We start from the raw sequence: 57671 nt of genomic DNA, 5'->3' as shown, positions 1-57671 counted from the left end.
GCATTAAACTGATTACCAAAATCGTTCTTCGCATAGTTCACTGCTTGCTCAAATAAAGTAAAGCAAGGCTCGTAGTTATCGAGCGAACAAGTGATAATATTGTTAGGGATTATGCTGAGAAGCTGTTTAGGATCACCGCCTTTTTGTAAGGCTCTGACGGTAATGCGCACACTTTTCTTAAGGTCTTCGTCGATATAATTAAGCTTACCATCGACGCTAATACCAATATTACCAGCACCGTAACTTACCCCTAAGTAACCACCAATCTCACTTTTGTGCTGCTCACTTAAGTATTCAATTTTCATGTTAATGAGTAGCTGTGCACCGTATTCAATCTCACTGATAAATCCATCGCCAGCCATGCTCATTAGCTTACTTTGGTACTCATTTGCTAGCGTATTACCTGACGGAGTCAAGGTGTAACCAATGTTGGCATCCGCTGGCATAAGTACACGTTTTTTCGGTGTTAATGATGCTTGGAAAGTATAAGTATTAGAAAATTCAGTCGAGGACATCTCTTTGGCTAAGTGACCGCCAGCTTTCACACGAATGACTGGAAAGCCAACATCAACATCAACATTACCATTGAGTTGACGGAGCACTTCGTCATAGCTGCCATTGTTTACTAGTTCAAATTGCACACGGGTATTGCCGAGAGTTTCAACAGTTTCCCCTGCGACAGTTTGAACATTCAAAAAGCGCTTTTGGTCACTGTTATAAGCCGTACCTAGTACAATGTGATCGTTCATCAATCCAGGGATTTCGCTCTGAAAAGTATTTACATTCTGTGCTTTTTGCATTAATTCCGCTTCTTTCACAAAATTGGAATCTGCGAATGCGAAAGGTGTAGTGCCGGCAATAAGTGCCGCGATAGTCTGTTTGTATAAGTTCATGTTGCCACCTATTACTTCACGTAAAGGAGGTAATCTTCTACCTCTCCGGAGTCTACTTCTTTACATGCGTCATTGCTGCCACCCAAGTAATCCATAGTGACGCGCATTTTCGTCATGCCCTTTTTGGCGCCCGTTGGCGGTGTAATTTCTACCTGAACTGCTTGCTCAGAAACACCAGCAAATAAGGTTTCTTTTGTATCGTTAAAATCACCATCTTGGTTCCAGTCAATAAACACATGCCAAGTCTCTGGGTATGTTTCTGCACTACTAAATCCTGGGGTTAACGTTAACTGGTAGCTTTTATCTGCATATATTTTCGCGGTATCGCCGACATAGTTACTGTAAAAGGTGTTGCTACTGGTATTTTCAATATTTGAAAATTTAACCGATTTGATAAACTCATAAGCACGTTCACGAGACTTCGTGGTGCAATAATTCGGTATTGCAGGTGTGATCATTACAGCACTGATCCGGTAATCAGACGGGATTTGCAAACAAGATGTCGTTGGCGATTTACCCGCAAACCAATTCTTTGGATTCGCATTGTCTTCATCTCCAAAGGTAAGGTATTTCGCATCAGTCCTGAGGGTACTATTTTTGTATAGCATTACTTTTTTAAGATTTGCTATTTTCTCATCATTTGGAATGGGAGTAGTGGGATCAAAGATATTATCAGAGACTTCAACCAATAGTCCTGGGTAGCACTTTTCCAACCATTGAAAGCGTCCTAGCGCTTGTTGTGGCGTAAGTACATCTCGAGATTCAAATAAAGTCGTATTTGCCTGCGCTGATGGTGTAATTGTGGCAGCAAAGGAGGCAATTAATGTGCTGGTTAGCATGACTTTTAACATAGTCTTATTCCTTATAATTCTAGCCATTTACGGTCATACTGATGAACGCGGCCACGAGTCTGTAACTCTCTATCGCGGCAGTAATTACCAATTGGATTACGCTTACAGTAGTCAACGGCGTCCGCCAGAATAAATGAGTTAAAGAGTGCATTATCGCGAATAGTTTCTAATGCAGTTCGATGTGAGTTATTCAACTCACTGGCATAGTAATTGAGTAGGTTATCGGCACGACGATTGTCGAGAATTGCTTGCACCCAATCATCGCTCATGTTTTTGAGCGCCAATTTAGTTAGGATGCTTTTGGCAGGATAGACATCATCAGGTACTAAGGGAGATAGGCTTGGTCCTGAGTCGGTATAACTTTGTGTTAAGACTCGACCGACATTGTATTTATCTAAGGTATCAAACTGAGTGACGTAGTTAGTTTTGATGTAATCGATGCTGTTTTTAAACACATCAAAGCATGGTGTTGGGTTTTCCATCGTACAGTTGACGAGTTGATTAGGGATCACCTTCAATAGTTCAGTTGGATCACCACCAAGTTGTAGCGCAGAAACGGTAATTTTGATGTTACGCTTCACATCTTCGTCTACTTTTTGCAGTTTACCACTGACACTGACTTTACCCGCCCAGTCAACACCAAGCTGACCACCCCATTTGACTTTGTCTTCGTCATTTTTATATTGGAACTTGAGATTGATCATAACTTGAGAGCCGTACTCAATCGCTGATACAAACTCATTACCAATATTATTGAATTTATCTCCAGGATTAGCATTGACCAAATCAAGCGCCGCTTGTGTTGGCTTAAATCCTGTTTGAGGATCTGCAACTAGCAGCCGTTTTTTTGGTTTTAAGGAGAGAAATAGGGTGTAAGTGCCGGTGTAGTTATCTGCGGCGTTTTGTTTTGCGTAGCTTGCGCCAACCCCAACTTTTATGACAGGAACATCAAGTGCAGCGCCTAAGTTACCATCTAGCATGCTAGATAGTTGGCTATAGCTCATATCTACACCGACTACAAAATCCATTTCGGTATTACCATAGGTTTCATCAACTCGACCAAGTACACTTTGCAGTGCATAAAAGCCTTCTTTTTCGCTATGGTAAGCAGTACCGAGTGTCACTGAGTCTAAATCAGAATTATTTGCTTGGGTAGTGAACTCTGGATTAGCAACTTGATCCGCAGTAGCTGAAAAACTGCAGGCAAAAAGTCCCACTACCCCCATGGCACGTGCCAATGGAGAATATATAAATTTCATGTTGAATTCCTTACTGAGAAGTATGGCCCCTCAATAGGAGAGGCCAGATGCAGCGATTAGTTCAGGCTGTTGATGTAGTCTGTTTTCCACTTTTCAGGAAGACGTTGAAGAATCTCTTCTTCTGACATGCGTAAGTCCTGATCTTTGTAGTTGAACTCATCTTGTGTAGCAAGATCGCCTACCGCCATACCATTGGCAAACATGGCAAAATTACGAGACTCAGCTAGTTTAGAATCTGCTGTTGGAGCAAGTTTTAGGTTATAAATCTTGTCGCGATACTTCTCTTTGGTCACGCTAGTAACCAGCACTGACCCATCCTCAGTTAAGATACGGTCACCAACTTTTAGTTCTTTCGCCCAAATAATTCCTTTATTTGACGTTGAAATTGGGTGAGTTTCAGTAGTTAAGATATCAGAGCCATCGGCGCCTTTTACGCGATACATCTTGATAGCTTCAATCCCAACCGATACATCAATAACTTGCATTGGTTCTTTAACTTGGGTATTCGAAGCAAGTGCACCTAATACCAAATCGCCTTTCGCAATGTCTTCAATAGCAAGTTGTTTTCCATCGGCCATGGTGATCATTGTGCCCGTTGCTAGACAGCTGTATCCTAGCTTCATCATAGGCAATACTTCACTATAGAAGTTACCAAAACGTGTTGATGTTTCTGAGGTTAGTGAAACTTGGAATGCAACGGCACCACCACGTCCTTTCTTAAAGTACGGATAACCTTTCACAGCAAAGGTCATATACCAGTTTGCTTCAGCGATATTAGAGAACAGTTTAGCATTACCAAAACGCCCTTCTGAACGTGGAATATTCCAGCGAATAATCGACTCTTGGTTTACTGTATCAACTTCAAACTCCAAGTAATCTGAAAATTGCTTAACGGCGTTTTCGAGCCCTTTATAGCTTTGCTTTGTCGCGCCGCCATAGATACCTTCCTGTAGATAGATATTCGTTGGTTCATCTATACCGTTTGGTAAATCGCCCACAGTTGGATAGATTTCAGTGATCTCGTGAGGAACGCGTAATTCGCCGTTGAATGGGATATTTACATCGGTAATTTCATTCGGTTCACGGTATTGATCTGCTGCGTAGTCACAGTCAGCGTGACTACGATTTAAACAAATCTTAATAACAGCGTCGTTGTTCTTATCGATAGGCGCAGTCGCATTGTATTTCGGACGTGTATCCAATGATGAGCTGATCCCTACGCTAAGTGCAGAAGCCTCACCTTTTGCAACTGGTGAAGTAGAGCCATACAGCGCTTCAAAGTGTTCCCATGAGAATGGGTATTCAGTGTACTTCATCGTCGTGCTGATAGTGCCATCTTCTTGCTCAAGTTCAACGTATGAACTGGCGTAAATGGTATCTAGATCGGGAAAATTTGCTTTCAATGACTTTAGTGAAATAGTCGAAGTTGCAAGCGTGTCTTTACCGTCTAATACATTAAATGTAGAACCTAAAGGCGCAAGCTGATTGCCGTTTGCATCTTCTAATAATAAGTCGATGTAGGTCGCTTTTGTGCCGCCAAAACGAGAGCTTTTCGCGCGTACAATCAGGTATGGTTCATTAGTATCTGATGAAATGGCTAGGTTCATATCTAAGAAGAAATGCGCTTCTTTAATGATATCCACATCCGTTTCGCTAACAGGTGGTACTGCGGACGTTGTGATGTTCATTTTTGCTGATAAGTGCTGTCCTTTTGCTACGTCTAGTGTTTTGTGTAGCTGTGGGAATTCACTCTCAATACGATTTGCCTTCATTAATCGAGACTTTGCTAATTGATAGTGCTGCGGGTTGGACATATCGAGTTTACGGATCCCGAATTGATCCGGTTGAGTTACCGCGGTGCCTTGTATCGCTGCTGGTTCAGACTTTTGCTTCGATGCAGAGGTGGCTTGTTGATCAACACTGTTGCTAGCAGCTACTGCGTTACTGACTGCTAACGCGATTGCAAGCGGCATGAGCACCTTTTTGTTTAGTTTTTTCATGTTATTTTCCTTAATTCTTATAGATTTCTACAAGGTAGTCTTCAATTTCTCCGCTCCCCGAGGTTGCGGCACTGCTATAGTCAGAGCAAGGATCGATACTGTTTACTCTGCTAAATCCGTAATACTGCAAAATTCTCATACGAGTCGTCGTGACAGGTTGTGACAACTTATTACTTGGAATGCTAAATTCACCTTCAACATAACCTTTGCCGTAGTCTTGGTTAGTTTGGTCGAAGTCCATTACTAAAAGTTCTGATTTGTTGTTTCTCCAGTCACCATCACCAAATTGACCATCATTGTTTAAATCAATCCAAATATGATAATTTTCAGCGAATGTTTCTGTGCCAGCATAGCCAGCTTCAATACGATAGGTATTATTCTGTGTGGCATAGAGTTTGATTGGATTGTTAGGATTAACAACACCAGACTGCTGCGCATTGCTAAGCGGACCATCTTGATTGAAAGTCACACTGCTGATGTGTTCATAGTCAGTGATACCTACAGCTGTGCAGTATTCAACGGGCTGAGTGGGCTTTAGTTCTAACACCATATTCTTGGTACCAGTGACTCGTTCTCCTCGAACAAGCCACCAAGGTTTGTCATAACTGATAGTCAAGCTTGCGGTATAGGTTCCAGCTGCTTGATAGGTATGATCTGTATCTTGGCCGAAACTATCATTCTGATTGTGCGTTGATCCGTCTCCGAAATCCCATACTAAAGTGACATTAGGATTCCAAGCGGCATTGTCAGGTTTTGCGGTGGTGTTATTAAAGCTGACCTTAAACGTACCGTCTGCTTGCTCGGCTACCGTGTAGCTCACTTCAGGAATAAAGCTTGTCTCGCCAATTTTTACCGTTTCACTGGCCGATTGTGTACCATCAACATGGTTAACTGTGAGTGTAATAGTGTATTCACCATCAGCTTGGTAGGTGTGCTGAGTGTCTTTTACCGAGGACGTGGCACCATCACCAAATTGCCACTGTATGGTGCTACCTTGAGGGATAACACTTTGGTTTGTGTCTACATAAACAGTGCTACCGGATTTACGAGGTGTGAATCTTGCGGTGATAGTTGTGTTAAACTGAACCTGTTTGTTCCAATTTCCTATGACTTTGTTGAATCTGTCATATGCTTTTAGCTCGACCGTATAACTTCCAGCTTGCGCATATTGATGAGTAGGCGATTTTTTACTACTGGTTGAGCCATCTCCAAATTCCCATTTCCAACGTTTAACACGTGCATCAACCGTGTTGTTATCAAAACTCATTTGATTAACACCTTGGTTGGCGGTGATTCTCAAATCAACAGGGTCATTGTTTTCAGTGAGTTTAACTGTGTAGTCTTCGACTTCGCCCCAGGACATATCTCCGCATGCAGACTTCACTAAACCAAATGACACCATAGTACGAAGGCGATAGCTTTGATTTAGCTCACCACTCAATGAGATGTCGCCAGCCAATTGCGTCTTACTGCTTCCAAAGAGTACAAGTTCCTCAGTCTTATGGAATAGGCCATCGTTGTCTTTATCTAACCAGACATAAAAATTCTTTGTTTTGTCTTGAGTATCTGGGTGTGGCGCTGCGGTCAGCGTTACATTGAGTGCTTTACCGTCTTTTACTTCGACGACATCATATGAGTAATCACTGTAATTGCTTGAGGTGGAATCATTTTTGTAACTATTTAACGAAACTGATGATAGGTAATACTTACTGTGATTGATGCCTTGTGCCGGACAATAGTCATCAAATACTTCAATGGGTAGTACAAATGTATCGGACTGGCCAGAAGGTGCGATGGCAGTCAGCTCAACGTTGTATTTGCCTGCGGTAGTGAAATTATGTTTTGGCTCAAAGGCGCTGTTTTGTGCACTTCCATCACCAAAGTTCCACTGCCATTGCCAGCCTTCGCTATTACTTGCCGAGACTTGCTGGCCATCACTACGGGTTAAGTTCTTAAAGTCAAAAGCTAAGAATTGGCGATCAAAACCAAGTTCGCTCTCAAGTCCACGGTCTACCTTTAAACTTATACCGACTTGTGCAAATGCCTTACGTATGTGGTTTTGTAATTCAGTGGCTTGCCAGTTACTACCATCTTGCTTTGTAACCCCATCTTGAGTCAGCTGATCAGTCACTGTGTGGGTTTGTCGCATTACACAATCTGCACCAGTAAGATAAGTACTATTGCTGGTCCAGCAATTTTTATTTGCGTTAGCAAATAGAATGAAGGAGTATTTTGTATTCCAAGGAGAGGGGTCACTATCTAGGTCAGCAGTAGTAAGGTAGTAAAAAGCTTTGTTAAACACCCCAGCGCCATGGTGGGACGTGACTGAGTCGTCATAGTCATCAACATGATCGATTGAGTTTCCATCTAGCGTCGGAGTTTCAAAATAACGTAGAGCATCATCTAGGCGGAATGTTTCGTGATTGCTTTTCCAGTCATTCGATCCAGAGTAAAAAAATTCAGCTGCCTCACCAGCCATATCGGAAAACGCTTCGTTGATAGCACGAGCCTGACCTGTCAACATTGACTTTGGTGTACTTGAGCCATACTCCTCAGTAAAACCATGGGCGATTTCATGGGCGACAACATCTAAGGAAACCATAGGGTAAAAGAGGTAGTCCCCATCACCAAAATAGACCTCGCCGTTTTCATAAAATGCCTGATCCATATTCAGACCATAATGGACATTCTGAATTATCTTTTTATTATAGTAGGGCTTATGTCCCAGATATGCTTCGAACATTAAACTCGTTGTTTGTCCGTGATGATGGGCATCATTCAAAGCAGAGCGAGCTCCGTGATATTCTTTATAATCATTACGAGTTGAATCTGAGCAGTTATAGCTATAAGGCGTATTAACTTGCGCTGTGCCGTGATTGTAGTTTCTGGTCTCAACGTTCTTTGCATCAAATAAGCAGCTAGTTTGCTGAGCATCGGTTTCCATTGCGACGACAAAGGTCTTTGGTGGGTAGGAAACATAATCAGCTTGTTGGTAATCTGGACGTGCAATCTTGTCATTGCCAGATGGACCGCTTCCACCTTCATACACAACCCGCTGCAATACATCGGATTGGCTGATAAGCTCGTTTGTTGTTAAATCGACAAAGGAGATGATCCTTTGAGGCTTAAAAGGAGCAGAGTTAAAATCGGTGAAAAAAGTAAGTTTAGCTGCATGTCGAGCTTTACCCCGATCATCTATATAAATAACTTCTTCTGTTGATTTACGTCGAAAAACTCTAGGGCGTTCACTGGCAAATTGCGAGATGATTGAATCTAATGCTGCGTTAAGTTGGTCATCAGACGCTGGAGTTAGTGCAGGTAAATCTTTAGCAACGTCTACAATGAGATCGCCATAAACTTGCTCAACTACGCCATTTTCGTCCGTAAGCACAACAAGGTCGTGATTCCAGATAGGTATATTTTGGTATTTTTGAGTTATGGTATGGCTTTGCCTAGTTTGATCTACTTGGCTTTGATGAAATGTAAGTGTGTGACCTGTGTATTGCGCAGCAAATGTTTTAAGCGCGAGTAGATAGTTTTGATTAGAATCATCACCAAATGTGGATTGTTTTTGTTGTAAAGTAGACGCAATTTTCTGCGTGTCATTGAATAAAGAGACGCGTTCAGCGCCGTGACAATACATACTTATCGCAGATGCTAAAACGCACAGAGACTTTAACCCTTGCATGTTAACTCCATAATTATTTTGAAGATTCCTTCCCACTAAAACGCAACTACTCAGTACATGAGATAAAAGAGCGAATGAGTGCGGCTGATTATTAGTGCTATTACTTTGAGCACAAACTCTAAGGTAATAAAGAATTTCAAATAAATAAATAACAAAAAATAAACAAAATTATAACTTTATGTTTTCGCTGGGAATTTAGGGAGCGATTTTGTTTTTTGTTATTTTTATCTAACTAATTATTATTATTGAATAAATCTAAATTCTTTGAGGCCTGAGAAAAACGTAAGAAAAGCTCACACGCTAGAGGAAGTAATCATCATTTTGTAATTTAAAGTAAATTTAAATGCTGGTGGGGTTACTGGGTGTTTCTTTATTGGGAACTTTGCGCACTATTGATGAAATAAAAAGGATAAGAAGTGTTGTTTTAGGTTGCTTGATTAAAGAGGAAATTGCTCTGGTAAAAAGTACCTAGTGACTTTGCAAAAGCTAGGTACTTTTTGTGATTTTTTATTGGACGGTTACATTGATGTAGTTGGTTACAAAGGGCACTATTTCTATGGTTCCGGTCGCATAGACTTTTTTACCCACATCTTCACCTTTTATCTTTATATAGTATTGGCCGGCTGGAATAACAATGTCAGCGTAATGGCGTGTGCCAAAGTGAATAGTATCGCCTTTGACCAACCAGCCCTCTGGTGAAACTTCGTATAGATAGCCTTCGCACCTTATTTTGCCAATTCGCGGATGTTTGCATTCATTAAACTTAAGTCTAGTTTTACCACTTGGGTTTTTTGCCGTTTTTACAAATGCCAATGAGCCATAGTCTCGAGCCGTTTTCGTTGCTTGATGAGGCCATATGTCTTCTTTTTCGACTGAGTAATCGTTACTAGAGCCACTACCGGTTGCTGAAACAACGGTACCTGAACTGCCAAAAATACCATTAATAGCACCGTCTACACCGTCATTCACGACACGGTTGATATCATTACTTTTACAAGCAGTGAGTGAGGCGAGAGAAAGCGCGATAAGCGTTACTTTTTTCATTATTTGTCCTTGAAGTTCCATTCTCAGCAGCATTTTAACTGTGTTAGCTATTTTTCAAAGCTTAATTAAATATTTAACGATTTATTAAGCAGTAAAACAACACAAGTCATACGAGCATTCTTTGCTCAAATAATGCTTCCTGTTATTTTTGAGTTAAATCGGATAAAAGTTTACCTTGTGGCGAAAAAAAGTCCAATAAAAAGCATGCTAGTTAACCTGAATTCGAGATAAAAAGTAAGTTAAACCACTAAAACCACTAAGTTCAAAAGCGTAATATCACTCTAGCCAGAAGTTATTTCTTAATACAAGGCAAATTTGTGCGTCAATAGCTGGCCTATTGCAAGCAAATTTAACGCAGTAGTAAGGGATAACGTCTGCTAGAGAACAAGTTGTTATCCCGAGTTCTGGTTAGTTAGTGACTTTGGTCACTGAGCTGTATGCGAAAAAGTATTTTAGTCTCAAAATAAAGGATGGCGTTAGTGCCTTCCTAATTGGTTAGTCACTTTGTAAGGCTTCGATCGGGTCTAGCTTTGAAGCCTTGATTGCGGGATATACACCAAATGTTAAGCCAACTAAGGCACAAATACTAAAAGAAAGAATAATAGCACTCAAAGACCAAGAAACCGCCCAGTTTGAATAAAATGCAATTATCTCTGAAAGTAAAATACCAAACACCACGCCTAATAGCCCTCCGAGTATCGAGATGGTAAAACTCTCTGTAATAAACTGAACTTGAATATTTTTCCGAGTCGCACCGATTGCGCGTAATAAGCCGATTTCTTTGGTCCGTTCAAGTACGGTTGCAAGCATGATATTCATAATCCCAATACCGCCAACAAGGAGTGATATACCTGCTACGCAAGACATAACCATATTAAAAATGGCTTGTGTTTGTTTTTGCTGAGCAAGAAGCGCTGCGGGAATGGTCAACCTATAGTCATCAATATCGCTATGACGATTGGTTAGAATGTTAGTGATAGCTTGAGATGCCAAAATTGGACTCTGAGATTTGTCGATAGCGAGTTTTAGTTCGGTAACCTCTGGTTCAAGTAATCCCTTATTGAAGCGATGAATTGCGGTCGTTAGCGGAACAAAAATACGGCTTTGCTCGCCTCCTAATGCAACGCCTTGAAACTCCTTTTTGTTCAGGTGCGGCGCTTGCAAAATGCCAACAACCTCAAACCATAAATGATTGATTTTTACTTGTTGGCCAACAGCGCTCCCGAGGGGAAAGAGTGTTTTTGCAGTATTGGCGCCGAGTAACGCAACCTGCCTATATTCTTTGCTATCTTCAGTATTTAGCAGGCGACCAGCAGCGAGTTCATAATGCGCAAGGCTAAAATAGTTTGCTGTGACGCCCGCGGCTTCCCCTTCAAACCTGCCGAATTCGCTAAATATCTGGTAGGTATCTACTAGCCGTTCAGCTGAAAAATCACTAACAAAGGGCAGGGCGTCTACAATCACTTGGCCGTCTAATAAATTAAGACCTTGCGAGTGCTTTCGTTGTTCCTTTAAGTCATTTTCTTCAATGTCTTTGGCGCTGACAATAACATTATTGATCCCCATAGAATCGATCATCTTAAGCGCTTCACGTTCAGCACCTTCACCGATGTTCAACATAGCAATAACAGCACCCACACCGAAAATCATCCCAAGTAAGGTCAATAGGGTTCTGAGCTTATGTTGCTTTAATTGCACAATAGCGTCGGTAAATAAATCCAAATATTTCATTACAGTTCCTTATTCGCGACAAGTGCAATTTGTTGCTTGGGCGATAAACCAGAAAGTACTTCAGTATGGCTTAGGTTGCTTTGGCCTAATTCCACTTTTACGCGTTTAAACTGACTACCGTCTTTAACTTGAACAAAAAACGCATTGTTATCATTAATCACGCTGTGTTTAGGCACGAGTAACGCTTCTTTATTTTCTTGGACAAATAATGTAGCAAGCACCTTATTACCAGGTTTAAAGTAGGCTGGAGTTTCATCAAGGCTCGCTATGACCTCGTAGTATTTTTGTGGATCTCCACGACGAATAGATTGTGGGTAAGGTGACACTTTGGTGACTCTACCATCAAAGCGCTCATCGCTATTGGAGAGCAGGGTAAACCTAACCTTTTGACCAATCGCAAGGCCAAGTGCTTCTTTTTCATGAACGAAAAGCTTAGCTTGCAGGGATGAGATATCTGGTAATCCCCCAATCTTTTGCCCAGGCCATAGCGCTTGCCCTGATTTGGGTTTTTCACCACGCCAATCGGCACTGAGAGTGAGTAAGCCATCATGTGGCGCGATGACTTCAAGACCTTCTAAGTTTGCGTTGTACATCGCAATTTTGCTTTCATGCTGTTTTGATTGCAGTTTTAACAGTTCCATTTCTCCAAGAGCTGAAGATGAAAACTGCTCTGTCTGCCAGCCAAAATAAGCTTCTTTTGCATTGAGGTACTCAACATTTTGCATTTGATCTAAAATGTCGAGCTTTGAACGGATCCGTTCATCGTCAACTGAAAAGGTTTCAGCAAAGTGTTTCTCTTCACTGACGATAACCTTATCGCTATCTAAATGGGACTTTCTTGTGGTTAAATCACTATCGGTGACCGTGATATCTTGTGCGACTTTGCCTTTGTCGAATTCACTAAAGCGTTTTCGTCTTTCTAATTGGCTGCCATCGAATCGTGCAATAACATCGCCTTTTTTCACCTGAGTATACTCAGGCATGATCCATGCGAGCGTCTGAGCCCCTCTCGCTGAAGTTGGGGCGGATATGACAGTTTCACTTGCGGCCTCCAATTCGCCTTCGGCATTAACGGTGATAGCAAAAGGCTTCGACTCCACAGTATATAATAGTTGCGCAGGCTGTTCAGTTGCTTCTTGGCAGCCAAGTAACCAAAGTGGGACAATGATCGCGAGTAATGTTTTTCTCATAGCTTTACCTCCGCGCCTTGACTAATTCCAGAAGAAATCACGGCAAGCGTCGGTGTGGTATAAGAGACGGTTACCTCTTTTTCTCCGCTATTAGTGTCTATAAACACTTTATCCGCACTTTGTTTTAACGCGTTTAATGGCACGGTTAAGGCGTTATCGAGTTGTGCTGTCACTATCTCTACACGAGCGGTCAATCCTGGCCGCAGCTTTTCAGTATCGACCTTATCCAGCTCAATAATGGCATCAACAATGCGACTTTTATCTTGATGTGACTTTTCCCTAAAGGCCTTTCCTATTTCAATGAGTGTCCCACCGACAACATATCCGTCGGCACTGTCTATGGTAACTTTTACTGCTTGCCCCAATTTTATCCGTCCAAAATCGGCTTCTTTAATTTGTGCTTTTACCTGCATTTGTTCAATAACCGATAGCTCAACAACTGGTTGACCAAACTGTATGGACTCACCCACACTGGGTTTTTCTCCTTCCCTGTTTGCGCGATATGCAACTAACCCATCCATTGGCGCTTTTACTTGTAAACGCTCTATGTCACGTTTTAGTTCTTTTACTTCAGCATCCATTCGTGCAACCTTGCTTCTTGCCATTTGGATACTCAGTTCTTTGTTGTTTAGATGAAAAGCGAGTTTGCCGCGGGCAAGTTCTAAATCATTGGTTGCAATGGTGAAATCGATTTGCGCCTTTTTTCGGTCGTTGTCTGAGCGTGAGTTATCTATGATCTCTGCGCGGCGTTTTGCCTTATCGAAGTTCATTTGCGCTTCAGCGAGTGCGAGTTTGTATTCTTCTTCTTGCTTCTCGACTTGAGCTTGTTTATTTTCTAGCTCTTTTTGCGCTTGACTTAGCTTCGAATTATATTCCATCAAGCGATCTCTAACGGTTTGATCGTCAAAAGAAACAACGGTTTGGCCTTTTTGAACCGTGGTATTCTCTGGCATTAACTGCTTTATCTTGTACTGCCACATACGCTTGATTGAAGGAGGGGCTATCAACGCTCGGCTTTTTGATTCTAATTCACCATTTGCTTCTACAGTGATAGTGATTGGCTGTGCCTTAACGATATGTATATCGCTGGGGGCCTGACTGCAGCCAAGTAAATAGAGTGGAATAATTATTGCCAGCAAATTAACTTTCATTTTTCTCTCCTGGCAAAGTTATGCTTCCGCTCATGCCTGGCAGCAGTGGCAAATCGGTGTTGAATGTGAATTTAGCCCGAAAATACATGCCTTGGCCCCAGTCTTGGCGCTTTTCAGGTTGTGTTGATAGCTCAGTGAGCGTACCTAGCGTTGGTGATGAGCGAAAGGCGTCAAATTTTAAATCGGCGGTTTGACCTTCCTTAATACCAAGAGCATCTACTTCATGGATCCACGCTTCTAAATACAGACCTGCTGTAGAAGGTATTTCTGCTACTTTCCAACCTGTTTGTACAGTTGCGCCAGCAAACAACTTGTTGCCGTGCCAAGGATTGTCCGCATACAAAATGGGCCCGCTATTATTGGCCGTTAGACTCATTTTTTCCAGTTGTTCTTGGTTGTGCGTAAGGCTTGCTTCTAGACGCCTTATCTCTAGATGCTGTTTCCGAGTATTTGCCTTTGCTTCAGTTTCTGCCTTGCTTAAGCTGATTTCGGCTTTATGATTTTCGATAATCGCCTTTTCTAACGTCAGCTGGTGTTGCTCGTAGTCGTAGGTGCTGATATTGGCTTTTGGCACGCTCGCATCTATCTTGGCTCTTTCGACGAGCAAAATGGTTTTTTTCAACTGAAACTGAGCTTCGAGTACCTTTTGGGCGCCGTCTTGCTCAATTCGTTTGTACTCATCTTTTGCAGCATCAAGCGCCACTTTATCTTGGTCAATTGAGGTCGCGATAGAGCCAGAATCGTAGACGACGACAATATCCCCCTCATTGGCAACTTCCCCTTCGGGCAGCATCCACTGAATTTGCGTTTTCCAAGAGTCGCTCATCGGTGCGTGAAAGACCTGAGTTTCACCTGCTTTAATAAGGCCTGAGACGATAATTGGTTTGGCAAAAGCCTGCAAAGAGGTGAGCAGGGCGATGCTTATGATGTAGTTGTGCATTGGCTATCCTCGACTTTTTCGCCATCTTTCATTCTGATGATACGCTCGGCATATGCTGCAATATCGTCCTCGTGTGTTACCATCACAATGGTATGGCCTTGCTGGTGTAGCTGGCATAGTAACTCCATGATTTCATGTGAGGTTTTACTATCTAAGTTACCAGTTGGTTCATCGGCAAAAATGACTTTTGGCTCATTAATGAGTGCCCGTGCAATGGCAACACGTTGGCGTTGTCCGCCTGACATTTCGAAGGGTTTATGATGTGCTCTGCTATCAAGACCTACTTTTTTTAGCATGGCAAGTCCGCGACTTTTTGCCTCTGATGGGGAAGTCTCTGTGTACCTTAGCGGTAGGATGACATTTTCCAGTGCGGTTAGGCGAGTAAGTAGATGGAATGTTTGAAAGATAAAGCCAATTTTTTGATTTCTAATTTGTGATAAGGCTTCATCTTCCACGGCCTGAATTTCTTGATTAGCAAGATAGTAAGAGCCGGAGGTCGGAGAGTCCAAGCAGCCAAGTATATTCATTAAAGTAGACTTCCCAGAGCCAGAAGACCCCATCACTGCGACAAATTCACCTTCCATTACTTCTAGAGAAACTGATTTTAGTGCATGCACTTGTGTCTCTCCGCTTCCGTATACTCGGCTTAAGTTTTCGACCCGAATCATTGTAGGTTATAATCCCTTGTTTTTTTATTATATTTTATTCATGGTTCAGAGGTGTTTAACCTTGTACCTAAATTTGAGTGTAACTGTTGTGCAGGATAGAGTAAACCGAGAAGGTACTAGACGAAAAGAGAATAAGGTAAAAAGTTGTTTCTGAATACAGAGAGTTGTTGAAAATGCCTAACAACATTTGCTGCTAGGCACTTTGTTCGCAAGGCTATACCAATTGGCTTAATTTGGCTCTACCCAAAACGCTCCAACCTCTTTTTTAACCACTTTGACTTGTGTTCCTGCGGTGATGGGTTGTTTACTTTTTAGTTGCCATGCAATACCAGAATAAGTATGAAAAATACGACTATCTGGATTTAAGTCCTTTTCTAGCGTAAAGCTAAGCTCAGCAAAATCACTCGTTACTTCTTTGTTGTCAGTTACATCTTGCATACGTCTTAGTGGTTTCCATAAAAACACCGCCAGTAATGTCGTGACTAGCGCATTAAACCAAAGTGCAGTTAGCCAAGTTTGGTCAAGCATACCTGCGTACATTAAGCCGCCGCTTATCACCAACGATAGACCTAAAAAGAACAATACAAAGGTCGCAAAACCAAGCACAGCAACCTCAACAATTAGGCAAGCAATTCCTAGTACTACTAAGGTTTGTGCTAAGTGCTCAAGTAAAAAGGCCATAGGCGTTACCCTTGCTTTTTATTCAATGTGTTAATAATAGACATGCCTTGTGCGACAAGCGAGCTTGCATCAGTGCCACTTTCTGGCAGCAATACCACAGAAGATTCTTTGGCTATTGCTTCTTTTGCTGCAATGGCTTTTGTTGCCAAGTCAAGCTGGATGGCCTTTTGACCTTCTTCGGTATTTGCGGCTTCACCGACTTTACGCAGGGCTTCAGCTTGTGCGTCTGCAACGGCAATGATCGCCTTTGCTTCACCTTCGGCGCTTAAGATCTGCTCTGCTTTTTCGGCTTCAGCTGCAAGTACTTGTGCTTGCTTCTTACCTTCTGCGACATTGATTGCAGCTTGACGGTCACCCTCAGATTCTAATATTTGAGCACGTTTCACACGCTCAGCCTTCATTTGTGCTTCCATTGCTTCCATTACAGAGTTTGGTGGCACAATATCTTTAATCTCGTAGCGCAGTACTTGAATGCCCCACGGATCAGAAGCTGAGTTGATGGCGGTGACGATGTTGGTGTTAAGCAAATCTCGTTCTTCAAAGGTTTTATCCAACTCCATTTTGCCCAATTCACTACGCATGGTGGTTTGCGCGAGCTGAGTTACCGCGAAGATATAATCGTCAACACCGTAAGTCGCTTTATACGGATCTAAAACCCTAAAATAGAGTACACCATCGACAATCAATGAAATATTGTCTTTGGTTATGGCTGATTGAGACGGTACATCAACTGCTTGCTCTTTTAAGCTTCTATCGGCGGCTACACGATCGATAAATGGCAGAATAAAGTTAAGGCCGGCTTCTTTAGTGGATTGATACTTGCCGAAACGTTCAATAATCCACGCACGGTTCTGCGGGACAAATTTGATACTACCTTTTAGTACCACGATAACGAAAATCAATAAAAACGCTTGAATGGTAAAAAGGTAATCAAAAATAAGTGTGACTGGATCCATGTTAGCTCTCCTACTACATAAGAATTGTTCGCATCAAATGCATGTTCCTAATATAGATGAACGATTTGTGAATTACCATTGGTAAATTTACTTTATGCTTTAGAGAATCGGATTTGTATTGTTAAAGGCTGTAAGGTGAAGAGCTACCACCCCCCAAACCTTGGCCAAAACTCGATGTCATCATGACTTAACACATGATAGCCTGAGTGTTGAGCGGCTGTTGCACATGCATGATTCGGTAAAATACGTAGTAGGTCACCATGTTTCACGTCCGGTAAGGTGAAGCCAGGTTCGCATTCAATAACGCCATGTTCTTGATTCGCTGAGGTTACTTTGAGTCCAGGCAGTAAATTACCTTCTTGGTCACACACAAGGCCGTAGCCACAATCAAACGCTTGACTCGCGGTACCCCTGTCTCTGGAAAGCGCCATCCAACCTGCATCTATAAAGAGTTTATTTTCACTACGCTTGATACCAGTGACACGTGTTAACACGCTTAGTGCAATATCTTCGATATCACATATGCCGATACCAGCCATAACAAGGTCGAAGAATGTGTAGACCCCAGCTCGCACTTCAGTGATCCCATCTAGGTTTTGCGTTGACAGCGCTGTTGGCGTAGAGCCAATACTCAGCACTGTTGTGGCAATCTGGGCTTCTTCCAACATCGAGGCGGCAGCCACAACCGCTGAGCGCTCTTTCTCTGCAAACTGTATTAGCTGCTCTAGGGTGTTACAGGCGTATGAGCCGCCTGCATGTGTAAGCAAGCCCTGATATAAACCACCGCTTTCCAGTATGGTTGCGATTGTCACGATCTCTTTGTTTTTAGGACTAAGTCCTGCCCGATGTCCGTCACAGTCGATTTCTATCAGACAACTAATTTTACAGCCATTTTCCGCGCAAAATTGAGAGACAAACATAGCTTGTTCCATGCTGTCTAGTAGTATGGTTAAATTGACACCTTGATTGATAAGGACAAGAACGCGTTGTAACTTATCCTCTGTTATCCCCACCGCATAAGTGATATTGGTGTAACCTTCCGCTGCAAACGTTTCTGCTTCTTTTAGGGTGGAAACCGTACATCCCGCTTGCTTGTCGGCCAAAATATAGTTTGCGGCTGCAGTAGATTTTACCGTTTTCAAATGTGGGCGAAGAGCCACATTAAAAGCATCAAGATGCTTTTCCATGCGTGAAAGGTTATGTAAAAAAGCAATTTTATCAACAACTAAACATGGTGTTTGTAAAGATCCTAATGATGTAAACATAGCTCAATCATACTCCTATAAGTTCTATTGCCTGTCGATTGCTTGGGGACCAGACGCGTTCACAAGCGTGTGTTTTGTTTAGCCAGATAAAGTCCGTGTGTTCATCTTCAGCAAGTACCACGCTGATCCATGACGGTACTTGGACACTAAAAACATGCTCAGTGTTCATGGTAACACCCGGTTCATAGCGATGGCGCCACTGTGGTCTTATCGTGTATTGATTCGTTTTATTATGCGAGTGGATGGTGATCCCAAGCGCCGCGGCGTCAATGCTGGTTTCTTCTTTTAACTCTCTATAAGCGGTAGCCATTGGAGTTTCACCGGGATCAACTCCCCCAGTTACCGATTGCCAAAAGTGTTTGTCGTCTGCCCTTTGTAATAGCAAAAACTCATTATGCTCGTTGTATATTACGACTAACACCGAAATGGGTTTACGTAGTGCCGACATGGTTTACATCAAATCAGGAACATGTACTTTGAGTTTAACTAGTTGAATCGCACTCGGCAATTGGTCTAAAGCGAATTTTGGACAAAAAAAAGCAGGCCATACTGGCCTGCATAAAAACTCCAATAGCAACAAGCTGTGCCAAGGAAATCCCAATAATGCCAACATCCTAGTCGGCAAGCTCTACTTCTCGGGAGTTCAATTGTGACTTTAGGCACGCCTAGTTACGCAGGTAAAAAGGTGCAGCCCCAAAGGAACGAGACCAATGCTAATGTAATGTTTAGTACTTGTAAACTATAAATTGAAAAAAATAGTTTAAATGGGCTTTTTTTGCTCACATTGAAATGTAAAAGCTTCTAAAATGATGATATTGTAATCGTTGTAACTATTTGTTATTTATCTAATTGATAAATTTTGTACCTTTAATGGGCTGGTGGTTGTTGCAATTTTGTATCCTTTCTGTATGTTAACGAGTTGTACAACATGTAACCTAGGAAAGGAAAAATGAAATTAACATCAGCAATTATCGCAACGTCATTATTGGCAACCAGTGTCGCAGTAAACGCGGCTATACCTTATAAAAATGAACAGTACCAATTTACCCAACCAAGTGGTGAGGTGATCACACTTATCCTTAATGGTAATACGTACTTTGCTCAGCAGCGTACAATTGACGGCGAGCTTGTAGTGTATGACGCCTCGCTTAAAGGCATGGCTTACGCTCAGGTTTCGGCCGATGGTGAGCGACTTATATCAACAGGTAAGTTAGTTACTGAACAAGAAAAACTGGGAATAAAAAGTCGCTCAGTTTCAACTGAGCGGCAAGGATTATCATCCGCTGCTATTGCAAAAAAAGTAAAAGCGGCACAACAAGTAATGTTGGGTCAAAACCAAACACCTGTCGACTTGGTACATACGCATCAGTTTGAACGCAATAACAATGAAACGGCGTTGAATGCTGAGATCAGTGGTCAAGTAAAAGGGTTAACCATCATCATTGATTTCCCTGATGAGCGCGGCACTATCACAAAAGCGCAAGTTGAGCGTTTTTTAAATGACCAAAATTACAATGAATTTGGTAACGCGCAGTCAGTAAGAGGGTATTTTTCGTCGGTCTCTGGAGGCAAGCTCGATTATACCAATACGGTAACGGCTTATTACACCGCAAAGAAAAACAAAGCGTATTACGCGGATAGCGCATTAAGCTCAACAGTACGCTCGCAAGAACTCATAAAAGAAGCGCTAAATTGGCTTGAATTTCAACAGGGATTTGATTTTAGTTCGCTGACTACAAATGGTAGCGGGCAGATCCGTGGGTTAAATATTTTTTATGCTGGCAACTCTGATAGTGCATGGTCTAAAGGCTTATGGCCACATATGGCAAGGCTCAGTCCACGTTTTTGTGCTGATGGCGTGTGTACCGATCGCTATCAAATCACTGATATGGGAAATAGCCTTGCAATTGGCACCTTTGTCCATGAATCTGGTCACTTGATCACAAATTGGCCCGATCTTTATGATTATGATGGCAGCTCAGAGGGCTCTGTCGCAAGTTTTGGTGTTATGGGGTTTGGCGCGATTGGCGCTTCCAACCGTTTTAAGCCGACGCCACCTGTTGCACACTTTAGAGCCATAGCTGGTTGGGATACGGTAACTGAACTTAATCCAGCCGTAAATGCCAATGCCCCAACAGGAAGGCTCAGCCATATTTCAGGCGCTAATAGCTCATATAAATGGACCAACCCAAGTAACGCGAATGAAGCTTTTTACATTGAGGCTATTCATCAATCGGGACAAAACTCAGAGCAACTCGATTCAGGTTTGGCTATTTGGCACGTTGATTCCGCGGGCAATAACTCGAATGAATGGTATCCGTATATCCAAATGGAGCATGGTGATGCCAAGCGAGATCCTGAAAATGGCCGAAACCGTGGGGATAATGGCGATTTATTTGATGTGGCAGGAGAGTTTAGCGCCACACTGCCGAATGCGTTGAGTAGCAAAGGGACGAATGCGCTATGGTGGAATGGAAGCGACTCGGGCTTGTCCATCAGCAATATTTCTGATCCCGCTGCAGAGATCCAATTTACCGTAAGCGGTAGTACAACCCCACCACCAGCGGGAGATGTTTACACTGGATACTTAACGGACAAGCAACAAGCCATACAACCTGACGGCAGTTGGTTTCAGTACAGCGGTGGCACAATCGCACTTACGTTAGAGGGACCTACAAACGCAGACTTCGATTTGAAACTCGAAGCTTGGCAAGGTGGTGCATGGCAACAAGTTGCCATTTCGGAGACGCCGACCTCACAAGAGTCAATTAACTATACGGCAAATTCAGGTTACTACCGCATCTTGGTTTATTCATACAGCGGTGCGGGTGATTACCGTCTGATGGTACAGAAGTAGTTAACCAAAGCGCTGCACTGGTTGGTCAATACAATTGATATAATGCCAAGTCGCGTTGCTTGTGTGGTAAGCGCGCGGCTTGTTTTTACTTCGGTGGATACTCTAGTGCACCAAATTCCACTTTCTTATCTATAATTCATACTTTATTACCAAAATTATGATAATAATGCGGTCATGCATATTGTTTGTTATGGAATAGCTTATGAATTTTTTTCGAAAGCCAAATCAAGAAGTTGAAAATTTGACCGCTGAACTCAAGCGTGCTCGGGCATTACTTTCTGCGATTGATGAAGCGGTCGCAAAAATTGAATTTACACCCGATGGTCAAATAGCAGCAGTCAATCAACATTTTCTTGCTGTCGTGGGTTACACAGAGGCTGAAGTGATAGGGCGGCACCATCGTATTTTTTGCCATAAAGACTATGTAAGTTCTTCGGAATATCGCAGTTTCTGGGCAAGCCTTCAACGTGGCCAGGCTCAGTATGGTAATTTTGAACGCTTTACCAAAAAAGGTGATGTAGTTTGGCTTGATGCTACCTATTTCCCAGTTGAAGAGAATGGCAAAGTCACCCGTATTGTTAAAATTGCGAATGATATCACAGCAGAAAAGCTCACTATCAAAGCACAAGAAGCGATAGCTAACGCACTCAATAAGTCCATGGCAACCATAGAGTTTACACCAGAGGGCGTTATTTTAGATGCGAATCCAAATTTCACGGCTACTGTGGGTTATAAACTCAGTGAGATTAAAGGTCAGCATCATCGAATGTTCTGTGACGACAGCTTTTATAAAGAACAGCCACATTTTTGGCAAGAGCTGGCAAAAGGCCAGCATAAAAGTGGTCGCTTTCATCGCTTAGGTAAACATGGCGAAGATATTTGGATTGAAGCAACGTATAACCCTATCTTTGATGAACATGGCAAAGTCATTAAAGTGATAAAGTTTGCAACAAATATCACGGCGCGGGTGCAAAAAGCGCATCGAGTCGCACAAGCTGCCGAAGTTGCGCAGGTGACATCAGAGCAAACCGAGCAAATAGCAGCTCGTGCAAGCTTGCTGTTGCAAGAGTCTGTCAGTACCTCTGGGCTTATTTCTAATCAAGTGCGAAGTGCAATGGCCGCAATAGCACAGCTTAATGAACAGTCAAAAGGGATTTCGGCAATTGTGTCCACCATCAGCGCGATTGCGGAGCAAACCAATTTGTTAGCTCTCAATGCAGCGATAGAAGCCGCCAGAGCGGGCGAGCAGGGAAGAGGGTTTGCGGTGGTAGCCGATGAAGTAAGAAGTTTAGCAGCACGTACCTCGCAGTCGACCAACGAAATCAATGATGTAGTAAATCAGAATGAAGTGTTAACTAAAGAAGCCACGGCACTGATGAATACGGTGTCTGAAAGCACAGAGCTTGGTCTTGCACAAATCGATGAAGTGAACAAAGTGATGAATGAAATAAAGCAAGGTGCAGAAAACCTCACAAATACGGTTAAAGGATTGTCAGAATAACCTAAAGATCGCCGCGTAAAGCGGCTCCCACCAAGGGTTTAAGTATGTTGTAGGAGCGGATTCACCCCACGCTCTTTTCCCAAATGATCGCCGCGTAAAGCACCTCCCACCAAGGGCTAGAATATGTTGTGGGAACGGGTTCACCCCGCACTCTTTTCCCCAATGATCGCCGCGTAAAGCACCTCCCACCAAGGGCTCGAATATGTTGTGGGAGCGGGTTCACCCCACGCTCTTTTCCCCAATGATCGCCGCGTAAAGCACCTCCCACCAAGGGCTCGAATATGTTGTGGGAGCGGGTTCACCCCGCGCTCTTTTCCCAAATAATCGCCGCGTAAAGCGGCTCCCACCAAGGGTTTAAGTATGTTGTGGGAGCGGGTTCACCCCGCGCTCTTTTCCCCAATGATCGCCGCGTAAAGCACCTCCCACCAAGGGCTCGAATATGTTGTGGGAGCGGGTTCACCCCGCGCTCTTTTCCCAAATAATCGCCGCGTAAAGCGGCTCCCACCAAGGGTTTAAGTATGTTGTGGGAGCGGGTTCACCCCGCGCTCTTTTCCCAAATAATCGCCGCGTAAAGCGGCTCCCACCAAGGGTTTAAGTATGTTGTAGGAGCGGATTCACCCCGCGATCTTTTCATCAAGATCGGCGCATAGAGCACCTCCCACAGCGACATAATGTGAATGCTTTATTTTTCAGCGATTTGCCATACTGCAACTGAGCCGGAAATTTCATTACCGATCACCAATAAGGCTTTGCCAGTTGCACTTTTGTCGGCAGGAATAAATGCCATGCCCTCTGGGGCTAAGTCGCCACTGATTTCGGCATCTTCAACTAATCCGCGGTTGTAAAAATAATCTTCAAACTTAACATCGTAAGGATTGGTGATATCGTAAACCATGATACTACCCATACGCTCTAAGCCAACGAATGCAAAAGTGCGTTCACCAATTTGACCAAGCGCTAGTGCTTCCGGCTCTGGGCCTTTTGCATCAGATCGCGTATCGCCTTCATTGGTGTCTTCATCATTGTTAAATTGTGCGCCATGCACGGAGGCTGTGATCCGCTCGATTTGATCGCCAGAGTCGAACACCACAAGGCCGTTGCTATCCCAAATGGTGAATGAACGTGCACCATAGGTGTACAGCGCTTCATATTGGCCGTCATTATTTTCATCGCCTTTCACCGTTGTAACTTTAAGGCGACCAATGTCGTCATCGTCATTATTGAGATAAGCAAAGTTGCTTGCTAAGGTAAGATCTTCGGCACGGCTCTCATCAATGTACGCTAAACAACCATCATCTTTATCGTAATCTAGGCCACCTTTTGCGGTGCAGTCGGCTTCATCCGCAGCATCAAAAAAGTATTCTCTACCATCACCTTCATTGGCAGAGACAATAAAGTTCGCGCCTTTCCACGTGTAGCTAGAGATAGTATCTGGCTGATACATGCCGTAAAGACCGGGGTACTTTTTAAAATTGATCTTTTTATCTTTATCCGAGGCATCCATGGTGTAATTTGACCAGTCTTTGAATCCCAAACCGACTAAATTAAGGCTATTGTCACTGAGATCTACGATAGCGAGTGCGTTGTTTTCTTGAATTGAAACATAGGCGAAGCGGTTGTCTTTAGAGATGGTGACATATTCCGGTTCTAAATCCATCGCAACTGTCGTATTAATAAGTTTGCCATTGATAGTGCGACCAGTTGGATTGGCGAAGACAATGCCTTGTGCTTCTAGCTCAGCTTGCTTGGTGTTAAATGCGCTAAAGTTTAATTGTATTGCTGTATTTGCAACTACGCCATTTGTAATGTTGATAATGCTGATGCTACCTTCAGGATCAACGCTGTAGTCACCTGCGGGTTCCCCTTCATTTGCGACCACGACTTTGCTGCCATCATGAGTAAAGGTAACCATATCAGGTAGTGCACCCGCCGTTACATTTTTAACAAAGGCCGGAGTTGCACCTGAGATATCATAAAAAGCGATTTGTCCTGCGCCACCCGTAGTCTTGGCAGCCATTGCAACTGCCAATAGTTGGTTGTTTTCGTCAACTGCAATACTGTTTGCGTCGCCGGGGGTATTGTCGTTTAAGTTGATTGTCATGGTTGATGTTAAATTTGTAGTGGTAATAACACCTTCATTATTTTTGACCAGAGCGGCCGTATCAAAGCTGGTTGCTGGAATAACTTCAACCACAGCGGCACTGCCTGAACTATTAATGGCATATATCCATTTTTTGGATGCTTGGTAAGCGACAATTTCAGCGGCGCCTTCAGGGCTTTCTGCATTAAGCACTGCGCGTCCCACAAGACTTATTTCAAGCATGCTATTGGCGTTAGTGCCATTGGTTCCGTCTTGTCCGTTTGCTCCATCTTGGCCGTCGGAGCCATTTGTACCATTTTGACCATCGTTACCATCTTGTCCGGCAACGCCTTGTTGCCCTTGCGAGCCTGTTGCGCCATCGTCACCATCAAGTGAACAGCCAGTGAGAAGAGCAAGCAAAGAGAGCGCGATAAGTGAGTGCTTAAACATAAAATATCCTGATTATTATTGTTAAAGCAGCTACTTAATCACAAAAATATGACTCTTATATGGCAATGAGGTTTCACAATTATTGTGAGAAATTCATTGATATCACTGAGCTGGAAGTAATGCCATTCAAGCGTTAGTACCATCGGTATCAAAGGGTGATCAGGCAAAAGTTGGTATTGCGGTTGGTGCAATTAGGTACAGACAAAAAATATACAATAATTTTGCAAGTTTGATGAACTTTTATTCAAAGCTGTTCGTAAGGGTTAGCTATGGGTGACAAAAGTCATTCTTTTTAACCGAGTCTACAGGATGAGTATAATGAAAAAGTTTATAGTAAGTGCCAGCTTCATGCTTCTTATGGCATGCAGCGATAATGACGATAACGATACTGTTACACCTCCGCCACCGCCGCCAGCCCAAGAGTTTTCAGCGACTAAGACCTTTGAATTGATGTTATCAGGAAAGCAAGAAGTGCCGATGAATACGTCAATGCAAACCGCTTCCGCAACAGTTGAGCTTGATGAAAATCTGATGCAACTCAGAGCAACACTCGACTACAGCAACGTCGAAGGTTTTAGTGCTGCACATATTCACGATGGTGATTTGGGGGCGAATGGCGATGTGGCATTCGCCTTTGAAGCATCAGATGACAATAAAGTGAGTATTCCGATCACAGATCTGTCTGAGGATCTAATTGAGGATATGTTGGATGGTGATTGGTATATTAATCTACACACCGAAGCCTTTCCAAACGGCGAGTTACGCGCTCAGATTGTGCCTGACACGGTAAGCGTGATCACGTTCAAATTAGATGGCTCACAACAGGTGCCAATGAATGAAAGTAGTGCCATGGGGTATGGTTATGCGTCATACGACAGCACCGACGGCGAGCTTTACCTTCGCGCGGTGACTATGGGCGTTGATGGTGCCACTGCTGCACATATTCACACTGGCCGCATTGGTATGAACGGCGATGTGCTTGTGGTGTTAGAGCAGGACGACGAAGTAATGACAGATTGGGTAACTCCCGATGACACGATGATCGACGAAGCGACGTTGAATGTTTTGCTCTCGGGTGGACACTACGTCAATGTTCACACGCCAGAGCTAACAAATGGTGAGATCCGCGGCCAAATCCTGACGGACAATTACGCAGTTGCTACATTTGACTTATCCGGCAAACAGGAAGTGCCAGCAGTAGCAACAATGGCATCCGGTGATGGCTATGCCCTTGTTAACACTGATAACTATGAAGTAGAGCTCAGAGTTGTCACTAGCGGTGTTGAGGATGCAACGGCGGCACATATTCATACCGGTCGGATCGGCATGAATGGTGATGTTTTAGTTGGCCTTGAGCAAAGCACCGATGATATGAATGTATGGATGACGCCAGACAACACCATGATCAATGCTGAGATTTTTGCAGTGCTCGCGTCGGGTGGTCACTATGTTAATGTGCATACACCAGCAAATGCGAGTGGTGAACTACGTGGCCAGATCCTCACTGACAACTACACTTTGGTAGCGTTTCCATTGAGTGGCGAGCAAGAAGTCCCAGCCGTTACAACCACAGCTACTGGTAGTGGATATGCTTTGGTAAATCGAAACGGCTTCGACCTTGAATTACAAGTCCTCACCTCAGGTGTTGCCGATGCAACGGCTGCGCATATACATACTGGTATTGCTGGTGAAAACGGCCCTGTTTTACTAACGTTAATGCAAGATAGTAGTGATGTCAATCGCTGGATGGCTCCGGCCAATGCTGCATTGACAGCGGAAATATTTGCGATTCTGGCTGGCGGTGGTCACTACGTGAATGTGCATACACCAGCAAATCCAAGTGGTGAGTTAAGAGGTCAAATAGTTAATTAAACGCTTAGGTAATTATCTCGCATCTAAGAGTCTGTTAACTGCAGGCTCTTTTTCTTTATATTCAAATTACACAACCATTATCCAGTCAGGGGAGTTATATTTAGTTAAAAATATGTAACCAAAAAATCATGATTTGTTCCCGTAATCGTAATACAAAGCGTCTAGCGTAAGCCTTCTTTAAAATAATAATGGTATTACAATGAATAAGATAAGCGTTTGTTCTGCGATCGTAGCTGCATTATTACTGAGTGCATGTGATGATGATTCTGTGGAGGTTGTGCAGGTTGAAAAGCCGGTGATCACAACGGAGACTGAAATAAAAGTCGTTGAAGTTCCGGTAATTGTGGAAGTGCCAGCAGGTAGCGCAAGTGCCATGCAAGTGGGCACACGGCCTGATTTCTTGATTCAAGATATGGAAGACAGTGCACTCAAAACTAAGCTTGAGCAGTGTGCTAACGGACCTTTTTATAAAACAGACTTTTCAATTGGACACCGTGGTGCGCCAATGCAGTTTCCTGAACACACCAAAGAATCTTATATTGCGGCAGCTAAAATGGGTGCTGGGATTTTAGAGTGTGACGTTGCTTTTACCAAAGACAAAGAGCTGGTTTGTCGCCATTCACAATGTGATTTACACACTACAACAAATATCTTAGCAACGGATTTAGGCCAAAAATGTACAACACCATTTGTACCAGGCGATCCTGAAAATGGAATTGCAGCCCAAGCTATGTGTTGTACCAGCGACATTACTTTGGCTGAGTTTAAGACATTAAAAGGTAAAATGGATGCCGCGAACTCAATGGCTACAACTGTAGCGGAATATATGGATGGCACGGCAAATTGGCGCACCGATTTATATTCGAGCCGTGGCACTTTAATGACCCATGCCCAGAGTATTGAGTTATTTAAAAGTTTAGGCGTGAAAATGACGCCAGAGCTGAAGACTCCGTCTGTCGCCATGCCTTTTGACGGTTTTACACAAGAAGCCTACGCACAAAAAATGATCGACGAATATAAAGCCGCAAATGTAGATCCAAAAAATGTCTGGGCGCAGTCATTTAATCGTGACGATGTCGTCTATTGGATAAAAGAAAATCCAGAGTTTGGTGCACAGGCAGTGTATTTGGACGACAGATACGAAGCGCAAGCAGTAGACAATGAAACCATGGTATCAGCAGAGCAAATCGTGCATAACCCAGAGCTACTTTCACCAACGATGGAAGAGCTTGCAGCGGATGGTGTTAACATTATCGCACCGCCACTTTGGATGTTATTAACCGAAGAAGGGGGGAAAATCGTTCCCTCACCATATGCCAAAGCTGCAAAAGCAGCAGGGCTTGGGATCATCACTTGGACACTAGAGCGCTCTGGTCACTTAGCCAGCGGTGGTGGTTGGTATTACCAAAGCATCAACGGAAGTCTGTCAGGTGAGGCGATGATAGATAACGATGGTGATACCTTTAAAGTGCTAGATGTATTGGCCAAAGAGGTTGGCGTAATCGGCGTATTCTCTGATTGGCCAGCAACGACCACTTACTACGCAAGCTGCATGGGCATGCCTGCCAGTATTTAAGCGGTGTTTATTGTGGTAGGAGCGGGTTTATCCCGCGATCTTTTTTCTAATTATCGCCGCATAAAGCGGCTCCCACCAAGGATTTGAATATGTGGTAGGAGCGGGTTTACTCCGCGATCTTTTGATTTGGCTCTCACTGTTATTATGTCAACTCCATTTGTTCCTAATTCTATGCTAGAAGAATCTCAACCCCTGCACTAGTCTTTATTGTGAACGCTTTAATAAAGGCTAGAATCATGAAGTTAAACTCTATCCGTATCCTCATGACCACTATATTCGGTGGCATTATTGTTTTTGTCGTCATCGTTACCTTATTGGTTGTTAACATGTACAACGCCTTGCTTGATTTTGAGCAAATGGCGGACAACCGATATAAAGCTTATCAACTGGCCGACGAATTAAGACAAAGCTCCGACGATTTAACGCGATTGGGCAGAACTTATGCGGTAACTGGTAACGATAAATACGAAAAGATGTATATGGATGTATTAGCGATCCGTAATGGTGAAAAGCCAAGGCCTGAAGGCTACCATAAAATTTATTGGGATTTGGTGCTTAACTATGGTGAGAAACCAAAACCAGACGGTCAGCGAGAAGTATTACTCGATGCTATGAAAGCGGCGGGCTTTAGCCAAAAAGAGCTCAACTACTTAAGTGAGGCACAAGCCAATTCCGATGGCCTTGTTGCATTAGAAGTTGAAGCCATGAACGCCGTAAAAGGTAAGTTTAAAGATAGTGCCGGTAATTACACCATCCAAGGCGAGCCCGATTTGAACAAAGCGGTTAAGCTTACCCACAGTGATGATTATCATCGCTATAAAGCCAACATCATGAAGCCAGTTGAATCGTTTTTTACTGAACTTGAAAGCCGCACCAAACAAAATGTTGTGCGAGCTCACAGTGCTGTAGAGTCTTATGTTTTGTGGGCTATGATGATGTTAGTGATAACCGTATGCTTCAGTTTATTTGGCGTGTACTTAGTTCGTCGTCGTATCGTGAAACCGATAGAGTTACTTGGTAGGACTTTTGAAGAGATAGGTAATTCAAACGATCTTAGAAAAACGGTAGACGAAAGCGGTGCAACTGAGATTAAAGCGGTGGCCAATATCGTAAATCGTATGCTCAGTAGCTTTAAAAATACAGTAACGAACATCGGCTCAGCGGGTGGCGCGATGTCGCAATCTTCCAAAGAAGTGGCGCACTTTATTCGCAGTAACAAAGAGATAAGCGAAGAACAAAACGCCCGTCTTGAAACCATTGCTACGGCTGCGGAAGAAATGACCGCGACACTCAATGAGGTCACGTCCAGTACCGTGAGTACCGCAGATTATGCGAATCAGGTTGAACTTGAAGCACAGCGGGGGATGGAAGTGATGTCGCAAACCAGCCAGCAATTTAGTGAGTTGTCAGTGCGCTTTGACGAAACTGCTAATATTATCTCTGAGTTGACTGAGCAAAGTGACCAAGTGTCAAATGTAGTGAGCGTTATCCAGGCTATTGCGGAGCAAACTAACCTGCTTGCATTAAATGCTGCTATCGAAGCGGCAAGGGCGGGAGAGCAAGGCCGCGGTTTTGCTGTTGTTGCAGATGAAGTAAGAACCCTTGCACAAAGAACCCAAAAATCCACAGAAGAAATTCGCGATATCATCAACCAGCTGCAAACCAAAGCGGGGAGTGCGAATACCGCCATTCAGCAAAGTCAGCGCCAAGTGCAAGCGACGGAAGAGCAGGTGATGGTATCTTCCGAAGTGCTCGACAGCATCTTTGAAGCTGTAAGCAAAATCAAAGATTTGACTCAGGGGGTTGCTACCGCCTCACAGGAGCAGTTATCGGTAACCGAAGACATTAACACCAATATCAATGGCCTGAGTGATATTTCTAAAGAAGCGATTAAGCGGATGAATGAGTTTATGGCCATTGTTGAGCAGTTAGAGCAAACCAGCCACCGTCTCAACGATAATGCGAGGGAGTTTACTGTTTAGCACGTAGGAAGCACTTTACACGGTGGTCTCTTCTTTACTGATCGCCGCCTACAGCGCCTCCCACTAAGGGGTTAAGTATTTTGTATGAACGGATTCACCCCGCGATCTTGTCTCTAATGAATACGCATAAAGCATTTCCCACTAAGGGTTTAAATATGTGGTAGGGGCCGTTTTATGCGGCGATCTCTTCATGAGCAAGACTAAGAGAAATCAATAAACCTACAACGTCCCTTAAATGTGATCTAAATCAAAAATGCAAATGAGATTAATTATCAATATTTTTGACTTTTGTTCAGTTTCCATTTAGAGTACTCGCCAAAATTTACTTTAATGCAATAAATTTTGGGATATTAACAATGACAAACACGCCTTTTAAACGTGGTGTACTCTCTGCTTTGGTGCTTTCTGCCCTTAGTCCTGTTGCTTTTGCAGATTCAGTAAAAGCGCAGCCAGATATGGAACGCATCGTTGTAACTGCAACCGGCTTTGAGCAAAAAATACCAGAAGCACCAGCGAGTATTTCAGTGATCACGGCTGAGGATATTCAAGCTCAGTCCTATACGACTTTGCTTGATGCCGTGAAGTACCAAGAGGGCGTGGATATTGGCACAACTCGAGATAAAACCGGCCAAGGCAGTGTGAGCATGCGTGGTTTAACAGGTGAATATACGCTGCTACTTATTGACGGTAAGCGTCAAAACAATCACGGTGATATCTACCCAAATAACTTTGGTGGTAACGCGTTTAACCATATTCCACCTAAAAGTGCCATTGAGCGAATTGAAGTCATTAGGGGACCTGCCTCTACACTTTACGGCGCAGATGCGATGGGCGGCGTAATCAACATTATTACTAAAAAGTCAGTAGATGAATGGACTGGCAGCATCGATTTTGGCCGAAGCCTACAAACAAACGACCAGTTTGGTGATGACATTACCACAGATTTCAGTATCTATGGGCCTTTAGTTAAAGGTTTACTCAACTTTTCTGCTCGCGGTAGTATTTATGAGCGTCAAGCATCGAACCCTGAGTTTTCACCTGCAACCGATCCAAATGGTGAGCTGCATCATCGTGAACTCGGTTTTGGTAGTGGTGGTAGAACGGTTGACAATACCAATACACAACTTGGTGCGACGTTTGTGTTCACACCAAACGACAACCACACAGTTACTTTTGATTATGATATCTCAAATCAAGAGTACGATAATACACCAAACTACGACGTTGAGTCGGGCAAAATTACCTATCCACTTGGCACCAAAGACAACATCGAATCAATCTGGCAAGACAGTCGTGGTAAGGTAAATCCACGTGCAGGTTATGCGGCGGATCAAGAATTTGACAGAAGCTGGTGGTCACTAACGCATCAAGGTACTTTTGGTGATATTGAAACCTTTGTGTCATTGGCGTTTGTTGATACCGATAACAATGGCCGTACTATGCCGCTTTCTGTTGCAGAGCGTAAACTACTACAAGCCATGTACGATGGCAGTGGTAAATATGCCGATATGGAAGAAGCAGAACGTAAAGCGCTTGCTGAAAGCACATTCTTACCACGTCCAAAGCGTACACTTAACAGTAACCAATATACGTTAGACGCGCGAGTGGATATTCCAGTTGACAACTTACTTGGCGATCACGTGTTTGTTGTGGGCGGTCAGTGGGTTGACGGTGAATTACAAGATGGCGTATTTGGTATGGAGTCTGGCGTTGATCAAGGCGTTCAGGAACACCAAATGTACTCTCTATTTGTAGAAGATAACTGGAGCCTGAGCGATCCTCTAACAGTTACAGTGGGTGTCCGTCATGATAACCACGATGTATTTGGTAGCCAACTTTCTCCGCGTCTATACGGTGTGTATGAGCTGTCTGACGATTGGACAGTAAAAGGCGGGATCAGCACCGGTTATAAAACGCCACAAACGACTGACTTATACAATGGTATTACCGGCTTTGGTGGTCAAGGTACGTCGCCGTTTGCTGGTAACCCAGATCTTGAACCAGAAACTAGTGTAAACAACGAAGTTGCATTGTATTGGACGCACCCAACAGAGAACCACAATTTTAATATCACTTACTTCTCAACAGAGTTTGACGATAAGATCGCCCGTGGTGATACCATCAAGAGCTGCTCTGCAACCAATGGTGTAAAACCATGCGTGAATTTGGGCGTATACGACGAGCTTGGTTACGATACTTACAGCCAAAAAATCAATATCGACAAAGTTGAGATCCAAGGTATTGAACTTGCAGGTCGTTACCAGTTCACTGATGCAGTTTCACTTTACGCGAACTACACTTGGACAGACAGCGAGCAAAAGAGTGGCCCTCAAGAAGGTCAACCACTAACCAATACCGCTGAACACATGGCAAATGCCACGGTAAACTGGCAAGTAACAGACGAGTTCTCACTAACGCTAAATGCTGAAATGCGCTCTGATCGTTACCGTGGCTGGGACAATAACCTAGACAAAGCCATGTACTACAAAAACTACAACCTACTGCACTTAGGTGCTAAATACACCTTTAACGACAATGTTACTGTATTTGCGCGTATCAATAACTTATTGGATGAAGACTTTACGTCTTATAGCACAGATTACAGCGACTTAAACGGCGATGGTAAATACGAATACCTAAGCGGCCGTGGTGTGGTAAGCGAAGTGGTATTTAGTGATGACTACAATGTAAAAGACAAAGCCCGCAATATTTGGTTTGGTGTCAACGTGACGTTTTAATACCCATGTAAAGCATTACTAGATTACAAAAGTCAAAAGAGGTGCAATTTGCACCTCTTTTTATTGCCACTTGGGTAAGAGCCGCCTCACGCGGCGATCATTTCTCCGCCTTTTAGCTCGCTCGTAGCAGCGGCTTTACGCCGCGACAGACATCTGTGTTAGCAGAATAAATCCGCTTACTACCATGTGTAGGAGCCGCTTTACGCCGTGAGATTTTCTCCACCTTTTAGCTCGCTCGTAGCAGCGGCTTTACGCCGCGACAGACATCTTTTCTAGCAGAATAAATCCGCTTACTATCTTGTGTAGGAGCCGCTTTACGCCGTGAGATTTTCAACAATATCGTGGGGTGAACCCACTCCCATCACACAACACTGCCACTAGATAATTGCCCAAATATCACCGCTGGTAGGAGCCGCTTTACGCGGCGATCTTTTCAACAAGACCGCGCGCTCACTCCCTCAACCTCAATCCAACGCGTTCAATGCTCGATAGGTATCATAGGCAAACTGGTCCGTCATACCGCTAATAAAATCCTGAATAAGGCGGCAGCGATAATAAAACTCAAAAATCGGCTCGGCTTGCTCAGCCTCACTAAGCTGCGCGACCGTCTCGCGGTATACCGCAACATACTTTTTGGAAATTCGATTAATCAATCGTGACTCTATCGCAAAGTCATGGCCGCCATTTAATGCTGCGTTAAATTCATCAGCGTTTAAGTCAAGCACTCGCTGATATTCATTCAATATGCTGCTGGTGATCTTGTAGCCTTGAAGCTCCAACTGCTCGACTTCTTTATTCGAAAACACCTTGTTGGCCGCCACCGTTTTCAATGACTTTACAATGGCATGAAAGTGGCTGTTATCCTCCAGTAACGAAGCATTAAAACTCCCTTCGTAAATCGCTTTAATGTTATCGATAAAACGCGTTTTGGCATGTTCTGCAAGCGGGTGCAACAACCCCACGCGGAGCCAAATAAAAAACTCATTATCAAAATTCGCCATATGCTTGCTGGCTTTGTCATTGGCATAGTGCAGTTTTTTACTCATAAGCTCTAATAGCTTGTCATCGGTGATCCCAAACCCTGCCGCGATATTTTGATATTCCTCTATTAAACAGCCCGTTAACTCATCTACGCTAATAATGCCTTTTTCTACAGCGTCTTCCATATCGGCAAGGCAATAAGCAATATCGTCAGCCGCTTCCATGATATAAGTAACCGGGTGTCGATTACCCACTTGGATCTGTAACTTGTCGCACAGCTCACTAACAAACCCACTTTCACTAAAATAGTATCCCGCTTTCTTTTGCAAATAAGACTTATCAATGGCTACGGTTGATTTAGGTGTAGTCGCGCAGCGGGTATATTTCATCACAGTGGCACATTGTGAATAGGTAAGGTTAAGCCGAGAAAGTGTATGAATAACGCGAATGGCTTGGGCGTTACCCTCAAAACTACAAATATCGAGCAGTAACTCCATTTCTTGATTCAGCACCGCCAGATCCGACGCTTTGCTCTCCTTTGAGCCATACCTAAGCGCCGCTCGAGCACTTTTTGCAAACTGTTGATGCTGGCTCAAATAGCGTTTAAACCAATCATTGATAGCGGCCTCGCCAAAGTGACCAAACGCAGGGTTACCAATATCGTGCATTAAGCAGGCCATTTCAGACAGAGTGACCAAACACTCAGACAAATCCACCTGCTGGCCGTTTTTATCTCCATATTGCAGCAAATCTTGCCTACCTTGCTGCACCAGCGCATCAACAATTTTTTTAGCAATGTAACGGCCGTTTTGTTGCACCTCCAGAGAGTGCGTTAAGCGCGAACGCACCGCCGCATTGCGCTCAAGCGGAAACACCTGGGTTTTTTGTTGCAGCCGTCTAAGCGCAGCACTGTTGATAATACGCCCACGATCGCTTTCAAGACTACTCGCCTCACTGCCACCGGTATTGTAAGAACGCTCGTTTGTTATTTTATTTTTAAAGTGCATGCGACTTTCCTGTTGAAACCCAAGCTACATTTCCAATGTAGGTGAATGTGGAAAAGTTGTAAACCGAATCGGCACCTCGCATAGCCAGCCTACAAGCAAACCTTTATATAAGGTAGCGCAGGATCTCTACACCGAACTAACAACAGGTAAAACACCGACTAAGCCAGTAAAGTGATAAAAATAGCTGTAATGCTTTGTATCAGGCTAGCTTATCTATAGTTGTTATTTCTACGGGCTTGGTTTAACCCTAGTTTTAATGGTCTGGCAAAAGATATCTAACACTTTGGTGGTAACCACTACAGCTTTTTGAACAAGTCTTATGCACTTTTTGATACACACTCTCCTAGAGACCTAGTTGCTAAGTTAAATAGAGATAACCAAGTAGTACAGCTGCCACAATTTCCTAATTTAAAAATTGCCTGCGGCCACTTTAAAACTGGTGAAAGTAGCGAAATGTCCTTCATGCCAGCTCCATCGGGATGTGGAAAAGTTGACCTTGAAAAACACTTCTTAGCTCATGCTCGTGGTCACTCTATGAACGGTGGTAAATACCCGATCTTAGATGGGGATTTGCTATTACTCGAGCGTATCACGGCGAACAATGCAGACTCGATTACAAATACCATGATCGCCATAGAACGATACCTATTATAGTGGCAAGAAATCCAGAGTATGAAGTAATGAAAGCCAATGAGGAGTTTGTGACGTTTGCGTGATTGAGAGAGGTGTAGAGACTCTCTGAGAATTAGCGCAGCGTAGATATGAGCTATTAGCGTCAAAGAGGAGCTGGTTAACAACCAGAGAGGTTTCTCTATCAACATAACGGGTGATAGGTTATAGCTTGAACTCTATGTAGATGGATTGTAAATTGATTTATCGATAAAAACTTTGGTTGTATTTCACAACTTTAGTAACTAGGACACGCAAACAAATGGATGGCTCAGCGTCACAACAACGCAACACAGTAAAAGAAGCGGCTTTATTTTCATTTAATAAATTTGTTGCTTTTACCGTTTTTATAACCAGTATCGTTATTGGTGCTTATGCAACTGATCTTGTTGAGATAGTGAAGGCCTACGTGCTTTATTCTGGTAGTAGCTTGATTCGCTTTATACCAATTTTGGTGCTTAGTGTGGTGATGATAAGTTATTTGTATTATCAATTTGAGCGAGCTGGACTAAGCACTTTTAGGAGATTCATAAAGTCAATTTCAACTGTGTTTGTATGCGCAACATTTTTTTCAGCCGGGATGTTTCTAAAAGATCCTTGGATATCACTTTCCATGTTCAACGATGAGTACGATGGCCCCGTCAAAACTTTTCAACACTACGCGGGGTTTGAAGTAAAGAAGGATAAATGTGAAAAGCGCGGTAAAAATCTTACTTGCTCCTTTTACGCTATTAATCTGCTTCCTCGTGATAATGCTTTTAGGATTAGAAATAAAAGTTATGCGATTGACCACAAAGATAGTCAAGCTAGATTACTTGCATACTATGTAGGTGAAAAGCGATATGGTAGTTATAACTCTGATTACTTTACTGTACCTGTAGGAAGTAAGCGAATGTTTAAAATGGAGTTTGAGCTCTCATCGGATGAAAAAATGGTATTTGCTCCGTACTTGTCAGTAGTACTGGATGCAGAACATCATGAAGAAAAGCATCTCAACTTTAGATCTATGGATGTTGTGGACTATGTTCAGTAGTCCGTGATTTTGCAAAGGTGAATTATGAACCAAGCCCTTAAATTTTTACTGTCTATCGTAATCGTCATCGTGACTTTTGTCGTGTCAGCAACCTTAGCTGGGATGTTGGCTGAATATGTGGGCTGGTGGAAAAAGCCGGTGATAGGCGGTGTAGCAGCGGCTTGCGTGGTGCTGTCGGGTTATTTGAGTGCGCCAGTGTATAAGCTGTATTCTGCGGCGGTATGGCTGTTGATTGGTGCAGCTGTAGCTTGGGTGATGTCGAGTGTGTTTATGTATGCTGAGGATGCCGACACCTCAGTGCCTTTGTATGTAACCTACGCAAGTGGTGTGTTTGCTTTGGCGCTTTGCTGGGGTTGGGAGCGTCGAAAGGTTGTGTGAGGGATTGGTTCTCTGTAATGGGGTGCAAGAGATCGCCGCGTAAAGCGGCTCCCACCAGCGGTGACTAGTGTGGTGGGAGTGGATTTATTCCGCGATGTTTTGTGTAGAGATCGCCGCACGAAGCGGCTCATACTTGAAGTGGTTTTTACCAGTGGGATCTAGTATGGTGGGAGCGGATTTATTCCACGATGTTTTTTGTTGAGATCGCCGCGTAAAGCGGCTCCCACCAGCGGGGGCTAGTGTGGGAGCGGATTTATTCCGCGATGTTTTGTGTAGAGATCCCCGAATAAAGCGGCTCCTACCTACTTATTCAATTGTTAAAGGAATATTCAATATGACTCCAAGTGCGTTACGCAAAGCAGTTAATGCCTTTTCTCAAGATACTCAGCATCAACCGGATTATTATTTTGTTGAAGGCTATGTGATAGGCAAAGTTGCCATTAATGATATTGCTGAAATACACGAGTGGTTGCCTGAGCTCTTTGGTGATTACACGGCTATTTACCGTGCTCAGTTAGAGGCCTTAATGTATTTGCATGAACAGTGTGTCTCAAGCTTGGATGGAAAAACTTATAAGTTGCCAAAAGAGTGTGCGCTATCTAAGCAAGACTTTGCAGCATCATTAGTAGAAGGGGCTCCGTTACCGAGCTTTTGTCTTGGTCTGCTTAAGGCCTTGGATAAAGTATCTTTTGAGAACTTGTCACTAGAGCAAAAAGGTGCGGTAAATGAATTACAACAACAGCTCACCGGATTTACTAGCTTAGATGCAGCAAAGGCGGCGTTTTCACACGCTGAGCCTACGATGCCTTTTGAGCGCGAGGCTCATGACGTAAAGCGTTATTTGGCTGGCGCGATTATGGAGTTAGGGGATACTTTAATTTGGGACCCTGAGCTAGACAACGAGCTCGGAGCGTTTGAATTTGAAGAAGATTTTGATGAAGAACAAGAAGAAATAAGAAACTCACTGATTGAGAACTTACTCAAATTGACTCACATTGATTCAATCCCTTTACTTGACCAGTTTATCCTTAATGAAGAACAAGACTTTATTACGCCTGATTATATTGAGGAAAATCAAGGCAATTTTTGGCTTATCCACGAAACCAGACCTTATATGTTTATTCGTTACCATAAAGCATGGATTTACTTTTGGGCAGACAGAGTACAAGAGGCGGTTGATGAGCTAGACGTGCTGCAGCGACTTAATCCAAACGATAATCAAGCCTGTCGATACCTGTATGTGAACGGTTTAGTCATCTTAAAACAGTGGGATAAACTACAAGCTTGCCTTGATGAATATGAAGAAGAGAGTATTTTTATGCTATCTGCAGAGGCGCTGATGCATTTTGCGCAGGGTGGCGAGAGCAAAGCTTTGAATGAGCTAAAAGCGACAATCAAAGGGTACAATAAGCACTTTATCAAGATGCTTACAGGTCAAGAAAAGACTAAGCAAAAAGAGATATATGGCTACACATTGGGTTCAAAAGAAGAAGTCTTAAGTTATATAGATTGTGGTGGCAAAAAAGCCTGGTTAAGCGTGGAAGGAAGCCTCTTTTGGCTGCGTAAAAAATCATAGCGGACTTTGGATAAATTAAGCAAGTAGAGATGCAAAGCTAAGAGCTGTTCACCGGTGAAGTTGGCCTTCACCGGGGTTATCGACAAGGTTTTCTCGCCTCAAAATAGTTCACTTAATTAAGCGAATTAGTATTAGAAGTCATATCGGATAGAGGCTGCAAAGCTTCGTCCCGCACTTTCAAGTCCATCTAAGCTTTCTGTCATACCGTGGCCTGCAAGATTGCCGTGTTGGTAGTAAGTTTTATCAAATAGATTACGGATAGCTAAATTTACGGCAGTATTATCACCCAATTTAACTTGTGCTAACCAGTCAATCGTGCCGTATCCAGGAGTTTGGTATTTACCTGTGTTCACTTTGGTCATTTTTTTAGCAAAATTAAGGATAAGATCTGAACTCACCATATCATTTTGATACTTGAAGCCTAGGTTCCCTGACAGCGGATTAATGGAACTGATATATTCATCTGTCTCATCATTTTTACCATCTTGATATGTTGCGCTAAATGAAACAGACAATGTATCGGTAGCATAGTAAGTGGTGGAGAACTCAGCTCCTTTGATCGTAACTGAATCAATGTTCTGGTATTGGAATTTGTCATGGTTATAGGCAAAGTTTCCTTCATCATCCAATATGGTTTCACGGCTTATAAGCTCTGTAGACAAGAAGTTATCAAACTTATTGTGGAACAGTGCAGTTGAAATAGTGAAGTCACCAATATGGCCACGTAATCCAAGTTCTAAGGTGTCACTTTCTTCTGGGCTTAAGTCCTCTGCTGGTAAGATTTCATATAAATATTCTGCAGAAGCCTGATTGTAGTGTTCAATATAAGCTAGATCATAAGGCGGTACTTTGAACCCTTGGCCGTACTGAGCAAAAACAGAAAGCATGTTGTTTAGATAATACAAACCACCTAAATTAAACGATAAATGTTGATCGTCTATTTTCGCAAATTCTGTACCATCGGTCTTTAAGGTACCGCTTGGGTCCATGCTGTAATAATCGAAACGTAGGCCTGGTGTAACTATAAGTTTGTCATCTAGTAGCTTTATTTCGTCATTGATGAATAGGCCAGCGCGAAGTGTATCATTTTTCGGGAATTTATTGGTAATGTCATCTTTGATGACTTCGCCTTCCACTTCTCGGTATTCACGTACTGTGCGTAGGCTCTCAGTGGTTTCTATATCAACACCGTAACCAAGAGTATGTTGCTTATCGAGTGCTTTACTCGCGTGAGAAATAAAACCATACGTAGTTTGCTCATAAGTCCCGGTTTTCCACATGTCGCGTTTTTCGATAACACCAAACATAGGCGCGTTAATATCGAGTAAAGCATACTCTTGATCGTCTTGAACACTGTTTGTGTAATACAAATTAAACTGTGCTGTGTCCCAAACGCTATTGCCCGTATCGTTGTGATAACTCAGGCGGAACGAATCTGTGTGCTTTTCGGTCTCTGTACTTTCCGTCGCGATGTTGTAGCCATATTTAGCTAAACCACGGAAATATGCCAATAGACCATCGGCAAGGTCGCCACTTACATCTTGGCGCCACAGATCAGCAGAAACATTGACATAATCTTTGTCGTTGAAGTTGTATTTTAATTTGTAAAGTAAGCTTTGAGAGTCTATATCAAAGGGAGCGCGGGTGTTGTGCTTATTTTGCTCCTCTTTACCATCTCTGGCTGTTAGGCTCAGTAAGTGGTCAAAATTGCCATGCTGGCCTGCTAGCGTTGCACTTAGATTAGTTTGTTCACTGAGGTCGCTATAGCCTATCCTTACACGTGCGCCAAGATGCTCATTGTCGTTAAGATAATCACTGGCATCTTTGGTGGTAAATACCACAATACCCCCCAACGCATCGGAACCATAGAGAGATGAGCTGGCTCCTTTCGCAACTTCAACTTGTTTTATCGTATCAGTATCAATAAAACCTCGGCCCACTATATCGTTGAGTCCATCCGCGCCATAGCCTTCATTCATGCGCATACCGTCTTTTATGATCAATACTCTATCGCCGCCCATAGCTCGAACCTGAATATTTTGTGCACCACCTATACGACCCGTAATCTTTATACTTGGATCATACTGAAAAAGCTGATTTACATCGGTGATTACTTGTTCTTCGATGTCTTGGCTAGACATTACGGAGATACTAGCTGCTACGTCTTTAAGTGGCTTCTCACTACGAGATCCACTAACAACGATAACTTCTAAATCATCTGCGGAAACCGCGTTATCGGCTAACGCAACCGTTGATCCAGAAGCAATAATTGAGGCGATAAGTAGTCGCAAATAGTGTGTTTTTGCAAAGCGCATGATGAGATTCCTATGAATATTTTATTGCTGAGCTGCTACTAAAATTTGCGAAGATCATACCTCTATTATTAAAAAGATCAATCTAAATAATAATAATTTCCATTTGTGTTGTTGTAAGTTATTACATTTTCAAGTACATTGTCGCGATAATTTATAGAGGGGAATTATTGTGAATATACAAGCAATAGAAATGCTAATGGCCAATGTATCTGAGCTGCTAATGACGCCAGTTATTATTGTAATATCAGTACTTTTTGTTTACGCATTTTTTGCACTTGGACGCTTTGTATCCGAATTTTTAATTCGTAGGAAAAGTCGTTTGTCATACCAACGTGGAATAGATAATAAGTCGTTACAAAGCCACAACGGCTTTCATGTTCATAACTATTTTATTGCGAATCCAAGCGCATCTGAAGATGAGTTAGAGGTGTTTGCATTAAAGCAGCTCGAAACGCTTCGAATTGTTACGCGGGTTGCTCCAATGCTAGGTCTTATCGCGACAATGATCCCAATGGGGCCGGCGTTAAAGGCGCTCGCAGACGGTAACATTCAGGGGATCAGCGAAAACTTAATTATTGCGTTTGCTGCGGTAATATGGGGACTTGTTATTTCTACACTTACTTTTTGGCCCGCTTCGGTTAAGAAACGTTGGTGTGCTCAGGAGTTGATCAACATTCGAAAACTGAGAGGGGAATAATTTCCATGCGCTTTTTAGATGAAGACGAAGAATTAAACCCTATTGTGAGTGCCGTAAATTTGGTTGATGTTTTTTTGGTGATTATCGCGGCGTTACTGATTTCTATTGCGCAAAATCCACTCAGTCCATTTACATCAGAAAATGTCACTGTGGTAAAAAACGCCGGTGAACCCAACATGGAAGTGATCGTGAAAGAAGGCAAGGAAATTAAGCAATATAAATCTAATGGAGAAATAGGCTCTGGAGAAGGCATGAGAGCCGGGGTCGCATATAAAATGGCAGACGGTAGTTTTGTCTATATTCCAGAGAATGAAAAGAAAACTGAAAACAATGCGAAGGAGACAAACAGATGACCCGACTATTCGCGCTGCTCATTTTAGCTTTGTCTTCTTTCCAAAGTTTTGCACAGCAACAGCCTGAAGTGTTGATTATGATGTCAGGACATGCTTCTAAATCAAAAGGAGAGTTATTGCTCTCGCTGGCCGAAGATCAGCCTTTTAAACTGACTAACTTTAGCACTCGTGGCAAATCAGAAGATGAGATCCGAGCCGCTTGGCAAAGTGCTAAGTTGATTTTACTGGATGGTATTAATCCTATGCTGTCACAGTATATGTTTGCAGATTACACATCATATTTGACAGATTATCCGGAGGTTCCAGTGATCTCTTTAGGGGATCTTGAAAACATGAAAATGAATCAAGGGTTATCCCCGTCGCAGCATACAACATTGGGCGCATACTACAATAATGCAGGTAGCCAAAACTACCGTAACATGATGTTGTACATATCGACTAAGGTATTTGGGTTATCGAGTGAAGCGCCAGAGCCGGTAAAGGTAGTGCCAAATGTAGGTCTATATCATCCTGATTTTAAATCTAGCGTTACAGCTAATCAAAGCGAATTCTTTAACTGGTTGGATGTTGAAGACAATCAGCCGGTTATCGCGATTGCTATTCACCGCTCTGTAATTGACTACGAGCAACAACAAGTCGTGGATGCCTTAATCCATGGATTACAAAAGAAAGGAGCAAAGGCGCTCGCCTTTTTCTTTGAAGGTAATGACGAGTCATTGACTTACCCAGAGCTATTAACGGATGAGAATGGGGCGAGAGTTGATTTGCTCATTAATTACCGCTCACTTCACTACGTAGAAAAGCGTCGTGCTGAGTTTGCTCAAATTGGGGTTCCAGTTATTCATGCAATGAATTACACCGAAGGTGATGAAGCTGCTTTTAACCAAGATCATGCTGGCATTTCTCCTTCGTTAACGCCATTTTTCTTAGTAATGCCTGAGGATACAGGGAGTGTAGATCCGAGCATCATCGCTGCGAATGATAAAGGTGTGAAGGTGGTAATGCAGGCGCAGCTTGATGCGCTGGTTGAGCGGGCATTTAATCACGCGAATTTAGCGCATATTAAAAATCGTGAGAAAAAAATCGCTACATTTATCTGGAATTACCCTCCCGGAGAAAAAAATATAGGTGCTGCATTTTTAGATGTTCCAAGCTCAATTGTGAATATTGCCGATGCAATGAAAGCCAAGGGTTACGATGTGAAGCAAGCTCATCCAGAGCAAATTATTGAGCAAGCTGGCAAACTTTTACGTCCTTATTATCGTGGAGAAGATGCTGAAGCACTGGTTGATGTTGGTCTTGCTGATTATATGTCTTTATCCACTTATCAGCGTTGGTTTGACTCTTTGCCACAACACGTTACAGCGCCAATTGTGGAAAAATTTGGCAAGCCAAGCGAAAGTACCATGGTGCGTGAACACAATGGTGAACCTATGTTTGTTATTCCACGGGTGGACTTAGGCAACATGATAATTTTGCCTCAAGGGGTTCGCGGCAGTAACGCAAAAGAGCATTCAGCAGCCTATCACAGCACAAAGTCCGTTATTAACCATGGTTATTTGGCAATGTATTTGTATGCTAGAGAGACGTTTGGTGCGGACGCGGTAATTCACTTAGGCACGCACGGCTCACAAGAGTGGTTAAGTGGTAAAGAGCGCGGATTATCTGTGTATGATGCGCCGAATTTGGCAATTGGGAACATTCCGGTGTTCTATCCATATATTATTGATAATGTTGGTGAAGCGATGCAAGCTAAGCGTCGAGGCCGAGCGACTATGATAAGTCATCTTACTCCAGGGTTTGCCAAAGCAGGGCTTTATACGGACGTTGCTGAACTTAGTGAGCTTATTACAAATTATCTGATGCTTGCTGAAGGCTTGACGCGTGAGAATACACGGGCAGAAATCATTACCCTCGCAACTAAGTTGAATATGCTGAAAGACTTAGGACTTGACGAAAAGGCTTTATCTCAAGCGTTCGATGCACATATTAGTAAGTTGCAAGATCATCTTAATACCTTAGCGCAGATGAGCCAACCTTTAGGGATCCATATTTTTGGCGAACTACCGGAAGAGGCGCATCTATACAGCACAATCTTACAAATGCTTGGGGACGACTTTACTCACCTTGCGGGTGAGTATGAACGTGAGCATGGTTTAGCTTTCGCAAAAGAGCAACAAATTGATGAGCGTAACGTTGTAAAGCTTGAAGCACTTGAGGGTTTTCAGTTATTGCAGAGCGTGTTGGGTGGGCAACAACAACTAGAGTTACCTGACACCCTTAAAGGACCAATTGACTTAGCAAAGACCTATTGGGATAACTTCCATCAAATCGCTGAACTAGAGGGCTTACTGAATGGATTATCAGGACAATACATACCTGTAAGTCACGGTGGCGATCCTATTCGCAATCCTGCAGCTGTGCCCACAGGTCGTAATCTGCTTGGTTTTAATCCCGCAAAAGTACCATCAAAAGAAGCCTATGAAGCAGGAGTTAACATGCTAGAGCAAACTGTTGCTGATTATCAGGCAGAACATGGGCGATATCCTCAAAAGCTCGCATTTTCTCTTTGGTCCCTAGAGACTATGCGCCATCAAGGGGCGTTAGAGGCACAAATTTTACACGCGATGGGTATAAAGCCTAAATGGAACCCGCAGGGTAATATTGTTGGTACGGAAGTGATCCCATATTCTGAATTGGGGCGTCCGCGAATTGATGTGGTGATATCGGCAACAGGTCTTTATCGCGACGCATTTCCTAACGTAATGCTGTGGTTGGCCGAAGCCATTGATAAAGTGGCGAAGATGAAAGAAGAAAACAACTTTGTTTATCGCCACGCTAGCAATTTAAAACAGCAGCTTATAGAGGAAGGAAAATCTGAGGATGATGCTGATTACCTTTCATCGGTACGGATCTTTTCGAATGAAACAGGTGCTTACGGTACTGGCTTGGCGGGAATGAGCCTTGCTTCAGATACGTGGGACGATGACAGTAAGCTTGCGAATCTTTACTTAGACCGGATGGGGTTCGGTTATGGCAAAGATGAATCTCGCTGGAGTGAGAATCTTTCAGAAACAGGACTCTATGCCAAGGTGTTATCGGGTACAGATGGCGTTGTATTTTCTCGTTCGACTAATCTATATGCTTTGATGACTAATGATGATCCATTTCAATATTTTGGTGGAATTGGTTTAGCTGTTCGCAGTCTGGACGGTAAAACTCCAAAGATGTATGTAGCGAACTTACGTCGAAAAGGACATGAGAAAACCCAAACATTAGATCAGTTTGTGAGCAATGAAATGCGCAGTCGGTATTTCCATCCTCGCTGGATACAGGCAATGCAAGACGCGGGGTATGCTGGGGCAACGGCAATACTTGATCGAATGAACAACATGTGGGGTTGGGAAGTGATGACTCCCGAAGCGGTCAGGGACGATCAATGGCAAGAGTTCTTTGACGTGTATGTTGATGATAAGTATGACATGAAGATGCGAGAGTTCTTTGAGCAGCATAATGCCGAAGCATTAGCACAGATCCTTGAGCGTATGCTTGAAGCGGTTAGAAAAGGGTATTGGAAAGCCTCTCCTGAGACATTGAAAAAGATGCTAGATACTTACACCGAAATTGCAAATCAACATGATGTAGTGACCGATAATAAAAAGTTCACTGAGTATGTTGAACAACAAAATGCGGGGTTTGGTTTAGTACCCTTGATGCCTGGGCAAGCTGTGCCTAACGTTGATATGACAGCAAGTAAAGCCAATATGGAGCAAGTGACTGGTCAAAAGTTAGAACAAGTCGCTCAAGGCAAAGAAGTTGAAACTGATTATACCTTGTGGTGGCTACTGGCAGGAATTTTCTTTGCGGGTATGCTGCAGCCCTTGGTTCGACCTATGTTGACTTCAAAAACATACACTTGATAGCGCTACAAATAAGGCAATATTTGTAAACACCAGTAGAAACACAGCAAGTCGAGATAGGCTTGTTGTGTTCTCACTGTAATTTACCTATTTGCAATAAACTTACTTGTTTTGATTGGCCTTGTGGGCTAATAAATGTGAGTTATTTTCGAATGTAAAAAACTGTAAAAACAAAAATATATTTTAAATTCCATTAAAAAAAATATGTTGTAAATGCTATTCCTCGCTCTTACATTCTATTCCGAAAGTTTATTACTAGAGCTATAAAAATTAGTTATATTTTATAGTTGATAAAATAATAAAAATCATTATCATTCGCAATCTTGTTGTTTTGGGTGTAAGTAAAAATGATTCGCTTTATTGTTCCTTTTGTTTCTTCAGTAATTATCTTCCCCGGTTATGCAGCCAACGCGGACTCTAAATCCATTGAAGTGATAGAAATTGTTGCAAACAAAGCTGAAAAATCTTTGTTAGAGCTTTCCGGTAGTGCGGCTGTACTAAGTGATGATGATATTGAACAGCTTGTAGCAACACAGTTGAGCGATTTGTTTAAAACGGAGCCAGGTGTGGCGATCACAGGTTATAGCGGTCGTCCTCAAAATATTACCATTCGCGGTATGTCAGGTAATCGCGTACTGGTGTTGCAAAATGGTAGTAGAGCTGCGGATGGTTATGGCGCAAGTGACATCAACGATCTGGTTGGGCGATTTAATTTTGATTTGGAAGACGTCAAATCTATTGAAGTGGCAAAGGGACCAGCCTCAACATTTTTTGGGGCTGGTGCACTAGCTGGTGTGGTTAAAGTGAATACCAAACAAGCAAATGATTATCTAAGAAGTGAAGATAACTATTTAGCAATTAAGAGCTTGTACAACGGTACCAACTCGGAAGTTAAAAACACACTCACTGGTGCAACTGGATTTTTTGGGTTACCTGTTTTATTAAAAGTCAGTGACTGGCGTGCTGAAGAGCAGCAAAACTTTCCCGAGTCACGCGCTCCGCTAGACGTTAAAGGTCAAAGCGCAAAATTTAGTAGTCAGTACGAATCAGGTTTGGGCCTTTTTACATATGATTTTAGCTGGTTGACACAGCAGACAGAAAACAAAATCAAACCGGAAACCGTGCCCCAACATGACGGTGCGTGGCTGGTTGAGTCTCAAAAACAACGTGAACTCCAACAAACTCATAGCCACAGCGTTAAATGGCAATCTGTGAATTCATCTCTCATCTTTGATGATGCGCTTGGACAAATGTTCTGGCGCAAAACACAGCACGAAAACGATACTGAGCAACTAATCAGCCGTCAATTTTTTGAGGTTCAGACTCGATATAGGCAGCTGCTTTCGGAAGACCGTTTTTCTCAGACCAGTTTTGGTGGCGTATTAGATTTTGCTAAGTCTTTTGGCAATCATGAACTGATGTATGGCATTAGTGCAGAACAGGTTGAGCATGAGCGTCCTAAAGTCGATACCGTGATTGAGAATGGTACGCGGAAAGTGACGATTGACGCACCGTTTAATGCAGCTAAAACAGTGATACTTGGTGCTTATGTTGGTGACGATTGGCAGATTAATAGTAATTTTAGGGCGTTAATTGGTTTGCGTTACGACCATAATGCATTATCTGCTGAAGGTGACGAAGACACGAGCTCAAATGAAGTCACAGCTAGCGCACAAATCAGATATGAAAATAGTTATGGTTTTAATGCTTACGGAGCATATGCACAGGGCTACCGAGCTGCACCATACGATAAAGTATATGGCAATATTCCTCATTTATTTGCCTTTCCTCCGTTTGAAATTGTTGCCAATACTCAGTTGAGAGCAGAAACCAGTGATAGCTTGGAACTAGGGTTTTCGCAAACAATTGATAAATTGCATTTTGCCAGCAGTATTTATTACACCCGCTACGACGATTTTATCGATTGGGTGAACATCCGTTTACGATTAAACGATGGAGTAATGGAGCGCCAGTTTGTCAATATCGATGAAGCGTATACGTTCGGTGCAGAAGCAGAGGTAACTTATCAATTAGAGTCACTAATGTTTGGCGCAAATATTGGCTGGATGAACGGAAAGAATAAAGACAAGCAAGAATACCTAAGAAATCTTATTCCGCTCGAATATACATTTTATGCCAATTATGAGTTCAGTGACTTTTTAATCAACCTGCAATGGTATGGACAAAGCCAGATGACTGACTTACCTACGTGCCAAGACCCATTTTTAAATGTAGAAATACCTTGTCAGTCAACAGGAAGTTGGCACAGCCTAGACTTATCCGTAAGTTACACACTATCAAAAAATTGGAAATTCAATACCGCGATAAACAATGTGCTAGATAAGCATTATACCCGATATCAAGATGTTGCTGGTCAATCCAATTCCGACTTCGACTATTCACAACCAGGTAGAAACTTTAGAGCATCTATCCAGTATAAATTTTAAAGGGTGACCATCTTGAAAAAACCATTATTACTATTGCTACTGTGGCACCTAGGTGCGACCGCGGCAGAGCTTCAATTTGTTACTGGTCGTGCTATTAACTCACAACAAGCTGAACAGTTACTTGAAACCAAGTTAGCAAGAAAATATCAATTTTCTTACCGTCGTAAAGGTCAGTTTGGCAATTATTATAGCTTTATGCCTACTTATGACGCTTTGCCAATATTTAATATCGTGGATAGTGTTGCAACGGATCAACAAGGACTAGCATTTCGATTGTATGTTTCTCGTTTTTCGACGTTAAACGTGGATGAAGGCACGGTCTCTGTTGCTCCTTCTATTGAGCAGGTTGGTGCATTAATTGATAAACAAGTTGACCATTTTTCGATAGAAGAAATTAAGCGAGGGTGGTGGCTTGAGCAGCAAGGTTTAAGATTTGTTTGGAACGTATTAGTAAGTGAAACCTTGCAAGGTGAAATCGTTACTCAGCATTATTTTATTGATGCTGATGCCACTAAAATCCTTGGTCAACGCGGCGCTATTCCTGCCTACCAAAGTGAAGTTGAGCCTGAATACTCAGGTCGAATCAAGCAGTCATGGTTATTTGATCCAGACCCAAAAACTAGCTTAATGAGTGAAGACATTGAGCAACAGTTTACACCGCAGACTGAATTTGCGGATGCAGCATTTAGACTTGTTGAGCTTAGAGATTTAACGCTAATTGGCAACCAGCTAGCACTGACGGGGCCTTATGCTCGAGTAACTGACTTTGCAGAACCACACGAAGTTGTGGAAATGTTGCCTGTAGCTGGTGTAGCAAAAAATAATCATAGCTCTGCCAGCTTTTTACAACAAATGGCCTATTTTCACGTCGATTCTGCTCAGCGTCATTTGCAGGAATTGGGTTTTACTGGCGATAAGTTGATCCACTATGCGCCGATCACCATTGATGCACAAGGTTCTTATAATGACCAGTCGGCATATTCATTTCACCAAAAACGGATTTTATTAGGAGTTGGGGGCATGCTGACGCGCAGGATGCTGATGTAATATGGCATGAATATGGACACAGTGTTACTAACTTCATCAATCCCTATGACGACGGTGCGGATAGCGGTGCAATTGGGGAAGGGTATGCCGATTTTTTCGCCGCAAGTCATAGTTACCGAGATCCGCAAGGCTACGAGTTTGAGCCGGATGTTATGTTTAACTGGGATGCTCGTTTTGGACAACGTAGGCCAAGAACGTTAAATGATAGTAAAGCTAGGTATAATCCAAATTATCACTACCCAGCCCATATTCATGTTGCAGGTTCCCTAGGTGATCAGCTTTGGTCCACACCATTATTTCAATCCTTCAAAGAAGCTGAAGCGCATTATGGTGTGAAAGGCATGAATGACATGGAGAAGATTGTTATTGAAGCTATGTTTGGCCTAGGGGCGGGGATCACTATGCCCAATTTAGCGCTGTCTACACTCGATATGGCAAAGCGCCTGTACCCCAATGAACACTATGCCGACATTTTACAACGGCATTTTAGTCATCATAACTTGTTGCCAAAATTATTGGTAATTGAACAAGCCAAGGTCATTGATACTCTCACTTCAGATCCCTCTGTGGTCGTGAATATCAAAAATATCAGCCCTTACTCGCTTAAAGATGTCCAGTTCGCGTCAACTGAGGACTCAACAATAAAAATCGCAACTCAACAGGTTGGCGATATTAAGGCAGGAGATTCGATAACACACACTTTTTCCATCACCTTCGATGATGCGTTTGAATTGAGCTGTGGGATGAGTGCTTTTGTTCCGGTATTGGAGAAGTATTCGACGGGGATCCCGGTATTGAATCAAAGCCTACAGCAACTAGAAGTTACCTTAGGCCAGCCAAATCTATTTGTTGTAAAAGGTGAGGGAGGCATACTTAAAGACGCAACCGGTGAGCCTAGTGGAGTTGTGCACAGTAAGGGGATCACCAACTTTTACCTTGATGTAGAGCAGCAATCTCTGCAGGTTAGCGATGACCTTAAATTTGAATTACAGCTTGAACACAATGATTTGAGCCAAGTAAGTATAAAGTTAATTAGCCCTGCGGGTGTTGCCGTAGTCATTTGGGATCAAAGCTACTACCCACATTCAAAATTTGAATTTAGTCTGCCTTCTGATGTTGCAAACGTAGATTTCTCGCCACTTGAAGGCCAGTCATTCAACGGTCAGTGGCAGCTTCAGATTGTAGACCACAAGCCTGATTTCTCCGAACTAATTAACACGCCTACGCTTAAAGCTTGGCAGCTTTCACAAGTTACCGATTATCACTGTCATTCTGCATCTGACGATAAAGAACATACAGATGACCAAGATAATCATCTAGAAAAAATAAATGACAACACGAGTGGCAGCCTGTATTGGCTAAATATTGGTTTAATTTTAATTGGGCTTAGGCGACTCAAAATACACACTAGGAGTAAACATGACATTTAAATTGAAACCGCTTGCGCTTGCGCTTGCGCTTTCGGTTGTAGGTCTCAGTGCCTGCGGTGGGGGGAGTGGTGACACTAAAACAAATACTGAAAATGAGACAACGGTAGACCCAATTAGTTATTCGGTTTCGATCAGCGTTGATAACGCAGTAACCGGTACTTTATGCGCAGATAGCAACGAAAACTTAGTGTGTGACAGTGTCGAGGTGCAAACTTCAATTACAGATGGAACCGCAACATTAACAAGTGAAGATGTTGCAATCCTTAACCAGAGCTACATTGTGACAGAAGGCAATGTGATGATACTCAGTGCGCCAGCAGCAGTTGCAAATGACGCTAGTATCGTAATGACACCTGCAACGACTCTGGTTTACGCGAATATGATACAAGGCATAAGTAGAGAGCGAGCAATTGAGGCTGTTGTTTCTACACTTAACGATGGCTTATCACTGTCTTTGTCAGCGGATACTTTATTGACAGCGCAAAGCGCAGACTTAGCAAACTTCAATACTGAATTTGTAAAATTGTGGCAGGCTGCGCAACAGCAAAGTGAAAATAAGGGGGCTATTCTTGCGGGCTTTGCGATTCAACTTGCAGATATTATTACCGCGATAAAAAACAATAGTCATTTTAATCAGCTAGATAGTTTTGTTGCGAATGCATTAAACTGGTCCGTAGGGTTCCCTATGACTGACACTGGGGTCACTGCACTCGCTAACCTAGATGGCTTTTACAATACCGCTTCTGTTGCGGACTTTCCAGGTCAAGACGCAGATTATGGCCTTGATCTTACACAAAATAATGATGCGGATGGTGCTGCGGGTTTTAGTTATGTAAAACTCAGTAGTACCGGTGAAATGCTTGCAGCTGATGCTGAACAATGGAGCTGTGTAAAAGACTTACAAACAGGGCTAATTTGGGAAGTAAAAGATGCAAACGCAGGTATTCGCCACAAAGACACGTTGTTTGCATTTAAACCTAGCGACCGCGAATCGATTTTTCCTGCTGAAGTGGCTGAAGCCAGTTGTGATAATGCAGAAGGTGTATGCACAGTATCGCAATATGAAAGTTACATAAACAATCTAAACAACGGTGTCGGGTTGTGTGGACACTCTGGCTGGAAGTTACCTAAATTCAACGAGCTGTATAGCTTAGTGCACTTTGCGAGCACAGATAAGAATGACGGCGATGTTTTACTTGGAGTAGACGTTAATTACTTCCCAGAAACACATGCCGGAGACATATGGACAGCAACGCCATCGATAGAATGGCACACTTCTATGTACTATGCCCCCACATGTGGGCGCTTGGGTTTAACGGTGGTTATATTGGTGCAACGACTTCTTATGAATACTGTGATAGTGCACAAGAATGTGAATATCCAAGTGTATTACCTGTGAGGCTTGTAACTTTAGGAGCAGAAAAATGAGATATTTATTAGTCACTTTGTCTTTATCAATGTGCTTTACTGTACAGGCTATTGAGCAAGCGTGTTCACAAACTATCGAACGCTCTTCACCTAGCGTAGGTTTTATCGATAATAAAGATGGTACAGTAACTGATAGAGCAACACAGCTTACTTGGATGCGCTGTAGTATTGGGCAAACTTTTAATGCACAAACTTCAAGTTGTGATGGAATGCCAACCGCTATGTACTGGCAAGATGCCCTTAAAACAGCAGAAAAGATCCGGACTTCTCCAGGTCATGCAATTTATCAATACGCGGGTATTAAGAATTGGCGTTTGCCTAATATCAAGGAGCTTAACTCAATCCGTGAAGTTGCCTGTGTTAACCCTGCGGTAAACCAAACGGTTTTTCCTAATATTTTTGCTATCGCTGAAGCAGAAGGCGGGTATGCATACGTTTGGTCAGCTACGCCCTTAGCGTCTGAAGCTGGGGTAATGTATATGGACTTAAATGGTGGAAGTTTAGCGTCTACTTTTGGCTTGGAAGACTATGAGAGACAAATTTTACTCGTAGCCGACAAAGTGACAGAGTAGGCTTCAGTACTTGTCGTTCGGTGTTGTTTGGTTTTTGTTCTTGGAATGTCCTAGTCTCAGTGCTTGGCTTGCTGCGAGTAGGCTAGATGCAAAGGTTGAGCAGCAAAGAGCGACAAGATGAGCTCTTTATTTTCACTATGTTACCGTCATGCTGATATAGATTAACGAGGCGCAACAGCTATGTAAACTGGTGCAAAAAGCTTGAAAGAGCAACAGACCTCAATATGATAAGCCAATGCGTCAAGAGTACTTATACCTAGGTTGAATAAGACTATTGATGCATTGGTATCAAGCTTAGTGTAGGTTAATACCAATTGAATTAATTCTCTAATCAATTTGAAGGGTGAAATAGCATATTAGCTTCGTTAAAAATTTCTCATTTAGAACAACTAAATAGCAAAATTTTTGCCTTGCTACTAAAGCTATTTCCCCGCTTCAAGATAGATCATTTACTTAATACAACTGGTATAAATCGTTTTAAAAAGGTTCAATCATCCACTTTGCGGATAACTGGTCCGGTTCGCCATGGCGATTTAACTCAGGTTGGTTTTGCGCTTGGTTAAACCAAATATATTGCTGCCAAAATTGATTTTTGATATTCCAAACACCACCTTGATAAATCAATGCGTAGAGTGCTTGCTTAGGAGAGTCTACGAGCTTGAGATAGCCGGCGCTTTTGCTGCTGTAACTTAAAAACAGTGAAGGGGCCTGAGTGGCTCTAAAATAGTGCTGACCCTGTGCATTGGTTACCTGAATTAAATCGAGAGGCTCAGTTGGACTAAAGGTAATTCGGGTGTCATTGTTCAGGGGTTGTGCTGCTAAATACTGATTATTTACGGGTGACTTTATCGTGATTTGTGTGCCCGTGTCTGCACTTAACTGCGGATATGTCCAGCCGCTTGGTGGCGTTTGCCAGGTTAGAGATTTCCAGCGCCAGTTGTAGGGAATATCTAAGTGTGGGTCGTTAAGATCTTCAAAACCAGGTTCGGCTTCGATATTAAAAAGACATTGGTTTCGCTCTGCATCTAGCTGCGCAACACGCTCTGTTTGGCTAGTTGTGCCTACATTTAGCTCCGTCATACAGGCTTCAAGTGACTTCCCTTTTCCTGACTCATTAGGGGCCAGTACATAAGTATGGTCACGTTTACTTTCGTCCTCATACCAAGCCAGCATTGCGGCCTCGTCAAACGACAACCAGTTTTGTACTAGTCGCTGTGCTTCTTGCTCGGCTACGCTACGTCTTTGTGCTTTTGGTATTGCCATTGTGCGAATAAACGCAGCCCAGAGATCTTTACTGGCCTCCAGCGCGACAATCGCAACCGGTTTCATGCTACTAATACGATAAGACTGCCAACCAGATTCTAAGCGTGTATTCGCTCGCCAAATTACATCGCCACTGGCGAAGTTGAGCACATCTTTGGTATCGTGCGAATGCTGCTCGGCACCTTCAGAACAAAGGTAAGCTTTTACTTGCCAAACCTTTTCGTAGTTATCTTGTGGGAGCCTTACCGTATGTTCTGGACTAAATGAGTCTTGAAATAGGTGAACGGCACGGCCAAACAAAAAGTAATTATGATCTACTTCCGCGAGAGCTGCGTGACCACCACCATCCCACACTTTGAGGCGCTTCTCCTCAGCCATGGCCGCATCAATAAAATGTTGAACAAAACGTTTTTGCGCGCGATAAGCTGCATCTACACCACCTTGGCCTGCAATATCATCATAGCGGCGCATAAAGTGATCTAGCTGAATGTCAGCCGGTTCTTGCGATACTGCGCTAAAACAGTTTGGGCCGGTAGGATCGGTACTGGCGTTGGTGACGTTAAATCCAGCAATATCAACCCAACGCTCACCGACGATAGCTGAGTTCACACTGTCGTATCTTGGTTCATAGAGTGGGTTATTGTTTAACTGGGACTGAAGTCGAGTAATTTCATCTTGTGCGGTATGTAGCGCGATGTTTTTTGCCAGACCATAGCGCCAAGCGTGTCTGGGGTCGTTGGGATCTGGTTCGATAATATGTTCGGCATCCAGCACCTCTAGTGCTGCGGTGCGGGTTAACCATTCATGTCCCATGGGCATGATCCCTTGTCCACCAAATTGGGTGAATGCTTGAACTGTGCTGCTTAATGCAAGTCCTAGTGAAATTGTAAGAGGCTTTATTTTCATATCTACTCCTTGAAAACTAAAAGCAAAAATAGAGTTTTTACTCAATGCAGGGGCAAAGATTATAGTTTGTGAAATAAATGTTTCAATTGATTTTTGTTTGTAACTAATAGGTTTTTTATCACCTGATTTGTTTGGTGAGTGTTTGCCTCTTACATGGCTTAAAAAGGATAAAAATAATTTTCATTTAATATCAGGTTATTACAGTTTATTTTGTTCGTGTTTTATGTTCTGTAATGACGTGAAATATGCACATTTTATTGCTGGTGCTAAAGTTACTCTACTTAGCTGGGAATCAATTTAAGCGAAAGTTAGCGCACACTTGAGTATCTTTTGTTAACAAGTGTGTTGTTTTGTGCCGTGGTTACTATATCTAAAGGATATAAATATGAACTATTCACTTCACCCCTCTGTCGGTGTCGCAAGACTCGGTAATAGCGATGGTCAGTTTTATTTAGCACCAGACAAAATAGGTGGTTTACCGTTTGAATCCGATGAATGGGGCAATAAGATAGACAGCCCTGTCAGTCAGTTTAAAGATGCAGAAGGCCGGATCCGCAGACAGGGCCAACCCTTTAAAATCATTGACGAAAATAACAATGAGCTTACGTTATCGAGCGATAACGTTAAATCCATTAGTTGGACTGTACACGTCGCTAATAAAAAGGCGGCATGGTATGAGTTTAATGAGTTACAAGGCAACTTACTCTATGGTCAAGATAATAGTTATAGCAATCGCAACACGCCGTGGCGTAATGCGGATGCAACGGATCGCCGAAGCTTAATTATTGACCCAGGTCCAAGAACGATATCTGGCGCAAATGCAAAGGCTGAATTTGACGCCTCCAGTGCGCCTGCAGGATATCCGGTTAGTTTCCCTCCCAAACCGTGCCAAGGCACTGAAATAAAGTCTCTCGGAGACATTTTAACCGATAACGAAGGCCGCTTAGTGGTACTTGGCGGTAAAGGGAATGCGGGTGGTAACCAGCCTCTTGAATCTTACGGTGGTGCGGACACATGGCATGATGATATTGCGGATGGAACTGTGTATTGCACGGTTACGTTTGACGATGGTAAAACCTTGCAACTCTCTGCTTGGGTAATTGTTGGCTCTCCGGATTTTGCACCGGAAATCGTTAATATCTCCAACCTCAGTGATACTATGTTTGACGTTGCGGTGCGCGAACAAAACTTATGTCCTGAGCTATACAGCGATGGTGAGTATCAGTCTTCTTATCAGGCAAATTATTACCAAGATATTGAGCCGATTATCCAGCGTATTAGCCGTTATCAGTGGGTATCAAATGTCCAATCTATGTCGGCATTTGTTTCCAATATTTTTGATTTTAAAGACAATTCTGAAGATAACAAAGCCAATCGTCAGGCTTACTTTAAGTACTTTAGACAGCCAGTTGACCCAGCCACAGTGCAGCAAACTCCGCCAAACGAGCAAACCAATCAGCAACTATTCGAGTATGGTATTGAGGGTAATTTACCACTGATGCCAATGAACTCTGGTAGTAACTCTGTGAGCAACGCTGAAGACAATATTGTCGATAAGTTTCTGACGTTAACGCAGACTCAATACTTCTTACTGAGTCAGTGGGCCGCTGGTAACTTTTCAAGTGCTAAACCTTCAGCGCCACAGAGCGCAGTTGATGAGTTTGGCGTATTTTATGCGGATCAAGGTAGCGTGGGTAATTGCGTTGGCTTACCTATGTGTCCAGGGATTGAGGTAACGTGGAGTTTACAAAATCCAGCAGTGTACGCGGCGCCTTATATCATCAAAGATCAAAGCATGGGTAATGGCTTTCCGAGCGGTTTGGATGCTGAGCGTGATGAGTGCGAAGGCGGTGGATGTCAGCCTGGAGATTTAACCAAGCGCATGGCATGCCCGTGGCAAGCAGACTTTTTCAACTGTACTATTCAAAATGTGAACTTTACCGAGCCAACGGTGAATAAAGTGAACGTTGGCACGGAAGACGATCCGCAAATGGTGCCAGCTGCCCCAACTTACTATAGTTACTGGTGGCCACCACAAAGCCCTTGGGATGTATTGACGAATCAATTTGATGATCAATCACTTACCCATCTGCCTGCAGGCCAGCAAGTCAACTATGCACGTGGTATCAATAGTTTTGTGCAAATGGTTGAGCATTGGTCGGCACTTGGTTTTATCCGCAATCAAAATAGTGATGAACCGAATTTCCCCTACTTTACGGAAATCGAACGTAATCACCAACTGTTTGCGTATAAGGATGTGCCTGTCTCTGATATTA

38 protein-coding genes (2 of these 38 cut by a window edge) are annotated in these 57671 nt (G+C 43.0%); 19 read left to right on the top strand and 19 right to left on the bottom strand.

The genetic code is table 11. The features are described from left to right. The 15 genes from GSF13_RS02335 to nudB all read right to left on the bottom strand — a co-directional run. Positions 1–893 carry the 5' portion of a hypothetical protein gene (locus tag GSF13_RS02335; protein ID WP_174170648.1) on the bottom strand. Its footprint begins 616 nt before the window's first position, so only the first 893 of its 1509 coding nucleotides appear in the window; the start codon lies at positions 891–893; its stop codon lies beyond the left edge, outside the window. Positions 894–904: 11 nt separating this feature from the next. Beyond that, the gene (locus GSF13_RS02330) at positions 905–1744 is read right to left on the bottom strand and encodes a GEVED domain-containing protein (RefSeq protein WP_102058520.1); all 840 of its coding nucleotides are present in this window, start codon (positions 1742–1744) and stop codon (positions 905–907) included. Positions 1745–1755: 11 nt separating this feature from the next. Next, on the bottom strand, positions 1756–3003 hold the full coding sequence (locus GSF13_RS02325; RefSeq protein WP_206471169.1) for an internalin: 1248 nt from the start codon (positions 3001–3003) through the stop codon (positions 1756–1758). Positions 3004–3059: 56 nt separating this feature from the next. Further along, entirely contained in the window at positions 3060–5003 is a 1944-nt protein-coding gene (locus GSF13_RS02320; protein WP_010607429.1) for a Hint domain-containing protein, read from the bottom strand. A gap of 10 nt (positions 5004–5013) precedes the next feature. Then, a complete protein-coding gene (locus tag GSF13_RS02315) occupies positions 5014–8691 on the bottom strand; it encodes a PKD domain-containing protein (protein ID WP_211865897.1) in 3678 nt (1225 codons plus the stop codon). Between the two features lie 507 nt (positions 8692–9198). Beyond that, a complete protein-coding gene (locus tag GSF13_RS02310) occupies positions 9199–9735 on the bottom strand; it encodes a hypothetical protein (protein ID WP_102058524.1) in 537 nt (178 codons plus the stop codon). Between the two features lie 495 nt (positions 9736–10230). Next, complete coding sequence (locus GSF13_RS02305) at positions 10231–11466, bottom strand: ABC transporter permease (protein ID WP_174170652.1); 1236 nt, start codon at positions 11464–11466, stop codon at positions 10231–10233. Then, the gene (locus tag GSF13_RS02300) at positions 11466–12656 is read right to left on the bottom strand and encodes an HlyD family efflux transporter periplasmic adaptor subunit (protein WP_174170653.1); all 1191 of its coding nucleotides are present in this window, start codon (positions 12654–12656) and stop codon (positions 11466–11468) included. The genes GSF13_RS02305 and GSF13_RS02300 overlap by 1 nt, the downstream gene beginning before the upstream one ends. After that, positions 12653–13807 carry an HlyD family efflux transporter periplasmic adaptor subunit gene (locus tag GSF13_RS02295; protein WP_174170654.1) on the bottom strand — a complete coding sequence of 385 codons (1155 nt, stop codon included), beginning with the start codon at positions 13805–13807 and terminating at the stop codon, positions 12653–12655. The genes GSF13_RS02300 and GSF13_RS02295 overlap by 4 nt, the downstream gene beginning before the upstream one ends. Beyond that, positions 13797–14747 (bottom strand): HlyD family efflux transporter periplasmic adaptor subunit, encoded by a 951-nt coding sequence (locus GSF13_RS02290; protein WP_211865889.1) that lies wholly within the window; start codon positions 14745–14747, stop codon positions 13797–13799. Before GSF13_RS02290 ends, GSF13_RS02295 begins: the two co-directional genes overlap by 11 nt. After that, positions 14729–15415: an ABC transporter ATP-binding protein gene (locus GSF13_RS02285; protein ID WP_010607436.1), complete on the bottom strand. Its 687-nt coding sequence runs from the start codon at positions 15413–15415 to the stop codon at positions 14729–14731. Before GSF13_RS02285 ends, GSF13_RS02290 begins: the two co-directional genes overlap by 19 nt. A 228-nt stretch (positions 15416–15643) precedes the next feature. Beyond that, complete coding sequence (locus GSF13_RS02280) at positions 15644–16096, bottom strand: hypothetical protein (RefSeq protein WP_010607437.1); 453 nt, start codon at positions 16094–16096, stop codon at positions 15644–15646. Positions 16097–16101: 5 nt separating this feature from the next. After that, positions 16102–17052 (bottom strand): SPFH domain-containing protein, encoded by a 951-nt coding sequence (locus GSF13_RS02275; RefSeq protein WP_010607438.1) that lies wholly within the window; start codon positions 17050–17052, stop codon positions 16102–16104. A gap of 143 nt (positions 17053–17195) precedes the next feature. Continuing rightward, positions 17196–18317 carry an alanine racemase gene (locus GSF13_RS02270; RefSeq protein WP_010607439.1) on the bottom strand — a complete coding sequence of 374 codons (1122 nt, stop codon included), beginning with the start codon at positions 18315–18317 and terminating at the stop codon, positions 17196–17198. 7 nt (positions 18318–18324) lie between these two features. Further along, the gene (gene nudB / locus GSF13_RS02265; protein ID WP_206471155.1) at positions 18325–18765 is read right to left on the bottom strand and encodes a dihydroneopterin triphosphate diphosphatase; all 441 of its coding nucleotides are present in this window, start codon (positions 18763–18765) and stop codon (positions 18325–18327) included. A gap of 501 nt (positions 18766–19266) precedes the next feature. Between nudB and GSF13_RS02260 the strand changes: the two genes are divergently transcribed. Both GSF13_RS02260 and GSF13_RS02255 read left to right on the top strand, forming a co-directional pair. Then, positions 19267–21174 carry a M6 family metalloprotease domain-containing protein gene (locus tag GSF13_RS02260; RefSeq protein WP_174170659.1) on the top strand — a complete coding sequence of 636 codons (1908 nt, stop codon included), beginning with the start codon at positions 19267–19269 and terminating at the stop codon, positions 21172–21174. Positions 21175–21376: 202 nt separating this feature from the next. Further along, positions 21377–22675: a PAS domain-containing methyl-accepting chemotaxis protein gene (locus GSF13_RS02255; RefSeq protein WP_206471153.1), complete on the top strand. Its 1299-nt coding sequence runs from the start codon at positions 21377–21379 to the stop codon at positions 22673–22675. Between the two features lie 682 nt (positions 22676–23357). Here the strand turns inward: GSF13_RS02255 and GSF13_RS02250 are convergent. After that, positions 23358–25205, bottom strand: a complete 1848-nt coding sequence (locus GSF13_RS02250; protein WP_211865887.1) for a choice-of-anchor I family protein — start codon at positions 25203–25205, stop codon at positions 23358–23360. A gap of 318 nt (positions 25206–25523) precedes the next feature. On the opposite strand from GSF13_RS02250, the gene GSF13_RS02245 reads away from it, so the two are divergent. The 4 genes from GSF13_RS02245 (at position 25524) to GSF13_RS02230 (ending at position 33373) form a co-directional block, all read left to right on the top strand. Further along, positions 25524–27077: a CHRD domain-containing protein gene (locus GSF13_RS02245; RefSeq protein WP_211865885.1), complete on the top strand. Its 1554-nt coding sequence runs from the start codon at positions 25524–25526 to the stop codon at positions 27075–27077. Positions 27078–27276: 199 nt separating this feature from the next. After that, positions 27277–28653, top strand: coding sequence for a glycerophosphodiester phosphodiesterase family protein (locus tag GSF13_RS02240; RefSeq protein ID WP_102058538.1), 1377 nt, complete (start codon positions 27277–27279; stop codon positions 28651–28653). Positions 28654–28889: 236 nt separating this feature from the next. Further along, positions 28890–30635: a methyl-accepting chemotaxis protein gene (locus GSF13_RS02235; protein ID WP_206471149.1), complete on the top strand. Its 1746-nt coding sequence runs from the start codon at positions 28890–28892 to the stop codon at positions 30633–30635. 356 nt (positions 30636–30991) lie between these two features. Beyond that, the gene (locus tag GSF13_RS02230) at positions 30992–33373 is read left to right on the top strand and encodes a TonB-dependent receptor (protein ID WP_174170664.1); all 2382 of its coding nucleotides are present in this window, start codon (positions 30992–30994) and stop codon (positions 33371–33373) included. A gap of 464 nt (positions 33374–33837) precedes the next feature. On the opposite strand, the gene dgt is transcribed toward GSF13_RS02230, so the two are convergent. After that, entirely contained in the window at positions 33838–35361 is a 1524-nt protein-coding gene (dgt, locus tag GSF13_RS02225; protein ID WP_206471148.1) for a dGTPase, read from the bottom strand. A 306-nt stretch (positions 35362–35667) separates the two neighbouring features. Between dgt and GSF13_RS02220 the strand changes: the two genes are divergently transcribed. The 4 genes from GSF13_RS02220 to GSF13_RS02205 all read left to right on the top strand — a co-directional run bounded on the left by GSF13_RS02220 (position 35668) and on the right by GSF13_RS02205 (position 39017). Next, positions 35668–36015 carry a hypothetical protein gene (locus GSF13_RS02220; RefSeq protein WP_206471147.1) on the top strand — a complete coding sequence of 116 codons (348 nt, stop codon included), beginning with the start codon at positions 35668–35670 and terminating at the stop codon, positions 36013–36015. A gap of 277 nt (positions 36016–36292) precedes the next feature. After that, a complete protein-coding gene (locus GSF13_RS02215) occupies positions 36293–37063 on the top strand; it encodes a hypothetical protein (protein WP_206471146.1) in 771 nt (256 codons plus the stop codon). Between the two features lie 24 nt (positions 37064–37087). Next, positions 37088–37441 (top strand): hypothetical protein, encoded by a 354-nt coding sequence (locus GSF13_RS02210; RefSeq protein WP_206471145.1) that lies wholly within the window; start codon positions 37088–37090, stop codon positions 37439–37441. Between the two features lie 334 nt (positions 37442–37775). Further along, a complete protein-coding gene (locus GSF13_RS02205; protein ID WP_206471144.1) occupies positions 37776–39017 on the top strand; it encodes a hypothetical protein in 1242 nt (413 codons plus the stop codon). 131 nt (positions 39018–39148) lie between these two features. On the opposite strand, the gene GSF13_RS02200 is transcribed toward GSF13_RS02205, so the two are convergent. Next, positions 39149–41332 (bottom strand): TonB-dependent hemoglobin/transferrin/lactoferrin family receptor, encoded by a 2184-nt coding sequence (locus GSF13_RS02200; protein ID WP_174170669.1) that lies wholly within the window; start codon positions 41330–41332, stop codon positions 39149–39151. 169 nt (positions 41333–41501) lie between these two features. Between GSF13_RS02200 and GSF13_RS02195 the strand changes: the two genes are divergently transcribed. The 8 genes from GSF13_RS02195 to GSF13_RS02160 all read left to right on the top strand — a co-directional run bounded on the left by GSF13_RS02195 (position 41502) and on the right by GSF13_RS02160 (position 53226). After that, the gene (locus tag GSF13_RS02195; RefSeq protein WP_010607456.1) at positions 41502–42029 is read left to right on the top strand and encodes a MotA/TolQ/ExbB proton channel family protein; all 528 of its coding nucleotides are present in this window, start codon (positions 41502–41504) and stop codon (positions 42027–42029) included. Positions 42030–42034: 5 nt separating this feature from the next. Next, positions 42035–42382 (top strand): DUF2149 domain-containing protein, encoded by a 348-nt coding sequence (locus GSF13_RS02190; RefSeq protein ID WP_010607457.1) that lies wholly within the window; start codon positions 42035–42037, stop codon positions 42380–42382. Then, complete coding sequence (gene cobN / locus GSF13_RS02185; protein ID WP_211865883.1) at positions 42379–46302, top strand: cobaltochelatase subunit CobN; 3924 nt, start codon at positions 42379–42381, stop codon at positions 46300–46302. Before GSF13_RS02190 ends, cobN begins: the two co-directional genes overlap by 4 nt. A 347-nt stretch (positions 46303–46649) precedes the next feature. Then, positions 46650–48749, top strand: coding sequence for a TonB-dependent receptor (locus GSF13_RS02180; protein WP_211865881.1), 2100 nt, complete (start codon positions 46650–46652; stop codon positions 48747–48749). 12 nt (positions 48750–48761) lie between these two features. After that, positions 48762–49796 (top strand): hypothetical protein, encoded by a 1035-nt coding sequence (locus GSF13_RS02175; protein WP_211865879.1) that lies wholly within the window; start codon positions 48762–48764, stop codon positions 49794–49796. Between the two features lie 152 nt (positions 49797–49948). After that, entirely contained in the window at positions 49949–51226 is a 1278-nt protein-coding gene (locus GSF13_RS02170; RefSeq protein ID WP_211865877.1) for a proprotein convertase P-domain-containing protein, read from the top strand. Then, positions 51216–52625, top strand: a complete 1410-nt coding sequence (locus GSF13_RS02165; protein WP_211865875.1) for a DUF1566 domain-containing protein — start codon at positions 51216–51218, stop codon at positions 52623–52625. Before GSF13_RS02170 ends, GSF13_RS02165 begins: the two co-directional genes overlap by 11 nt. Before the next feature lie 25 nt (positions 52626–52650). Continuing rightward, positions 52651–53226, top strand: a complete 576-nt coding sequence (locus GSF13_RS02160; RefSeq protein ID WP_010607462.1) for a DUF1566 domain-containing protein — start codon at positions 52651–52653, stop codon at positions 53224–53226. 477 nt (positions 53227–53703) lie between these two features. On the opposite strand, the gene GSF13_RS02155 is transcribed toward GSF13_RS02160, so the two are convergent. Continuing rightward, positions 53704–55395 (bottom strand): hemolysin D, encoded by a 1692-nt coding sequence (locus tag GSF13_RS02155; protein WP_174170675.1) that lies wholly within the window; start codon positions 55393–55395, stop codon positions 53704–53706. A gap of 385 nt (positions 55396–55780) precedes the next feature. Here GSF13_RS02155 and lodA point away from each other — a divergent pair, with 385 nt between their 5' ends. Beyond that, on the top strand, positions 55781–57671 hold the 5' portion of the coding sequence (gene lodA / locus GSF13_RS02150) for a CTQ-dependent lysine 6-oxidase LodA (RefSeq protein WP_010607464.1). 194 nt of this gene lie beyond the right edge of the window; only the first 1891 of its 2085 coding nucleotides appear in the window; the start codon lies at positions 55781–55783; its stop codon lies beyond the right edge, outside the window.

It is taken from the genome of Pseudoalteromonas sp. M8, assembly GCF_018141365.1.
Lineage (GTDB): Bacteria > Pseudomonadota > Gammaproteobacteria > Enterobacterales > Alteromonadaceae > Pseudoalteromonas.
This window is presented reverse-complemented; position numbering and strand designations above follow the sequence as displayed.

What these genes read in the sequence shown, in the direction of transcription:
- nudB (WP_206471155.1), bottom strand. Translation starts at nt 18,765, where the DNA reads ATGTCGGCACTACGTAAACCCATTTCGGTGTTAGTCGTAATATACAAC.
- GSF13_RS02330 (WP_102058520.1), bottom strand. Translation starts at nt 1,744, where the DNA reads ATGTTAAAAGTCATGCTAACCAGCACATTAATTGCCTCCTTTGCTGCC.
- GSF13_RS02200 (WP_174170669.1), bottom strand. Translation starts at nt 41,332, where the DNA reads ATGCGCTTTGCAAAAACACACTATTTGCGACTACTTATCGCCTCAATT.
- GSF13_RS02270 (WP_010607439.1), bottom strand. Translation starts at nt 18,317, where the DNA reads ATGTTTACATCATTAGGATCTTTACAAACACCATGTTTAGTTGTTGAT.
- GSF13_RS02210 (WP_206471145.1), top strand. Translation starts at nt 37,088, where the DNA reads ATGAACCAAGCCCTTAAATTTTTACTGTCTATCGTAATCGTCATCGTG.
- GSF13_RS02230 (WP_174170664.1), top strand. Translation starts at nt 30,992, where the DNA reads ATGACAAACACGCCTTTTAAACGTGGTGTACTCTCTGCTTTGGTGCTT.
- GSF13_RS02310 (WP_102058524.1), bottom strand. Translation starts at nt 9,735, where the DNA reads ATGAAAAAAGTAACGCTTATCGCGCTTTCTCTCGCCTCACTCACTGCT.
- GSF13_RS02260 (WP_174170659.1), top strand. Translation starts at nt 19,267, where the DNA reads ATGAAATTAACATCAGCAATTATCGCAACGTCATTATTGGCAACCAGT.
- GSF13_RS02255 (WP_206471153.1), top strand. Translation starts at nt 21,377, where the DNA reads ATGAATTTTTTTCGAAAGCCAAATCAAGAAGTTGAAAATTTGACCGCT.
- GSF13_RS02285 (WP_010607436.1), bottom strand. Translation starts at nt 15,415, where the DNA reads ATGATTCGGGTCGAAAACTTAAGCCGAGTATACGGAAGCGGAGAGACA.
- GSF13_RS02250 (WP_211865887.1), bottom strand. Translation starts at nt 25,205, where the DNA reads ATGTTTAAGCACTCACTTATCGCGCTCTCTTTGCTTGCTCTTCTCACT.
- GSF13_RS02170 (WP_211865877.1), top strand. Translation starts at nt 49,949, where the DNA reads ATGTTTAACTGGGATGCTCGTTTTGGACAACGTAGGCCAAGAACGTTA.
- GSF13_RS02235 (WP_206471149.1), top strand. Translation starts at nt 28,890, where the DNA reads ATGAAGTTAAACTCTATCCGTATCCTCATGACCACTATATTCGGTGGC.
- GSF13_RS02190 (WP_010607457.1), top strand. Translation starts at nt 42,035, where the DNA reads ATGCGCTTTTTAGATGAAGACGAAGAATTAAACCCTATTGTGAGTGCC.
- GSF13_RS02315 (WP_211865897.1), bottom strand. Translation starts at nt 8,691, where the DNA reads ATGCAAGGGTTAAAGTCTCTGTGCGTTTTAGCATCTGCGATAAGTATG.
- GSF13_RS02290 (WP_211865889.1), bottom strand. Translation starts at nt 14,747, where the DNA reads ATGCACAACTACATCATAAGCATCGCCCTGCTCACCTCTTTGCAGGCT.
- GSF13_RS02325 (WP_206471169.1), bottom strand. Translation starts at nt 3,003, where the DNA reads ATGAAATTTATATATTCTCCATTGGCACGTGCCATGGGGGTAGTGGGA.
- GSF13_RS02240 (WP_102058538.1), top strand. Translation starts at nt 27,277, where the DNA reads ATGAATAAGATAAGCGTTTGTTCTGCGATCGTAGCTGCATTATTACTG.
- GSF13_RS02320 (WP_010607429.1), bottom strand. Translation starts at nt 5,003, where the DNA reads ATGAAAAAACTAAACAAAAAGGTGCTCATGCCGCTTGCAATCGCGTTA.
- GSF13_RS02165 (WP_211865875.1), top strand. Translation starts at nt 51,216, where the DNA reads ATGACATTTAAATTGAAACCGCTTGCGCTTGCGCTTGCGCTTTCGGTT.
- GSF13_RS02275 (WP_010607438.1), bottom strand. Translation starts at nt 17,052, where the DNA reads ATGGATCCAGTCACACTTATTTTTGATTACCTTTTTACCATTCAAGCG.
- GSF13_RS02305 (WP_174170652.1), bottom strand. Translation starts at nt 11,466, where the DNA reads ATGAAATATTTGGATTTATTTACCGACGCTATTGTGCAATTAAAGCAA.
- dgt (WP_206471148.1), bottom strand. Translation starts at nt 35,361, where the DNA reads ATGCACTTTAAAAATAAAATAACAAACGAGCGTTCTTACAATACCGGT.
- GSF13_RS02280 (WP_010607437.1), bottom strand. Translation starts at nt 16,096, where the DNA reads ATGGCCTTTTTACTTGAGCACTTAGCACAAACCTTAGTAGTACTAGGA.
- GSF13_RS02180 (WP_211865881.1), top strand. Translation starts at nt 46,650, where the DNA reads ATGATTCGCTTTATTGTTCCTTTTGTTTCTTCAGTAATTATCTTCCCC.
- GSF13_RS02205 (WP_206471144.1), top strand. Translation starts at nt 37,776, where the DNA reads ATGACTCCAAGTGCGTTACGCAAAGCAGTTAATGCCTTTTCTCAAGAT.
- GSF13_RS02160 (WP_010607462.1), top strand. Translation starts at nt 52,651, where the DNA reads ATGAGATATTTATTAGTCACTTTGTCTTTATCAATGTGCTTTACTGTA.
- GSF13_RS02300 (WP_174170653.1), bottom strand. Translation starts at nt 12,656, where the DNA reads ATGAGAAAAACATTACTCGCGATCATTGTCCCACTTTGGTTACTTGGC.
- GSF13_RS02295 (WP_174170654.1), bottom strand. Translation starts at nt 13,807, where the DNA reads ATGAAAGTTAATTTGCTGGCAATAATTATTCCACTCTATTTACTTGGC.
- cobN (WP_211865883.1), top strand. Translation starts at nt 42,379, where the DNA reads ATGACCCGACTATTCGCGCTGCTCATTTTAGCTTTGTCTTCTTTCCAA.
- GSF13_RS02245 (WP_211865885.1), top strand. Translation starts at nt 25,524, where the DNA reads ATGAAAAAGTTTATAGTAAGTGCCAGCTTCATGCTTCTTATGGCATGC.
- GSF13_RS02215 (WP_206471146.1), top strand. Translation starts at nt 36,293, where the DNA reads ATGGATGGCTCAGCGTCACAACAACGCAACACAGTAAAAGAAGCGGCT.
- GSF13_RS02155 (WP_174170675.1), bottom strand. Translation starts at nt 55,395, where the DNA reads ATGAAAATAAAGCCTCTTACAATTTCACTAGGACTTGCATTAAGCAGC.